Source organism: Variovorax monticola (genome assembly GCF_051216855.1).
Classification (GTDB): domain Bacteria; phylum Pseudomonadota; class Gammaproteobacteria; order Burkholderiales; family Burkholderiaceae_C; genus Variovorax.
Map to the genome: position 1 here is coordinate 331,804 of NZ_JBPJZP010000003.1, position 55,514 is coordinate 387,317.

At 68.1% G+C, this 55,514-nt stretch carries 55 protein-coding genes (2 of these 55 only partly in view); 38 read left to right on the forward strand and 17 right to left on the reverse strand.

The window, feature by feature from the left end; genetic code table 11:
- Positions 1–749, forward strand: the 3' portion of a protein-coding gene (locus tag ACSFA5_RS12785) for a hypothetical protein (RefSeq protein WP_435444409.1). The gene continues 178 nt to the left of window position 1, outside the view; the window shows 749 of its 927 coding nt (coding positions 179–927); its start codon lies off the left edge, out of view; the stop codon is at positions 747–749.
- Between the two features lie 101 nt (positions 750–850).
- Here ACSFA5_RS12785 and ACSFA5_RS12790 read toward each other — a convergent pair whose 3' ends face one another.
- A complete protein-coding gene (locus ACSFA5_RS12790; protein ID WP_435444410.1) occupies positions 851–1,114 on the reverse strand; it encodes a hypothetical protein in 264 nt (87 codons plus the stop codon).
- A gap of 177 nt (positions 1,115–1,291) precedes the next feature.
- Between ACSFA5_RS12790 and ACSFA5_RS12795 the strand changes: the two genes are divergently transcribed.
- The 25 genes from ACSFA5_RS12795 (at position 1,292) to gloA (ending at position 26,126) form a co-directional block, all read left to right on the forward strand.
- Entirely contained in the window at positions 1,292–1,543 is a 252-nt protein-coding gene (locus ACSFA5_RS12795) for a hypothetical protein (protein WP_435444411.1), read from the forward strand.
- Positions 1,544–1,550: 7 nt separating this feature from the next.
- Positions 1,551–3,920 carry a phage major capsid protein gene (locus tag ACSFA5_RS12800; RefSeq protein ID WP_435444412.1) on the forward strand — a complete coding sequence of 790 codons (2,370 nt, stop codon included), beginning with the start codon at positions 1,551–1,553 and terminating at the stop codon, positions 3,918–3,920.
- A gap of 136 nt (positions 3,921–4,056) precedes the next feature.
- Positions 4,057–4,743 (forward strand): hypothetical protein, encoded by a 687-nt coding sequence (locus ACSFA5_RS12805; RefSeq protein WP_435444413.1) that lies wholly within the window; start codon positions 4,057–4,059, stop codon positions 4,741–4,743.
- Positions 4,740–5,243 (forward strand): hypothetical protein, encoded by a 504-nt coding sequence (locus ACSFA5_RS12810; RefSeq protein ID WP_435444415.1) that lies wholly within the window; start codon positions 4,740–4,742, stop codon positions 5,241–5,243. The genes ACSFA5_RS12805 and ACSFA5_RS12810 overlap by 4 nt, the downstream gene beginning before the upstream one ends.
- Positions 5,240–5,719 carry a hypothetical protein gene (locus tag ACSFA5_RS12815; RefSeq protein ID WP_435444416.1) on the forward strand — a complete coding sequence of 160 codons (480 nt, stop codon included), beginning with the start codon at positions 5,240–5,242 and terminating at the stop codon, positions 5,717–5,719. Before ACSFA5_RS12810 ends, ACSFA5_RS12815 begins: the two co-directional genes overlap by 4 nt.
- Entirely contained in the window at positions 5,716–5,919 is a 204-nt protein-coding gene (locus ACSFA5_RS12820; RefSeq protein WP_435444417.1) for a hypothetical protein, read from the forward strand. The genes ACSFA5_RS12815 and ACSFA5_RS12820 overlap by 4 nt, the downstream gene beginning before the upstream one ends.
- A 25-nt stretch (positions 5,920–5,944) precedes the next feature.
- Positions 5,945–6,874, forward strand: a complete 930-nt coding sequence (locus ACSFA5_RS12825) for a hypothetical protein (protein ID WP_435444418.1) — start codon at positions 5,945–5,947, stop codon at positions 6,872–6,874.
- Between the two features lie 34 nt (positions 6,875–6,908).
- Entirely contained in the window at positions 6,909–7,259 is a 351-nt protein-coding gene (locus tag ACSFA5_RS12830; RefSeq protein ID WP_435444419.1) for a phage tail assembly chaperone, read from the forward strand.
- A 17-nt stretch (positions 7,260–7,276) separates the two neighbouring features.
- Complete coding sequence (locus ACSFA5_RS12835) at positions 7,277–7,639, forward strand: DUF1799 domain-containing protein (protein WP_435444420.1); 363 nt, start codon at positions 7,277–7,279, stop codon at positions 7,637–7,639.
- Between the two features lie 113 nt (positions 7,640–7,752).
- On the forward strand, positions 7,753–11,388 hold the full coding sequence (locus tag ACSFA5_RS12840) for a phage tail tape measure protein (protein WP_435444421.1): 3,636 nt from the start codon (positions 7,753–7,755) through the stop codon (positions 11,386–11,388).
- Entirely contained in the window at positions 11,385–12,011 is a 627-nt protein-coding gene (locus ACSFA5_RS12845; RefSeq protein ID WP_435444422.1) for a hypothetical protein, read from the forward strand. Before ACSFA5_RS12840 ends, ACSFA5_RS12845 begins: the two co-directional genes overlap by 4 nt.
- Positions 12,008–12,631, forward strand: coding sequence for a hypothetical protein (locus ACSFA5_RS12850; RefSeq protein ID WP_435444423.1), 624 nt, complete (start codon positions 12,008–12,010; stop codon positions 12,629–12,631). The genes ACSFA5_RS12845 and ACSFA5_RS12850 overlap by 4 nt, the downstream gene beginning before the upstream one ends.
- The gene (locus ACSFA5_RS12855) at positions 12,628–13,050 is read left to right on the forward strand and encodes a DUF6950 family protein (protein WP_435444424.1); all 423 of its coding nucleotides are present in this window, start codon (positions 12,628–12,630) and stop codon (positions 13,048–13,050) included. Before ACSFA5_RS12850 ends, ACSFA5_RS12855 begins: the two co-directional genes overlap by 4 nt.
- Positions 13,038–17,204 (forward strand): phage tail tip fiber protein, encoded by a 4,167-nt coding sequence (locus tag ACSFA5_RS12860; protein ID WP_435444425.1) that lies wholly within the window; start codon positions 13,038–13,040, stop codon positions 17,202–17,204. The genes ACSFA5_RS12855 and ACSFA5_RS12860 overlap by 13 nt, the downstream gene beginning before the upstream one ends.
- A 3-nt stretch (positions 17,205–17,207) precedes the next feature.
- Positions 17,208–17,831: a DUF4376 domain-containing protein gene (locus ACSFA5_RS12865; RefSeq protein ID WP_435444426.1), complete on the forward strand. Its 624-nt coding sequence runs from the start codon at positions 17,208–17,210 to the stop codon at positions 17,829–17,831.
- 24 nt (positions 17,832–17,855) lie between these two features.
- Positions 17,856–18,290, forward strand: coding sequence for a phage tail fiber protein (locus ACSFA5_RS12870; protein WP_435444427.1), 435 nt, complete (start codon positions 17,856–17,858; stop codon positions 18,288–18,290).
- A 2-nt stretch (positions 18,291–18,292) separates the two neighbouring features.
- Positions 18,293–19,126, forward strand: a complete 834-nt coding sequence (locus ACSFA5_RS12875; protein WP_435444428.1) for a tail fiber protein — start codon at positions 18,293–18,295, stop codon at positions 19,124–19,126.
- 7 nt (positions 19,127–19,133) lie between these two features.
- Positions 19,134–19,727, forward strand: coding sequence for a DUF4376 domain-containing protein (locus ACSFA5_RS12880; RefSeq protein WP_435444429.1), 594 nt, complete (start codon positions 19,134–19,136; stop codon positions 19,725–19,727).
- Positions 19,728–19,782: 55 nt separating this feature from the next.
- Positions 19,783–20,265, forward strand: coding sequence for a hypothetical protein (locus tag ACSFA5_RS12885; RefSeq protein ID WP_435444430.1), 483 nt, complete (start codon positions 19,783–19,785; stop codon positions 20,263–20,265).
- Positions 20,266–20,397: 132 nt separating this feature from the next.
- Positions 20,398–20,706, forward strand: coding sequence for a Com family DNA-binding transcriptional regulator (locus ACSFA5_RS12890; RefSeq protein ID WP_435444431.1), 309 nt, complete (start codon positions 20,398–20,400; stop codon positions 20,704–20,706).
- Complete coding sequence (locus ACSFA5_RS12895; protein WP_435444756.1) at positions 20,597–21,361, forward strand: DNA adenine methylase; 765 nt, start codon at positions 20,597–20,599, stop codon at positions 21,359–21,361. The genes ACSFA5_RS12890 and ACSFA5_RS12895 overlap by 110 nt, the downstream gene beginning before the upstream one ends.
- 750 nt (positions 21,362–22,111) lie before the next feature.
- Positions 22,112–23,191 (forward strand): Fe(3+) ABC transporter substrate-binding protein, encoded by a 1,080-nt coding sequence (locus ACSFA5_RS12900; RefSeq protein ID WP_435444432.1) that lies wholly within the window; start codon positions 22,112–22,114, stop codon positions 23,189–23,191.
- A gap of 34 nt (positions 23,192–23,225) precedes the next feature.
- Positions 23,226–24,908, forward strand: coding sequence for an ABC transporter permease (locus tag ACSFA5_RS12905; RefSeq protein ID WP_435444433.1), 1,683 nt, complete (start codon positions 23,226–23,228; stop codon positions 24,906–24,908).
- On the forward strand, positions 24,905–25,588 hold the full coding sequence (locus ACSFA5_RS12910) for an ABC transporter ATP-binding protein (RefSeq protein ID WP_435444434.1): 684 nt from the start codon (positions 24,905–24,907) through the stop codon (positions 25,586–25,588). Before ACSFA5_RS12905 ends, ACSFA5_RS12910 begins: the two co-directional genes overlap by 4 nt.
- A gap of 124 nt (positions 25,589–25,712) precedes the next feature.
- Entirely contained in the window at positions 25,713–26,126 is a 414-nt protein-coding gene (gloA, locus tag ACSFA5_RS12915) for a lactoylglutathione lyase (protein WP_435444435.1), read from the forward strand.
- A gap of 16 nt (positions 26,127–26,142) precedes the next feature.
- On the opposite strand, the gene ACSFA5_RS12920 is transcribed toward gloA, so the two are convergent.
- The 4 genes from ACSFA5_RS12920 to ACSFA5_RS12935 all read right to left on the reverse strand — a co-directional run bounded on the left by ACSFA5_RS12920 (position 26,143) and on the right by ACSFA5_RS12935 (position 30,156).
- Entirely contained in the window at positions 26,143–26,871 is a 729-nt protein-coding gene (locus ACSFA5_RS12920) for a haloacid dehalogenase type II (RefSeq protein WP_435444436.1), read from the reverse strand.
- Between the two features lie 2 nt (positions 26,872–26,873).
- Positions 26,874–27,509, reverse strand: coding sequence for a bifunctional 4-hydroxy-2-oxoglutarate aldolase/2-dehydro-3-deoxy-phosphogluconate aldolase (locus ACSFA5_RS12925; RefSeq protein WP_435444437.1), 636 nt, complete (start codon positions 27,507–27,509; stop codon positions 26,874–26,876).
- A gap of 47 nt (positions 27,510–27,556) precedes the next feature.
- Complete coding sequence (edd, locus tag ACSFA5_RS12930; RefSeq protein ID WP_435444438.1) at positions 27,557–29,398, reverse strand: phosphogluconate dehydratase; 1,842 nt, start codon at positions 29,396–29,398, stop codon at positions 27,557–27,559.
- A gap of 194 nt (positions 29,399–29,592) precedes the next feature.
- The gene (locus ACSFA5_RS12935; protein ID WP_435444439.1) at positions 29,593–30,156 is read right to left on the reverse strand and encodes an OmpA family protein; all 564 of its coding nucleotides are present in this window, start codon (positions 30,154–30,156) and stop codon (positions 29,593–29,595) included.
- A gap of 135 nt (positions 30,157–30,291) precedes the next feature.
- Here ACSFA5_RS12935 and ACSFA5_RS12940 point away from each other — a divergent pair, with 135 nt between their 5' ends.
- A complete protein-coding gene (locus ACSFA5_RS12940) occupies positions 30,292–31,014 on the forward strand; it encodes a gamma-glutamylcyclotransferase (RefSeq protein WP_435444440.1) in 723 nt (240 codons plus the stop codon).
- The gene (locus ACSFA5_RS12945) at positions 31,011–31,550 is read left to right on the forward strand and encodes a superoxide dismutase family protein (protein WP_435444441.1); all 540 of its coding nucleotides are present in this window, start codon (positions 31,011–31,013) and stop codon (positions 31,548–31,550) included. The genes ACSFA5_RS12940 and ACSFA5_RS12945 overlap by 4 nt, the downstream gene beginning before the upstream one ends.
- A gap of 12 nt (positions 31,551–31,562) precedes the next feature.
- On the opposite strand, the gene ACSFA5_RS12950 is transcribed toward ACSFA5_RS12945, so the two are convergent.
- Positions 31,563–32,129, reverse strand: coding sequence for a nucleotidyltransferase family protein (locus ACSFA5_RS12950; protein WP_435444442.1), 567 nt, complete (start codon positions 32,127–32,129; stop codon positions 31,563–31,565).
- Positions 32,130–32,159: 30 nt separating this feature from the next.
- Here ACSFA5_RS12950 and pdxH point away from each other — a divergent pair, with 30 nt between their 5' ends.
- Positions 32,160–32,813, forward strand: coding sequence for a pyridoxamine 5'-phosphate oxidase (gene pdxH, locus ACSFA5_RS12955; RefSeq protein WP_435444443.1), 654 nt, complete (start codon positions 32,160–32,162; stop codon positions 32,811–32,813).
- A 127-nt stretch (positions 32,814–32,940) separates the two neighbouring features.
- Here the strand turns inward: pdxH and ACSFA5_RS12960 are convergent, their stop codons facing one another.
- The 5 genes from ACSFA5_RS12960 to ACSFA5_RS12980 all read right to left on the reverse strand — a co-directional run bounded on the left by ACSFA5_RS12960 (position 32,941) and on the right by ACSFA5_RS12980 (position 39,260).
- The gene (locus ACSFA5_RS12960; protein WP_435444444.1) at positions 32,941–33,891 is read right to left on the reverse strand and encodes an AEC family transporter; all 951 of its coding nucleotides are present in this window, start codon (positions 33,889–33,891) and stop codon (positions 32,941–32,943) included.
- Between the two features lie 159 nt (positions 33,892–34,050).
- Positions 34,051–36,144 (reverse strand): TonB-dependent receptor, encoded by a 2,094-nt coding sequence (locus tag ACSFA5_RS12965; RefSeq protein ID WP_435444445.1) that lies wholly within the window; start codon positions 36,142–36,144, stop codon positions 34,051–34,053.
- Between the two features lie 78 nt (positions 36,145–36,222).
- Complete coding sequence (locus tag ACSFA5_RS12970; protein WP_435444446.1) at positions 36,223–36,630, reverse strand: hypothetical protein; 408 nt, start codon at positions 36,628–36,630, stop codon at positions 36,223–36,225.
- Between the two features lie 29 nt (positions 36,631–36,659).
- Entirely contained in the window at positions 36,660–38,831 is a 2,172-nt protein-coding gene (locus tag ACSFA5_RS12975) for a TonB-dependent receptor (protein WP_435444447.1), read from the reverse strand.
- Positions 38,832–38,909: 78 nt separating this feature from the next.
- Positions 38,910–39,260: a hypothetical protein gene (locus tag ACSFA5_RS12980; RefSeq protein WP_435444448.1), complete on the reverse strand. Its 351-nt coding sequence runs from the start codon at positions 39,258–39,260 to the stop codon at positions 38,910–38,912.
- A 155-nt stretch (positions 39,261–39,415) separates the two neighbouring features.
- On the opposite strand from ACSFA5_RS12980, the gene ACSFA5_RS12985 reads away from it, so the two are divergent.
- The 4 genes from ACSFA5_RS12985 to ACSFA5_RS13000 all read left to right on the forward strand — a co-directional run bounded on the left by ACSFA5_RS12985 (position 39,416) and on the right by ACSFA5_RS13000 (position 42,927).
- Positions 39,416–40,138 carry a TetR/AcrR family transcriptional regulator gene (locus ACSFA5_RS12985; protein WP_435444449.1) on the forward strand — a complete coding sequence of 241 codons (723 nt, stop codon included), beginning with the start codon at positions 39,416–39,418 and terminating at the stop codon, positions 40,136–40,138.
- Between the two features lie 21 nt (positions 40,139–40,159).
- Positions 40,160–40,837, forward strand: a complete 678-nt coding sequence (locus tag ACSFA5_RS12990; RefSeq protein ID WP_435444450.1) for a protein-L-isoaspartate O-methyltransferase family protein — start codon at positions 40,160–40,162, stop codon at positions 40,835–40,837.
- Positions 40,838–40,853: 16 nt separating this feature from the next.
- Complete coding sequence (locus ACSFA5_RS12995; protein ID WP_435444451.1) at positions 40,854–41,189, forward strand: rhodanese-like domain-containing protein; 336 nt, start codon at positions 40,854–40,856, stop codon at positions 41,187–41,189.
- Between the two features lie 187 nt (positions 41,190–41,376).
- Entirely contained in the window at positions 41,377–42,927 is a 1,551-nt protein-coding gene (locus ACSFA5_RS13000; protein WP_435444452.1) for a TolC family outer membrane protein, read from the forward strand.
- A gap of 135 nt (positions 42,928–43,062) precedes the next feature.
- On the opposite strand, the gene ACSFA5_RS13005 is transcribed toward ACSFA5_RS13000, so the two are convergent.
- Entirely contained in the window at positions 43,063–44,448 is a 1,386-nt protein-coding gene (locus tag ACSFA5_RS13005; RefSeq protein ID WP_435444453.1) for a 3-deoxy-D-manno-octulosonic acid transferase, read from the reverse strand.
- 9 nt (positions 44,449–44,457) lie between these two features.
- Positions 44,458–45,840 (reverse strand): phosphomannomutase/phosphoglucomutase, encoded by a 1,383-nt coding sequence (locus tag ACSFA5_RS13010; protein WP_435444454.1) that lies wholly within the window; start codon positions 45,838–45,840, stop codon positions 44,458–44,460.
- A gap of 111 nt (positions 45,841–45,951) precedes the next feature.
- On the opposite strand from ACSFA5_RS13010, the gene ACSFA5_RS13015 reads away from it, so the two are divergent.
- From ACSFA5_RS13015 to ACSFA5_RS13025, 3 genes are read left to right on the forward strand one after another with little or no spacing between them, the layout of a single operon-like run.
- Entirely contained in the window at positions 45,952–47,553 is a 1,602-nt protein-coding gene (locus tag ACSFA5_RS13015; RefSeq protein WP_435444455.1) for a DNA-3-methyladenine glycosylase 2 family protein, read from the forward strand.
- Between the two features lie 6 nt (positions 47,554–47,559).
- Positions 47,560–48,057, forward strand: a complete 498-nt coding sequence (locus ACSFA5_RS13020) for a methylated-DNA--[protein]-cysteine S-methyltransferase (RefSeq protein WP_435444456.1) — start codon at positions 47,560–47,562, stop codon at positions 48,055–48,057.
- 31 nt (positions 48,058–48,088) lie between these two features.
- Positions 48,089–49,030, forward strand: coding sequence for a DMT family transporter (locus ACSFA5_RS13025; RefSeq protein WP_435444457.1), 942 nt, complete (start codon positions 48,089–48,091; stop codon positions 49,028–49,030).
- 4 nt (positions 49,031–49,034) lie between these two features.
- On the opposite strand, the gene ACSFA5_RS13030 is transcribed toward ACSFA5_RS13025, so the two are convergent.
- Positions 49,035–49,697, reverse strand: a complete 663-nt coding sequence (locus ACSFA5_RS13030) for a DUF1345 domain-containing protein (RefSeq protein ID WP_435444458.1) — start codon at positions 49,695–49,697, stop codon at positions 49,035–49,037.
- Between the two features lie 133 nt (positions 49,698–49,830).
- On the opposite strand from ACSFA5_RS13030, the gene ACSFA5_RS13035 reads away from it, so the two are divergent.
- Complete coding sequence (locus tag ACSFA5_RS13035) at positions 49,831–51,441, forward strand: class I adenylate-forming enzyme family protein (RefSeq protein ID WP_435444459.1); 1,611 nt, start codon at positions 49,831–49,833, stop codon at positions 51,439–51,441.
- Positions 51,442–51,474: 33 nt separating this feature from the next.
- Here ACSFA5_RS13035 and ACSFA5_RS13040 read toward each other — a convergent pair whose 3' ends face one another.
- From ACSFA5_RS13040 to ACSFA5_RS13050, 3 genes are read right to left on the reverse strand one after another with little or no spacing between them, the layout of a single operon-like run.
- On the reverse strand, positions 51,475–53,016 hold the full coding sequence (locus tag ACSFA5_RS13040; RefSeq protein ID WP_435444460.1) for an acyl-CoA synthetase: 1,542 nt from the start codon (positions 53,014–53,016) through the stop codon (positions 51,475–51,477).
- Between the two features lie 5 nt (positions 53,017–53,021).
- Positions 53,022–54,161 (reverse strand): DUF5938 domain-containing protein, encoded by a 1,140-nt coding sequence (locus ACSFA5_RS13045; RefSeq protein ID WP_435444461.1) that lies wholly within the window; start codon positions 54,159–54,161, stop codon positions 53,022–53,024.
- A 23-nt stretch (positions 54,162–54,184) separates the two neighbouring features.
- Positions 54,185–54,988, reverse strand: a complete 804-nt coding sequence (locus ACSFA5_RS13050) for an SDR family NAD(P)-dependent oxidoreductase (protein WP_435444462.1) — start codon at positions 54,986–54,988, stop codon at positions 54,185–54,187.
- 242 nt (positions 54,989–55,230) lie between these two features.
- Between ACSFA5_RS13050 and ACSFA5_RS13055 the strand changes: the two genes are divergently transcribed.
- On the forward strand, positions 55,231–55,514 hold the 5' end (the start) of the coding sequence (locus tag ACSFA5_RS13055) for a TetR/AcrR family transcriptional regulator (protein ID WP_435444463.1). The gene runs 352 nt beyond the window's last position; the window shows 284 of its 636 coding nt (coding positions 1–284); the start codon lies at positions 55,231–55,233; the stop codon falls past the right edge of the window.

The following is a 55,514-nucleotide window of genomic DNA, read 5'->3' on the forward strand; positions in this document are numbered from 1 at the left end:
TCCAGCGCCAGCTCGAAACGATCCTGACGGCTGCAGGTGCCTCTGCAGGCGCTGCCGCTGACGGGGCCATGCGGCAGATCTGGCAGCAGGGCGAGGACGTCGTGGACAAGCCGCTGGGCGCCGCAGGCATGAACGTTGAGATGCGTCTTCCGCTGCTCGACGCCGGTGTGCTGCAGGCCATGCGGACATTCACGGTCGACCGCATGAACAACGTGGCGACTGAGGCGATGGGGAAGATCCGCCAGCAGCTCGGCCTGGTCACCATCGGCGGCATCACGCCCTTCGAGGCCATCCGGGTGATTCAGCAGCAGTTGGGGAACGACACGCCACAGCGTGCGACCACCATCGTGCGCACCGAGGTCAGTCGGGCTTTTGCGGTGGCCGCAGACCAGCGCCTGGTGCAGGCCTCTGGCCTGGTGCCCGGGCTGCAGAAGCAATGGCGTCGCAGCGGCAAGATCCACAGCCGGTGGACCCACGACCTGATGGACGGCCAGGTCGTCGACGCGGACAAGAGCTTCAAGGTGCCGAGCGCGGGGGGCGGCTTCGACATGATGAAGTGCCCGCACGACCCGAAGGCGCCGGTCGACCAGGTCATCAACTGCGCCTGCGTGGCGCTGCCGTTCATGAAGGGCTGGCAAGTGATGACGCCAGGCGCGAAGCCATTTACGGAACGCGAGCTCAAGCAAGACGGCCGCAAAGCCAAGCTGGACCAGGACGCGAAGCGGGCGGGTCGCCGGCTGGAAAGTTAAAGGGCAAGAGGCTTGGCGCGTAGGACGCTTTAACCGAGTGCGCAGCGGCAACCCCCTCAGAAATTCCGCCGACCGGCCCCGCTCGCCCGGTTAAAGGCGCGTTAAAGGGTCTTGTCGGGCCCCGCGTCGTTGGCGGACTCGGATCCTGCCGGTCGGGCCGGCTTTTCATGGTCGGTGCCCAGCGTTCGGAGCTTGCTGCGAACCTCGTCTAAGCAGGCCTGGTAGCCGCCATCGAACGCGGCGCGCAGACAGGCGTCGATCATCCGCTGTGGGGCGCCCAGCTCGTTGCCATAGTTCTCGTTGGCGATCTTGCTGATGGCGGGGCTGTTGGACCATTTCTCGAATTGTTCGTCGCGTGTAGGCATGTTCGTTTCCTTGGGGTTAAACAGCGTACCCGTGGCGCTTGACGCCCGCAAGTTGCGGCGCACGCGATGCCCGTGCTAGGCTCAAAACACCCAGACACCACCCGAGGCCGACGCATGTCGGTCTTTTTTATTGGGGCCTCCAACGCGACAGTTCTTCCTCCAACTACGGAGTGATGAATGTCCGACCCCAACGCGAATGATCAGGCCAGCGCGGCCAAGGCAATGACCGCTGCTGAAGCGGCCAGCAAGGTGCGACGCACCGTCGTCGAAGTCGTCGACGGCAAGGACCGCAGCGGCAACCCGACGCGGGCCGAGCGCAAGAGCAAAGTGCGCGTCGAAGCCAGCGAAGTGCTCGCCCACGCCGACCACGGCACCCATGTCGTCGTCGTGACCAAGGACGGCCAGAAGCTCTCCAGCGCGGAAGACTGATCGACCAATGACGATCAAAGTCATCCCGGCTGGCACCGGCTTCGAGCGGCTGACCGAGGCGGTCACCTCGGAGTACAGCCAGCTCATCGATCTGGTGCGCCAGGCACTGCGCGCGAAGATTTCAAGCGCGCCTGGCAACTCCGACTACTACGTCGACATCCGGGGCATCTGGCCCGACCGGGTCGTGGCGAGCATGCGTGGCCGCCTCTTTGCCTACGCATACGCCATCGCCGCCGACAACACGGTGACGGTCGGCGAAGGCCAGGAGGTCGTGGCCTCATACCAACCCGTGAGCGAGCCGGTACGCGAGGCGGTCCAGCACCAGGCCAGCGCCGACACCTCGGTGTTCCGTGAAGCTGCCGATGGCTCCATCGGCGTCACCATCATCCGTGCCGGCCGCAGCATCAACGGCGCTTACTACCCCGACGCGACCCTGCGCGAAGCGGTGGCCAGGTTCGAAGGCGTGCGCGTCTTCGTCAAGAGCGACGAAGAGCACGAGAAGGGGCGCGGCAAGGCCGTCGAGAAGCTCATCGGCGGCGACTACAACGTGCGCTTCACCGAGGGCAAGGGCGCGGACAACGGCGCGCTCACGGGCACGTTCAAGCCACTGGACCTCAAAGACCCCGCCGTCGTGAAGATGACCGAGGCCGTCAAGCGCGGCATGCAGAACCTGCTGGGCCTGTCCATCGACGCCGTGGCTCGCACGAAGAAGCGCCGGCAAGGTCGCGAGACGCTGCGCGAGGCCGTGCAGTTCGTCAAGGTTCACTCCGTCGACCTGATCGTCGAACCGGGCGCTGGCGGCGGCCTGGATCGTCTCACCGAAGCCGCCGCCACCGACCCATCCGAAACCAACGAAGGAAACGCAATGCCGCTCTGGAAGCAACGCATGCTGGAGGCCATCAAGGCCAAAGACCCGAAGAAGCACGCCACCATCGATGCCGAGAAGATCGGCGACGACGAGCTGGTCAACCTGCACGAGGCCGTCTGCGGCTCGCTCGTGCTCGCCGCCGGTACGGAACGCGTGACCGAGGCCGCACGATCCGGCCAGGCCGACGACGCCCCGGTGACCCGCGCCGAACTGCAGATGCTCACCGTCCGCCAGCAGGCTGGCAGCAAGATCCTGGGCAGCAAGCTGCCCCAGATCGCCAAGGACAAGCTGGTCAACCATTTCGGCGGCCTGGAGCGCTTCACTGAAGCCCAGGTCGACAAGGCCATCAAGGACGAAGGTGACTACCTGGCGCGCTTCACCGAGTCGGGCGCTGTGCGCGTTCCGCTCTTTGGCGCGGGCAGCATCGAGGTCGGCGACCGCAGCGTCCAGGTGAAGGACATGCTCGACGCCTTCTTCGACAAGGCACACAAGGACCACCGTCAGGTGCAGTCCTTCCGCGAGTGCTACATCGAGATCACCGGCGACCGTCGCGTGACCGGCCAAGTGGCCGACTGCGACATGAGCCGTCTGTCCGAGAGCCTGGGCCTCATGCGCGAGTCGGTTTCCAGCACCACCTTCGCTGCGGCACTGGGCGACAGCATCACGCGGCGCATGCAGGCCATCTACACGGGCCTGACCAACCTGGACGCCTGGAGGAAGGTCGCAGTGACCGGCTCGGTCAGTGACTTCCGCACGCAGGAGCGCATCCGCATCGGCGGGTATGGCAACTTGCCTGGCGTGGCACAGGGTGCTGCCTACACCGCGCTGTCGACGCCTGGTGACGAAAAGGCGACCTACGCCGTCACCAAGCGCGGCGGCACCGAAGACGTGACGCTGGAAGCCATCAAGAACGATGACGTCCAGGCGCTGCGCCGCATTCCGATGGAACTGGCGCTCGCGGCCAAGAACACGCTTTATGAATTCGTGTTCGACTTCTATCGCGGCAACCCCGTGATCTACGACACCAAGGCGCTGTACCACGTCGACCACGGCAATCTGTTCACGGCCGCGCTGTCGGCAACCGAGTTCGCCGCTCACCGCCTGGCCATGCAGAAGCAAACGCGAGCAGGCAGCGGCAAACGCCTGGTCACGGCCCCCGTGGCTGTCCTGGTGCCGTTCGAGCTTCAGGAGACGGCCTACAACCTGTTCGTGCGCGGCCAGAACCTCGACAAGACCTTCGTCCAGTCGATCAACCCGGAAGTCATTCCGGTGAGCTACTGGACCGACAGCAACGACTGGGTGACGGTGGGCGACCAGAACATCCTGCCGGCGCTGCAGGTCGACTTCCTGGACGGCCGCGAAGAGCCCGAGCTGTTCGTCCAGGACATGCCGAACGTCGGCTCGATGTTCTCCAACGACAAGACGACCTACAAGATCCGCCACATCTACGGCGGCGGCATCCTGGTCGACGGCTTCAAGGCCACGACGAAGGCCGTCGTGCCGGCCTAACGAGAGCGGGGCGAGGGGTGGCTCCCCTTCAACAAAGCCCGGCCCGCCTCGCAAGAGGCGGGTTTGTAGAGCCTCTGCGCAGGAGGCTGCACAAACCCGACCGTTCAACCCTCTCCACCTCCCGACCCACCTCATCATGGCCCTGGCCGACTTTCAGCAGCTCTTGAAGCGCATGGTGCCCGAAGACGACGCCGTGCTGAGTGAGTCCGACCGCGACAACGCCATCGGCCTGGCCATCCTGCGTTACGGCGCGGATGCCCCTCGCCCGATGGTGCGCGACGTCGGCTGGCTGGTGACCGGCTTCCTCGCCCCGCTGCCGACCGACTGGGTCGACGGCAGCGTGCTGCGCGCGGCCGAGTACCCCATCGGCAGGAACCCCATCGCCGAAGTGAACCTGGCGCTTTACGCCGACGAGGGTGGAACGCTGCTGATGGCGGACGTCGAGGTGCCGGCCGGCGCGGATGTGCGGGTCACCTTCGCCGCGCCGCACCGCGTCGACGAGACCACCGACACCGTGCCGATGAAGCACCGCGAGGCGGTGGCCAGCTACGCGGCGTTCTCCCTGTGCCGACAGCTGTCGGTGCGGTACAGCGGCGAGCGAGAGGCCTCCATCGGGGCAGACGGCAGCAACACCGAGAGCCGTGCACGCAACTACGCCTCACGTGCCAAGGAATACCGGGCCGCCTACTACGCGGGCATCGGCCAGGTCGACCCGTACGCGCCAGGCGCAGCGGGCGGCGGCGGCGCGGTGGCAGCCGCTGCGAGCGTCGGTTCCTGGCCAGGTCGTTCGCGCTACAGCCTTACGCGCTGGAACGGCCAATGACCACGCTCTCGATCAGCGCATCCGGCCTGGCCGCTCTGCAGCGCGGATGGGAAGAAGCGCCCAGCGTGACCAGGCGCGAGCTGCTCTCCGCCATGACGCAAAGCACGATGCTGGTGGAGCGCGAAGTTAAAGAGGGCATCCCTCGCGGCGCTACCGGCCTGACGGCCGCGAGCGTGACCAGCGATGCCTTCAGTACGTCAGCCGGCGTCCTGGGCGTCGTGGCCAGCTCGATGGCCACGGCCGCGTTCGTCGAGCTGGGCACCAAGCCGCACATGCCGCCCGTGGCCGCGCTCGTGCCGTGGGTGCGGGCGGTCCTGGGCGTGGATGCCAAGCGCGCGCCCAGCGTGGCCTTCCTGATCGCCCGAAAGATCGCCCGCAAGGGCACCCCCGCACAGCAGCCTTTCGCGCTCGCCCTGGCGCGCACGCAGGGCCAGGTGCTTCGCATGTTCGAAGACGCGGCCGGCCGGATCGCCGCGCACCTGGCGGGAGGCAGCGCATGAGCCGCCTGGGCACCGTTCGCTCCGCCATCGCGCTGGCGCTGAAGGCCGTACCTCTCATCGGGCACGTCCATGAATACGAGCGCTACCTGCGCGATGAGACCAAGTTCCGCGCCCTGTACCTCTACGACCTCCCGGACGGCAAGCAGCAGCTGCGCGGCTGGTGGCTGCGCCGCTCGGCCACCGAAGAGCGCAGCGTCAACATCGCCCGCACCGTGAACGTCGACACCTGGACGGTGCGCGGCTACATGGCGCTGAACGATGACAGCGGCTCCGAGCTGGTGTTCCAGGACCTGGTCGAGTCTTTCCGCGACGCCGTGCGCCAGGACCCATCCTTCGGCGGCGTGTGCCTCCAAGGCCCTCTGTCCGATGGCGACGGCCAGGACGGGGTCCAGGTCATGGACATCGGCCCCGTGACCTTCTGCGGCGTCCTATGCCACAGCGCCCTCTTGCAACTTCGAACCTGGAGCTACCAGTGAACAAAGCCTCCGCGCCCGTGCGCACCAACGACTCACCCTCCACGAATCCGGGTGTGAGCCTCGCCCCCACCGACGCCAACCCCGCTGCGCCCTCGGCCGACGAACACGCCGGCAAGGGCGGCATGTACCAGCTCGTCGACGGCCGGCGCGAGCTGGTCGAGCGCACGGCACAGGTTCCCGCGCCCGCCAAGGCCGACTGATCTTTAACAAACGGAGAACGCCCACATGGCAAAACTCATGCGCAAGATGGCCATCCTGGCCAAGGCAGAAGCGGTGCGCGGCACCGACGCCGTGCCCAGCGGCGCGGCCAACGCCATCCTGGTCAGCGATGTGACCTTGACGCCCATCGATGGCGACGTCATCCAGCGCGACAACATCCGGCCTTACTTCGGCTCGGGCGGCTCGACGATGGTCACCCAGTTCAGCAAGGTCGCGTTTGCGGTCGAGCTGGCTGGTGTGGCCGCTGCCGGCGACGTGCCGGGCTATGCACCGCTGTTCCGCGGTTGCGCGGTCGGCGTGACCGTAGCGGCTGGGGTGAGCGTGACGTTCGCGCCGATCACCGACAACATCGAGTCGCTCACGATCTACGGCAACATCGACGGCACGCTCTACAAGATGGTCGACGCGCACGGCACCGTGAAGGCGACCGTCGACGCCAAGGGCATCCCCAAGTGGCAGTTCGAGTTCACCGGGCTGTTCCAGCCTGCAGCCGATACCCCGCTGCCGGTCCCGGACTACTCCAAGTTCATGGACCCGCTCGGCGTCAACAAGATCAACACGACGCTGGTCATCGATGGCCACAACGCAGCGGCCAGCGCCTTTGCCTTCGACATCGGCAACACGGTCGTCAAGCGCGACCTGATGACGGTCGACTCGGTGGAGATCACCGGTCGCGTCTCCACCGGCTCGGTCACCTTCGAAAACACCTCGGTGGCCGTGAAGGATTGGGTGGGCCTGGCGCGCGGCAGCACCAAGGTGGCGCTGGCGCTCAAGCACGGCCAGGGCGCGACCAACGTGGTCGAGTTCAACTCGGCGCGCGCGCAGATCGGCAAGCCCACCTACAACGACAGCGACGGCGTCCAGATGGTCACCGTGCCCCTGGAGTTCGTCCCCAGCTCGGCCGGCAACGACGAGTGGTCCATCGTGGTCCGCTGAAGCCCGTTTCCTCTCACACACTCCGAGAAAGCCCATGCCCCAAAAACTAAAGCTCGCCGTCAAGCCCACGTTCTCCGCACCCGTGCTCATGCGTGTACCTGGCGATGGCCAGGTCGAAGAGGTGCGCTTCAACGCGGTCTTCAAGCGAATGACCAAGGTCGAGAACGAGGACGTGCAAGCCCGCCTCAATGCCAAGACGCTCACTGACAAGGAACTGCTCGACCAAGTGCTGGCCGACTGGAGCGGTCTGGACAGCGACGAAGGCGTGCCCTTCATCTGCACGCCCGAGAACCGGGCGGCGGCGGTCGAGGACTGGCCGACCTTCGAGGCTGCCATCGTCTATGCCTACTTCGAACACGCATTCCCGGCCGCTGTAAAAAACTGAGGGGCGCCGCGCGCTTTGTGCTCGGCGCCGAGACCCGCGTCTATGACGAGATCGACGACGATCTCCGTCGCCAGTGCGCCACCTTGGGCATCGACCCGGCAAAGCTGGTCTCCGAAGTGGCCACCGCAGGCGGCCCGGCAGACTTCGAGCTGTGGCCAGAACACCAGGACGCGGTCGAGGTCTTCTTCGCCTGCAGGCGCCAGTGGCGGGTGTCGGTGGGCTTCGGCGGTGCATGGTTTCAAGGCATGGACTTCAGCGCGGTCGACGTCGCGCTGCGGCGCCTGGGCATCTCCGAGGAGCGACACCGGGAGGTGTTCCAGCACCTGCAGGTGATGGAGGACGAAGGCGTCAAGGTGTTGAATGCCCAGGCCGGCGATTGACTGCCGCCGCCACAGCGTGCTAGCGTAGCGGCGCTCACCTCACCCATCGCAGCACCCCACGGCCGACACATGTCGGTCTTTTTTTTGAGCGTCCCGCCGCCGACCATGCAGAGATGGCGGCAGAACGGCAAATCGGTATTCGGATGACGGTGGACTCTGCGTCGGTGACGACGCAGGTGCCTCAAGCCACGCGCGAGTTCGAACGATTCGGGACCGCGACAGAGGACGCCGCGCGGCGCGGCACGCGTTCCGTCACCCAGGTCAGCATGTCGCTGCGTGACCTCGTGACCAACGCGGCGGGCCTGACTCTTGTGGCCAGCGCGGTTCGCTCGGTCGTCGACGCCATCACTGCGCTGCCGAAGCAAGGCTTCAATTTCTCCAAAGAGATTGAGGTCGCAGAAATGGGCATGGCCGGCATTCTGGGATCGATGACTGCCATCAACGGGCAGCAGACGACATTCCAGCAAGGTTTGGCCATCGGATCGGACATGATCCGGAAGCTCAATGACGACGCGCTGCGCACGGCCGCTACCAGCCAAGAGCTGGTGGGCGTGTTCCAGGCGCTACTCGCCCCCGGATTGGCGGCACGAATGACGCTCGACCAGGTTCGCGAACTGACGGTTGTCGGCACGAATGCAGTCAAGTCGATGGGTCTTGCCGGAAACCAAGTCGTTCAAGAACTGCGCGACCTGGTCGCCGGCGGCATTACGGCGTCTGGCTCCCAACTCGCGACGTCTTTGGGACTGAAGGACGAAGACATCGCCAAGGCCAAGGCGTCGAGCGAAGGATTGTTCGCCTTCCTCATGAGTCGCTTGCAAGGCTTCAAGGCCTCGTCAGATGCGTTCAGCGGCACGTTCAAGGGCGCTTTCGATCAGCTCACCGAAGGTGCGACGCGCGCCTCGGCTGAAGGCATGAAGCCGCTGATCGAGGAGATGAAGGCTGCGGTCGTAGAAGGCGGAAAGCTGTTTCTGTCCATTGACCAAGCGGGCAATGCGCAGCTCAACCCCCAACTCGTCGACAGCATCCGAGGGTATGCCGAAGGCGCCGCCTCCGCGATGCGCGTGGGGCGCGATGTGGTCGCTGGACTCTGGGAACACCGCGAGGCCATCACGGGCCTGGCTGCCGCCTATGCGGCATTCCGCATCGGGCAATGGGGATCGGATGCGGTGAGCACCGTGCGTGCGCAGCTCGACCTGGCGCAGGCATCGCGCCTGGCTCGCGTCGAAGCGGCAGCGCAGGCCGTGAGCAACACCGAGGTGACGTTGACCTCGCGCCAGAAGGTTGTTGCGATGATGGCCGAGCTGCAGGCGCGCCAGGCGAATGCGCAGGCAGACGCTGCCGCCGCCACCGCCCAGCTCGCCCAGCTGGCCAGCACGACCGAGGCTATCGCACTGTCTCGTGCGGAGACGCTCGCCAAGATGGAGGCAGCTCGGGCCACGATGACGCAGGCCGAGGCGCAAATCCAAGCGGCCCGCGCTGCTGGCGCGCAGAGCTTCGCGCTGGCTGCCGTCCGCGACGGCACAGTGGCTCTGACTGCAGCCCAAGCCCGGCATGCAGCCTTGATGACAGAGCTGGCGATGCTGGGACAGCAACAGGCCCGCGTGCAAGCGTCTGTCGCAGCAGCCACGGCCGCGCAGACGACGGCTACGGCAGCCTCGAGCGCCGCTACCGCAGGCCTCACGGCCGCAACAGGAGCCGCATCAATGGCCGCGCGTGGCTTCGGCGCAGTGGTCGGCGCCCTGGGCGGTCCCGTGGGTATCGCGATCATGGCTGTATCCGGTTTGGCCATGTGGCTCTACAAACTCAAGAGTGCGGCCGACGATGCGGCCAAGGCGGGAGTGCAGATCCAGCGTGCCGAGCAGGCTGCAGCAGCAGGCCAACGCCCCGAGGAACGCGACCTCGCAGCGCTGCGCGGGCAGATCGAATCCCTGAAGGACCAGCGTGATGATCTGCTCGCCAAGGGCACCAGGAAGCCGGGGTATCGGCCTTCTGGCGACACAGTCTCCGGCGACATCTTCGGACTGGCGCCAAAGCCGGTTACAGCCAACGACCTGGACGCCAAGATCGCCGAGAAGGAGAAGCAACTTGCGAAACTGACGAAGGCGAGTCAAGGCACTCAAGCTGCGACCACCGATGTGACGTTGACGCTGGCCGGCACCGAGCAGGCCTGGAGCAAAGCCAACGACCACGTCAAGACGGCTTCGTCTGTTCAGGAGGAGTACACCCAGAAGCTGCAGGCCTCCAAGTCGGCATTCGCCGACTACCAGGCCATGCTCGCGAAGACCAACGCAGGGCCTGGCGTGATCCAGAAGGCGCAGGCGCGCCAGACCGAAAACGAAGCCGCGCTGGCCAGAGAGCGCGACAAGCAACTCAAGACGCTCGCGGGAAACGGCGAAGCCAAGGCAACGCGCGCCGAGGGCCGCGACATCGACGCGCGCGTCGAAGGCGTCCGCCACGGCTACAAGCTCATGGCGCTTCAGACCGCGGATGGTATCGACGCCATCGACAGCTTGCGCAAGCAGGATCTGATCAGCGAGACGGGCGCCGTACAGAAAAAGCGCGACCTGCAGCTGGCCGACCTCAAGAACAAGGAAGACGCCATCACGCGTGAGCTGGCGTTGGTGCGCACGAAGAAAGACTCGGCCAAGGAACAGCAGACGCTGGAAGGCCAGCTGAGCGAAGCCAGGCAGCAGCGCGCCAACATCGAGAGCAAGGCCAACCGCGACCTCCAAGAGTTGGTCGTTGCGCCGCAGATCGCGCTGCTCAACAGCACCCGTCAGGCGACCCAGGGTGTCTACGAGCAGGCCGAGGCGCTGGAGGCGCAGAACGCCGTCCACGGCAAGGCGAAGAACGCGGTGATCGACCTGAGCATCGCCCAGCTCGAAAGCCAGCGCAACGACCTGGAGAACACCAACAGCGTCATCCCCGGGTACATCGAGGCCGTGAACCAGCGTATCGACGCGATGAAGCGCTTGAGCGCGGCCACCGGCAAGGCCGAAGGCCTGGAGAAAGCCGATGAGCTGAAGAAGAAGCGCGAGGAAGATGCGCGCAAGACCTCCGAGGACATTCGGGGCGTCTTTCGTGACGGCATCGTGAGCGCGCTCGAAGGCGGCGACAACGCCTTTGCCAGCATCGGCACCGCGCTGAAGAAGACCGTCATCACGGCCATCGCAGACGCGTTCTACGACGCGACGTTGAAGCAAGCCGTCGACGGCTTCGCGAAGTGGCTCGGCGACAGCCTCAAGGGCGGTGCTTCCTCTGCTGGCGGCATCTCTGGTGGAAGTTCTGGCGGCCTCGTTAAAAGCCTGCTCGGCGGCGTGGTGGGCCTGTTCGGCGGCGGCAGCTCGGGCATCAGTGCCGCCAACCAGGCTTCCTTCGAATCCGTGATTCAGGGCTTCGCCAAGAACGCCAAGGGCGGCGTGTACGCCTCGCCGAGTCTCAGTGCCTTCAGCAACGGCGTCTACGACACGCCTCGCACCTTTGCCTTCGCCAAGGGCGCGGGCATCTTCGCCGAGGCCGGGCCCGAAGCCATCATGCCGCTGCGCCGTGGTGCGGACGGCCGCCTGGGCGTGAGCGTCCAGGGCGGCGCTGGCGCGGCACCGAGCATGCAGTTCGCTCCGACCAACAATTTCTACGTCGACTCGCGCTCGGATCGCGGCGCCATCCTCGCCGACATGGGGCGCGTCACGGCCGAGAACAATCGCGCGCAGATGGACCAGCTCAAGCGCATGAAGGTGGTTCCCCAATGAGCATCGTGACACTTCCTCTCGACCTGCCGGTGAAGCGCCAGGACTTCGGGCTACAGACCTTCGACCTGACATTCAGCAACGCCGACTCGGGTGCGACTCAGACGTCCGTACTCGGCCCGGCCCGGCGCACCTGCTCGATGGTGAGCGAGGACCGCATTCCCGTGATGGCCCAGGCTGCGCAGTGGCGCGCGCTGATCCACTCCATGCGCGGGCAGGTCGGGCGCATTGCCATCCACGACCTTTTAAATCCCGTGCCGCGTGGCACTGCACGCGGCGCATGGACCGCCGTGGCAGCGTTGCCTGGTGCATCGACGATGAGCATGCGCCTGGGCACACCGCAAGCCGGCAAGACGGTTCTCATGGGCGACTGGATCGGTATCAATCAGGAATCGAACCAGCGCCAGCTGCTGCACGTCCAGGCCGACGCGGTGGCCGACGCTGCAGGTCTCATCACCTTGACCTTCGAGCCGGTCCTGCGCACTGCCGTGGTCACTGGCAGCGCCGTCGTCTGGGATCGTCCCACCTGCAGGATGCGAATGACGAAAAGTGACACGAACTGGTCTTCCGAGTCGCGCTCGCAAGGCGGCTTCAGCTTGGACCTTGTCGAGGCCTGGGAAGAATGACAGTCCTCACCAACAGCGGCTTCGAGGCCGCAGCCAGAGCATCGTCCTACGGGGAGATGGCGCTGGTCGAGATGCAGATGCGTTCTGGCACGGTGCGCTTCACCAACTGGCCGCTCGACGTCCAAGTGATGGGCTTCACCTGGCAAGGCCTCGGCCGCCTGGGGAGCATCGGCCCGCTGCACGAGAGCGAAGACGGCGCAGAGGAAAAGCTGACCCTCAAGCTGTCGCCCGTCGACGTGGGCACGCGAGCGCTGGCGCTGGGCGACCCTTCGGAGTACCAGGACCGCACCATGCGCATCTGGCTGGCGCTCCTGAACGCCGACACGCAGCAGATCAGCGGCACGCCGGTGCTGCGCCTGGTCGGCGTGATGGACCAGATGAAGATCGAGCGCGACGGCACGAACGCCAGCATCAGCATGGAATGCCGCTCTGCCTCCTACAACGTGCGCTCCAACCCGGCCGCGCTGCGGATGAACCACGCCCAGCACCAGGCGCGGTATGCCGGCGAGCGCGGCTTCGAATACCTCACAGGCCTGATCGGCACGCCGTCGCTGTGGATCTCCAAGTTCCTCCAGGCCTACCTCACCTACTGGGCCACGATCAAGGCGAAGAACCAATGACGACGAGAGTCGAGCTCGACCGCTTCATCGAAGTGCGCCGCAATGTGCCGTTCGAGTACTTCACGCACGACTGCGCCAACATCGCGGCCGACTGGGTGCTCGAAAGCACAGGCCGCGATCCGATGGCCGACCTGCGTGGCGATGCCGGCGTACTCTCCAAGCGGCGCCTGCTGCCCGCGCTGCGCCTGGTGCGCGCCGCTGGCGGCTTCGAGGCCGCAGCGACCGCGAGGCTCGGCACCGCCTTGCCCGGGCTCATGGCGCAGCGCGGCGACGTGGTGCTGGCCCAGACGGGCGGCAAGATCGGCCGCGTCTCCGGCTTCGGCTTTGGCATCTGCACCGGACCGCACATCGTGGTCCCGGGGGACAACGGGCTGGTGTTCCTGCCCCTGACCGTTGGAGTGGCCGCATGGCGCGTGTGATTCGCGGCCTGCTGATCCTCGCGGCGCTGGTGGGCTTCTGCCTGCCGGTGCACGCCGAGATCTTCACGGCCATCGGTGCCATCGTCGCCGGCACGGCGAGCGCCAGCGCGTACGTCACGGTAGCGGCGTATGCCATCGCTGCGGCCTCGGCCATCAACTCGGTGCACGCGTCCGTCCAGGCCCGCAAGAAGGCCCAGGCCACCGCCCAGCGCAAGGCCATGCAGGACCTGGCCAGCGTCAAGGAACGCACCATGACGTTGCTGACGTCCGATGCGCCCTGGGCCACGATCTACGGCTCGCCGGCCCCGGTGGGCGGCGCGGTCGTCGCAGCCCTGACCAGCGGCGCCGAACAGCAACTCAAGCACGTCGTGATCATCTTCGCGGCACACGAGTGCGACGCCATCGAGGCGTTCTACGTCAACGGCATTCCGGTCGGCGGGCTCGACTTGGACGGCTACTCGCACGCGCCGGAGTTCCAGACGGACTTCGGACAGTACTCATACCCGGCGCTCAACATCAGGGTGCATCTGTGGCCGAACGGCATCGACTCCGCCGATGAATACATGCGCTCGCAGTTGCCCGACAAGTGGACCATCGACCACAGGCTCTCCGGGTTCACCTATGCGGTGGTCACGCTCAACCTGTACCTGGAGATGTTCCAGAACGGCGTGCCCGAGATCACGGCCAAGATCCGGGGCAAAAAGGTCTTCGATCCGCGAACGGGCCAGACCACGTATTCGCGCAACCCCGCGCTTTGCCTAGCTGACTTCCTGCGCTCGGAAGTCGGCTACATGGCCAGCCACGACCAGATCGACCAGAACGCGCTGATCGCCGCAGCGAACGCCTGCGACCAGGTGGTGTACCGAGGCGAGGACGCCGCCGTCGACCCCGCCTCCTATGGTGGCACCGCCCTGTACACCTGCGACGGCATGTTCCGCAGCGACCGGGATCGGGATTCCGTGCGCCAGCAGCTCGAAGACGCGATGGCGGGTTACAGCCTTGAATCGGGCGGCGTGTGGCGCATCCTTGCCGGTGCCTGGTCGACCCCCGTCATGGCGCTCGGCGACGAGGACATGCTCGCGCCGGTCGTGGTGCTTCAGGCCTCCAACGCGGGCGCAGCGCGCTACAACGGCGCGCGCGGCAGCTACGTCAACGCCACGCGCAACGGCGTGGCCGAAGACTTCGTCCCGTACCAGAACCCGACCTTCCGTGCGCTGGACGTCACGGACAAGTTCCTCGACCTCACCCTGGAGTTCACCGGGGCGCACGTGCGCACGCACCAGATCGCCCGCACGCTGGTGGAACAGAGCCGGGGCGGCTTCGTGCTGCAGATCAGCCCGAAGATGTTCGCCTGGTCGCTGCAGCCCGGCGACCGCATCGTGCTGACCAGCGCGCTCTATGGCTTCGCGAACAAGACCTTCCGGGTCCAGGACTGGACGTACTCGCAGGCCTCGCCGGTCACGCTGCAGGTCGTCGAGGACGAACCGGCGTACTACGACCAGGCCGACGAGACGCGCGCTGACGCTGCGCCGAACACGAACCTGCCCAACCCGTTCCTGAAGCCCTCGCCGCCGCTGGACTTCCTGGTGGAGAGCGGGCCCGACCAGCTGGTGCTGCAGGCTGGCTCGATGGTCATCCGCGTGCGGGCCTCCTGGGCGCCGTCGACGGAGGCCGCTGTGCGCTTGAGCGGGGCGGCCGAGGTGCAGTGGCGCACGACCACGCCGGTCAGCGATTGGGCGTCGATCCGCCTGCCAGGCACCGCGACCGAGACCTTCATCCTCGGCCTGGCCGAACACGCTGAGTACCAGGTGCGCGCGCGCTTCTTCACCGCCTACGCGTCCAGCATTTGGGTCATGCAGACCCACAGCGTGATCGGCAAGGGCGGCATGCCCGGCGACGTCGAGGCCCTCTCGCTGGAGGTCACAGAAGGCGGCATCGTGGCGCGCTGGGCACCCCCGAGCGGCCTCGATCTGCTGGACTGGAGCACCACGCGGCTCACGTTGGGCGAGACCTTCGAGACGTCCATCGAGATCTTCTCGGGCAAGGCCACGTCGACGGGCCTGGGCTGGTTCCCGAGCGGCAGCAACCGGGTCTGGGCCTCGCACGGCAGCACGTCGAAGGAATGGTCGGTGCCGGTCTCGGCCACGCTGTTCATCACGCCGCCCGCTCAGCCCGTGGTGCATGGCGAGGTGTGGAGTCAGCAGATCGAGCTGGCCTGGCAGGACTGCCGCGCGACACAGCCCATCGCCGCCTATGGCATCCGTGTCGGCCCCACCTTCGCCACGGCCACGCTGATCGACCAGACCCCGCAGCGGCTGTACGTGCGCAGCGAAGCGCTCGCAGGCACGCGCCTGTACTGGGTCACGGCCTACGACGCCGGCGGCAACGCTGGCGACTCCGGGTATGTCGAGCTGTCGTCGATGCCGAGCATCGAAGACGCGCTGGAGGAGCTGCGCGACGGGCTCGACGACATCGTGGCCGACTTGCTCAACGTCAACTCCGGCATCGCCGAGCGGCTGCTCGACGAGACCATCGAGCGCGGGACGGCGATCACGCACGTCGAGAACCTGGTGGCCGAGGGCGACGAGCAGCTCGCGCAGCGCATCGATACCGTGGCGGCACGCGCGGTCGGCTACGTGCGGGCCAACCTGGTGCTCAACGGCGGCTTCGAGTTCGACCTGGAGGGTTGGACGGGCAGTCAGGGCAGCCTGGCCAGCTGGACGATGGCGCAGGACGACTGGGGCGCATCCGCCCGCCTGCTGACCAACGTTCCCGCCGATGGTTGGTTTGCGAGCCCTCGGTTCCCCGTCAGCCCGGGCAACTGGTATGCGGCTTCGGGAGACACGCGATTTAACTCCGACACTGGCATGTCCGGTCTCGCGCTGGAGTTCTTCGACGGCGCGGGCCTGACGCTCGGCGCGACCAGCAACCTGCGGCCCGCAGCGCACGACTTCCTGAGTTCCCAGGAGCGCCGCAACGAGCTGGCCGTCGAAGCCACCGCACCCAATGGCGCTGTCGTCGCCAGCGTGGCATTCATCTGGTCGGGCTACACGCCTGGCGGCATGCTGGGCCTGCGCTACACGAAGGCCGAACAGGGCCGCTTTCCGGTCACGCCGTACACCTCGGAGACCAGCGACCGGGGCGCGGTGGCAGCGGTGCGTCAGGAGGCCGCCGCGCGCGCCTCCGCCATCGAAGCCGAGGCAGTGGCCCGGACCACGCTTGCGGTCCGTATGAACGGCGTGCAGGCCTCCATCGAGCAGGAAGCGGCCGTGCGCGCCGATGAGACCGGGCGCCTGTCGGCCAAGTGGGGCCTGAAGGTGGTCGCGGGCAACAAGACGGCCGGCATCCTGCTGAACAACGATGGCCAGAGCAGCGACCTGGTCGTCCTGGTCGACCGCTTCGCCATCAGCACCATCGACGCGAAGGGCGCCATCAAGTACCCGTTCGTCGTTGGTGCAGTCGCCGGTGTCTCGACCGTGGGCATCGACGGCAACCTCGTCGTCGACGGGACGATCACGGCGCGCGCAATCAACGTCAACCAGCTCTCGGCCATCACCTCGCGGCTGGGCTACGTGACCGCTGGCCAGGTCGACATCGCAGGCGACGGCGTCGGCGGCTGGGGCTTCCTGCGAAGCAAGAACAAATGGATCTACGACCAGACCGCTGGCTGGATCCTCGCGCGCCACACCAACGGCCTGACCTTCGTCGAGTTCGCGGTCGGCGGCATGCTGCTGCAGATGAACACCGATGACGGCCGCTTCCGGCTGGCCGGCCCGGGCTTCAACCTGCAGAACGAAGGCCTGACCATCAACCAGATCGATGTGATCGACACATTGAATCTGCGTGGCCAAGCGGTCACCGTGCCGTCCTTCGGCGCGTCGGGCGGCAACTCCGTGACCGTCGTCCACTACGTGCCCGGCGCCTATCCGCTGCAGACGTTCATCTTCGGATCGACGTTCGTCATGCAGACCGCCTTTGCTTTCATCCAGGTCGACGGTGTGCAGGCGTGGACGGGCGCGGGCGTGGCATTCACCACCATTTCGGGCGGCGTTCAGGTCACCCTCAACCCCGGCTGGCACACGCTGACGATGTACTCGCTGGCCCAGGCCGGTGTCGCCGGCACCTCCCTCTACGCGCTCTCCACGCGCCGCTGAACCATGTTCCCTTACACCGTCTACAACCTGGCCACCGGCGAAGTACTTCGCTGGGGCACGATGGCTCGCAGCGAGTGGTGTGAAGCGCAGCTGCGCTCGCCCACCGAGGGCCTGCTGCTGCGCGAGTTGCCGCGCGACCACTACATCGCCGATGGCGAGCCGGTGGCCATGCCCGAGCGTCCGAGCGCCGACCACGTCTTCGACTGGGCAACGCACACCTGGCGTGATCCGCGTTCGCTTGCGGATCTGCGCGCAGGCCTCAAGGCCGAGATCGCGCGGCGTCGATGGGAACTCGAAACGGCCGGCATCTCGATGCCCGATGGCATGCGCGTCGGCACAAGCCGCGAAGAGCGCGCCGCGCTGGCCAGCGCGATCTCCGACCTCGCCGACATGGCAGAGAGCGGCCTGCAGGAGATCGACTTCAAGACGCCGAACGGCTTTCGTCGCATGACGCTCGGTGCCCTGCAGGCGGTCTCCACCGCCGTCTCCCTGCACGTGCAGCGCTGCTTTTCCGCAGAGGCGGCGCATCACGTGGCCATCGACGCCGTCGCCGAACGCAGCGCGCTGCTTCGCTATCCCGTGGCCGACTTCCCCGCTGTGCCGGGCCTGGTCGACCAGCCTGTTTAAACCCGTTCAACCTCGGAGCACCACATGCCTTACACCACCGCATCGGCCAACGCACTTCTCAAGCTGATCCTGCAGGGGATCGCCATTCCCGGCCTGGCCGACAACGCTGCGGCCGCACCGCTGGCGGCCGTCTACGTCAGCCTGCACACGGCAGTGCCTGGCGCGGGCGCGACCCAGACCACCAACGAGGTGGCCTACCCAGGCTATGCACGTGTCGCCGTCACGCGCAGCCCTGCAGGGTGGGCTGTCGCCGGCAACATCGCCAACCTGGTGGCCGCGATGGAATTCATCGAAGTCTCGGGCGCAGGCGTTGCGAGCGCGACGCACCTCGGCGTGGGGACGGCAGCGGCCGGCAACGGCATCCTCCTGACCTATGGCGCGCTCGACCCGGTCATCCCGATCCAGGCCGGCGTGGCTCCGCGGTTGAAGACCACCACCAAAGTGACGTTCGAGGTCTGAGCATGGCCCTCGTCTTCGAAAACCGTGTGGTCGAGGCATGCGCCACGCTCGGCACCGGCAACCTCGTCGTCTCTGGTGCTGACCTGGGCTTCTTCACGTTCGCCGAGAAAGTGCCTGTCGGCTCGACCATCCACTACCTGTGCGAGAGCATCAATGCGGTGGGGCGGCCGACCGGCGAGTTCGAGCTGGGGCGCGGCACCTACTTCGCCGCCAACACGGTATCGAGAGACACGGTGGTGGCGTCCAACAACGGCGGCGCGCTGGTGGACTTCGCCCAGGCGAGCAAGCGCCTGTCCTTGACCGTGCTGGCCCCGACCACGGCCCTCATCAGGGCCGATTGGCGCGAGGCGATGGGGTCGCAGCTGGAGGCGGGCATCGTCGGGTACTGCGCCGGCTCGACGCCACCGGCGGGCTGGCTGAAGCGCAATGGCGCGGCCGTGGCGGTCGCGGCCTATCCCGCGCTGGCGGCTTACCTCTACTGCGGCGACGCCAACAACGCGACGGCCCTGTTCGGCTACCGGACGACCAGCACATCGGCGCCCTCGACCAACCGCAGCATCACGGGCCTTTACATCGTGCTGCCCGATGGCCGAGGCGAGTTTGATCGCGGCTGGGATGACGCGCGCGGCGTGGATGCCGGCCGGGTAAACGGCTCTGCACAGGGGCACCTCTTCGCAGCCCACAACCACGGCACCGGAGGTCGCGAAGTTTTTGGCACGGCGGGCACGTTCTCGTACTACCAAGGACAAAACCGCGATACGAACCTCTCGGAGACCGTGGGCGGCGCCGAAACGCGCCCGCGCAACGTCGCCCATCTCGCCATCATCAAGTACTGATCCAGCCATGACCAAGACCGTCTATTCGTACGATCCGCACACAGGCGAATTCATTTGCGCGGTCGAGCTGAACGCCAGCGACCTGTCGCCGCGTGAAAAGGGCGTCTACCTCATCCCCGGCGACTGCCTTGAAACCCCGCCGCCCGCGCATGGCGCCGGAAACCGTCCGTTCGTGGTCGACGGCCACTGGGTGCTGCAGGACCTGCCGCCCGAGCCGGAACCCGAGCCCGAGCCGACCCTTGAAGAGCGTCGGGTGCAACTGAAGGCAGCGGTCACGGCCGAGCGCTGGCGCAGGGAGACCGGTGGCATCACGCTCGCCGGTGGCGTCAGGGTGAGCACCGGGATCGCCGACCAATCGCGTATTGCCCAGGTCATCCAGGGCATGGAGGCGAACGGGTATGAGGACGTGCCGTTCAAGGCCGAGTCCGGGTGGCTCACTCTCACGCTCGTGCAGATGACAGCGATGCTCAAGGCCATCGCCGCGCACGTGCGTGCCTGCTTCGAGGCCGAGCGTGCGCACCACGAGGCCATCGACGTCCTGGATGAAGCCGGCATCGAGACCTACGACGTCTCGGCGGGCTGGCCAGGCGAGCAAGCATGACCGTCTCGCCCTCGACGCGCGCCATCGGTGCCTCGGGCCATAGCAGGAGCTGACCATGTTCGGCTCTGTTGCGTTTGGTACGAGACCCTTCGGCGCGCGCCCCTCGGTGTGGCGGCTGATCTCGGAGTCTTCCGGGAATCTGGCCGGTGCCGTCCGGTTCGACGGGTACGGCGCGGGTGTGGCTGCAGCGCGCGGCCTGCTGTCCCAGTCGGCCGCGATAGAGGGCGGGCTGCTCGCCGCGTTCCTGGCGGCCGGGACGGTTTCCACGGCTATCTCGCTGGCGCCCAAGGCGTCGACGGTGTGGAGCGCTGCAGGGGCTTTGCTCCAGGCGGCGCAGCTGGCCGGCGCCTGCAGCGCAGTGGCCTCGTCGGGCGGCACCTTGACCGGTGCGGCGCGGTTCTCGGGCTACCGGATGTGGGCCTACGACCAGGGCTTTCCGGCCAACCCTACCTCGGGCTACATCGTGCAGATCGGAAGCCGGTTGTTCGAATGGAAGGTGTCGTCGGCTCGCTGGCATCCAGCTGGCCCCGCACCGTAGAGGGGAAAAAAAGACAGGGCGAGTGATTTGGGTGCGCTAACACCCGCTTCACCCGTCTCCGCCGTGAGTTAGCACGGCATCGACCGAAGACCCTGCCACCTAGCTAGGCGGGGCGAATCATAGGCGGTGCCAATGCACGAAGTCAGATGCGGCCAATGCGGGCGAAAGCTCGCGATGGCTGATGCAGGAAGAATTGAGATCAAGTGCCCGCGCTGCGGGACCATGAATCACTGGAGGGCCAGTGCCGCTGATCGCAGCGACCCGAGCCCCACACCAGCACGCCATCGAGCGTCACCACTGAAAGAAAGTAATGACGCAACAGAAAAGCCCACTGGCGTGGCTCGGGGGCAAGAGTCGCCTGGCGGACCAGATCATCGGGCGGATGCCCGATCACCAGACGTACTGCGAGGTGTTCGCAGGCGCGGCGTGGGTGCTCTTTAAAAAGCCCGAAAGCAAGGTCGAGATCATCAACGACATCAACAGAGAGCTGACGAACCTGTACCGCTGCGTGAAGCACCACCTCGGCGAGCTGGTGGCGCAGTTCCGCTGGATGCTGGTGGCGCGCGATGACTTCGACAACTTCCTGGTGCTGCCGCCCGATGCCCTCACGGACATCCAGCGCGCGGCCAGGTTCTTCTATCTGGCCAAGACCTGCTTCGGGGCCAAGATCCACAAGCCCACCTTCGGGATCGCGGCCACGGCACCGCCCAGGCTCAACCTGCTGCGCATCGAGGAGGAGTTGAGCGACGCCCATGTGCGGCTCTCGCGGGTTTTCATCGAAAACAAGCCGTACGACCAGGTCATCCAGCGCTTCGACAAGCCTGGCACGCTGTTCTACGTCGACCCGCCGTACTGGGGCAACGAAAAGGACTATGGCGAGGGCGTGTTCAGCCGGGAGGACTTCGCGCGATTGGCGGGCCTCCTGGCCAGCCTGAAGGGCAAGTTCATCCTGAGTTTGAATGACACTCCAGGTGTGCGGGAGACCTTCTCGGACTTCCGGATCGAGGCGGTCAAGACGAGGTACAGCATTGCGGCCAAGGCCAAGCAGGAGGTGGGCGAGGTGCTGATCTCGAATTACAAAATGGGAAGCCGGTAGTACGCCGACGCTTGGGCACAGGAAATGTTCGGTGGCACAGCTATCATCAATAGATGGAGTCATCGAACACTGCTGTCAAAGAACGCGCCACGGCTTTACTGGCATGGGAGGCAGCATGCGAGCGCCTGAGGGTGGCACTAAACCCGCTTCCCGGGTATCCGATAGCTGATGAGATCGAGCTCAATGCGGCGTTCACCAACGCAGCCCAACGACTTCACGTTCTCCGAGGGGCGTTCACCTTGGGCGGCTTAATCGATCTGCCTACGCCGCGCCACTGACTAGCTTCCATCGTGCGGGCAGCCGGCTCCGGCTCGCTCCTCGGCGCTCAATGCACGTGACTCCGGCTCCACAGCGAGACAGCCTAGATTTAAGCGTCTCACAACAATCTGGTGGCGCCTGATGATCCCGTGCCTCGCGACAAGTCCCTTCCCGCGACCTGCCTACCTCATTTGAAGGCGTCTGGCAGCGTAGGGCGTTTTGATGCTTTAACTGCACTGCCAAAGTCCGCGACACCTGCCAAAGGCGGCGGCGATTTACGTGTTGAGATCACTGCCAATGGCACCGGCATTTGTTGCCAATGCCGATGGAAATTGCTGCCAAAGCGCGCGGCGCGCTTCAGTAGGCCTTTGACCCGTAAGTGCAAATGCCTCCGCGCGCAATCCTCCCAGTGATAATTATTCGCATCTCGGCCGCTGCGACAACGACAGGCGCCGGCGTTTCCAGAATATTCACTGCTCCCGGAGGATCTCCATGACCGAACGCTCAAGCGTCCAAGGCCGCGCCGCGCGCGCATTGTTCGGCGCCAGCGCCGCCTCGCTGGCCATCACCGCGCTGACCGCACTCGTGGCCCTGCCCGCGCAGGCCGCCGCCGACGAACTCACGCTCTACACCACACGCGAGCCCGCGCTGATCCAGCCGCTGATCTCCGCGTTCAGCGCGCAGAGCAACATCAAGGTCAACACCGTGTTCGTGAAAGACGGCCTGCTGGAGCGCGTCAAGGCCGAAGGCACGCGTTCTCCCGCCGACGTGCTGATGACGGTGGACATCGGCAACCTCATGGACCTGGTCGAGGGCGGCGTGACGCAGCCGGTGACATCGGCCGCGCTCGAATCGGCCATTCCGGCCAACCTGCGCGGCGCCGACGGCCAGTGGTTCTCGCTGTCGATGCGCGCGCGCGTGCTGTATGCCGACAAGAGCCTGCCGCTCACCACCTTCCGCTACGAAGACCTGGCCAACCCCAAGTACAAGGGCAAGGTCTGCATCCGCGCCGGCCAGCACCCCTACAACACCGCGCTGGTCGCGTCCATGATCGCGCACGACGGCGAGGCCAAGGCCGAGCAATGGCTGCGCGGCGTGAAGGCCAACCTGGCGCGCAAGGCCACGGGCGGCGACCGCGACGTGGCGCGCGACATCCTCGGCGGCATCTGCGACGTTGGCCTGGCCAACTCGTACTACGTCGGCCAGATGAAGAGCGCGAAGGAAGGCACCGACGCGCGCAAGTGGGGCGACGCCATCAAGGTGATTCGCCCGACCTTCGCCAACGCGAAGAGCGGCGGCACGCACGTGAACATCAGCGGCGCATCGGTGGCGAAGAATGCGCCGCAGCGCGCCAACGCGGTCAAGCTGCTCGAGTTCCTGGTGTCTGAGCCGGCGCAGTCGCTCTACGCGCAGGCCAACTACGAATACCCGGTGCGCAAGGGCGTCGCGCTGGACCCGATCATCGGCCAGACCATCGGCGAGCTGAAGGTCGATCCGCTGCCGCTGACCGAGATTGCCAAATACCGCAAGCAGGCCAGCGCGCTGGTGGACAAGGTCGGCTTCGACCAGTGATGTCGATGGCCGGGCACACCTTGCCGGCAACTGAATGAGCACAACGCGGCGCCAGCCGCAGGGCCTGCGCGCTGCAGGCCCCGCATGGCGCTGCGCGTCGTTGCTGATCGCGCTCGGCGTGCTCGCGCCGGTGCTCACGCTCGCATGGCTCGCGCTCGGCTCGGGCGTCGGGCATTGGGGGCCGCTGCTTGCGCACGTGCTGCCGCAGGCGGCGCTCAACACCGCCCTGCTGCTCGCGGGCGTGGGCGCGCTGGTGCTGGCGATCGGCACCGGCTGCGCTTGGCTGGTCACGGCGCACGACTTTCCGGGGCGCGGCGTGCTGCACTGGGCGCTGCTGCTGCCGCTGGCCATGCCGACCTACATCGTCGCCTTCGCCTACCTCGACCTGCTGCACCCCATCGGCCCGGTGCAGGGCGCGATCCGCTGGGTGCTGGGCTTCGACAGCCCGCGCCAGTTCCGCCTGCCAGACCTGCGCTCGCTGCCCGGCGCGATCTTCGTGCTGGGCTTCGTGCTGTATCCCTACGTCTACCTGACGGCCCGCGCCATGTTCATGACGCAGCCCGCGCACCTGATGGAAGCGGCGCGCATGCTCGGCGAGCGCCGTCGCGGCGCGTTTTTCCGCGTGGCCTTGCCGCTCGCACGGCCCGCGCTGGCCGTGGGGCTGAGCCTGGCGCTGCTCGAAACGCTCAACGACATCGGCGCCTCGGAGTTCCTGGGCGTGAACACACTGACAGTGGCGGTCTACACGACGTGGATCACGCGCTCCGACCTGGCCGGCGCGGCGCAGATCGCGTGCGCGATGCTGTTCATGGTGGTGGCGCTGGTGTGGCTGGAGCGCCATGGCCGCCAGCAGCAGCGCTTCGGTTCGGCGCAACGCATGCGGGCCGTGCAGCCGCAACGGCTGAGCGGCGTGGTGGGCTGGGCAGCCACCGCGGCGGCCGCGCTGCCGGTGCTGATCGGTTTCGTGGCGCCCGCCCTCTACCTGGTCTGGGAAAGCGCCAAGCGGTTGCACCAAGGCGGCGGCATTTCGCGCGGGCTGGTCGCGAGCCTCGGCAACACGCTGGCGCTGGCTGCGGGCGTGACGGTGGTTGCGGTGGCGGCCGGGCTGGTCGTCGCGTGGGCCGCGCGCAGCCAGGGCTCACGCCCCAACCGCGCGCGCTGGCAGGCGCGCGCGGCGACGCTGGGCTATGCGGTGCCGGGCACGGTGCTGGCCATCGGGCTGCTCACGCCCGCGCTCGCGTTCGATGCGGCGCTGGCCACGGCGATGGGATGGCAGGGCCTGCCGCTGATGGGCGCGGGCGTCGTGCTGGTCGTGGCCTGCGTCATCCGTTTTCTTGCGATGCCGGTCGGCGGCATCGAGGCGGGCCTGGCGCGCATTCCGCCGGCCATCGAGCAGGCCTCCCGGCTGCTCGGTGAAACCACGGCCGGCACCTTGCGCCGCGTGCACCTTCCGCTGCTGCGCCCCGCCATGGCCGCGGGCGCGCTGCTGGTGTTCGTCGATGCCATGAAGGAACTGCCGGCCACGCTGCTGCTGCGCCCCGCCAATTTCGACACCCTGGCCACCTGGCTCTACGCCGAGGCCGCGCGCGGCACCTACGAGGAAGGCGCCATCGCCGCGCTCGCCATCGTGGGGGCCGGCCTGCTGCCCGTGGTGCTGCTCGCGCGCCAGCAGCTGGGCACGCCTTCGACCCTCCTCAACGCCGACAAGACGCCATGAGTTCCCCCCTGCACATCGACGCGATCCAGCTCGCCTACGACACCCCGCGCGGCCTGCACACGGTCGTCGACGGCTTCTCGCTCGCGTTGAAGGCGGGCGACATCGCCTGCCTGTTCGGCCCCTCGGGCTGCGGCAAGACCACGGTGCTGCGCGCCATTGCGGGCTTCGAGCCCCTGCGCGCGGGCACTGTTCGGCTCGGCAACGTGCTGCTGTCGTCCACGCAGGCGCACCTGCCGCCCGAGCAGCGGCGCGTGGGCATGATGTTCCAGGAGTACGCGCTGTTCCCGCACCTGTCGGCCGCGAAGAACGTGGCGTTCGGGTTGCGCCGCCTCGACCGTGCGGCGCAGCAGTCGCGCGTGGCCGAGATGCTCGCGCTGGTGGGCCTTGCGGAGGCCGGCGAGCGCTATCCGCACGAGCTTTCCGGCGGCCAGCAGCAACGTATTGCACTGGCGCGCGCGCTCGCGCCCTCGCCCGCGCTGCTGCTTCTCGACGAGCCTTTTTCCAACCTCGACGGCGGCACGCGCGAGCGGCTGACCAGCGAGGTGCGCGGCATCCTGAAGCAGGCCGGCCAGACGGCCGTGCTCGTCACCCACAACGAGGCCGAGGCGCATGCGATGGCCGACCGCATCGGCGTGATGCACGGCGGGCGCATCACGCACTGGCTGGACACGGCGGCATAGCGTCGCCTCGGCGCAGGCCGCTTCGAGCGCCAGCAGGCCCGCCTGCGCCGACCCCGCAGCCGGATGGGCGTGCCGGGAGGCCGACAATGGTGGCCCCTTCCCGATAACTACACGGCACCACGAGATGCGACTTCTTCACACCATGCTGCGCGTTGGCAACCTCCAGCGCTCCATCGACTTCTACACCCAGGTGCTCGGCATGAACCTGCTGCGCACGTCGGAAAACACCGAATACAAGTACAGCCTGGCCTTCATCGGCTACGGCAAGGGCAACCCCGAGCAGGCCGAGATCGAGCTCACCTACAACTGGGGCACCGAGAGCTACGAGCTCGGCACCGCCTACGGCCACATCGCCCTGGGCGTGCCCGATGCGTATGCGGCCTGCGACAAGATCAAGGCCGCAGGCGGCAACGTGACGCGCGAGGCCGGTCCGGTCAAGGGCGGCACCACGGTGATCGCGTTCGTGACGGACCCCGACGGCTACAAGATCGAACTCATCCAGCGTGACGAAGGCGCCGCCGGCGGCGGCCTGCGCTGACCCGCTGCCGGGCCGATCAGCAACCCAGCAGGTCGGCCAGCGCGTCGATGTCGCGCGCGTGCAGGTGGTTGTCCGGCTGCGGCGACACGTCCTTCGGCAGGGCACGGCCGAATTCGTGGGGCCGCTCGATGTAGGCGGTCTTCAGGCCGCACGCGCGCGCGGCGGCCAGGTCGTCGTGGTGCGCCGCTGCAAGCATCACCTGCCCCGGCGTCGCATCGAACACGCCCGCCACGCCCAGGTAGGTGCGCGGATCGGGCTTGTAGGCCTTGAACACTTCGGCCGACAGCACGCAGTCCCAGGGCAGCCCGGCGCGCTTGGCCATTTCGGTGAGCAGGCCGATGTTGCCGTTGGACAGCGTGCAGAGGGTGAACTTCTTCTTCAGCCGCGTGAGCCCGGCCACCGCATCGGGCCAGGCCGGCAGGCGGTGCCAGGCGCGGCTCAGGTCGCGCCTGGCGGCGGTGTCGAGCCGGTCGCTCAGGCCGAAATCGCGCAGCACCTGCTCCAGCATGCTCAGGTGCAGCTCGTCGAGCAGCGTGAAGCCGCCCTCGCCCGCGGCAATGCGCTCCATCACGGCCTTCATGGCGGGCTGGTAGCCCGCGCGCCAGGCCAGCGCGAAGGCCGCGCCGTCCACGCCGGGCAAGGCGCTCTCGGACTCGGCGGCGATGCCGCTGTGCCAGTCGACCACCGTGCCGAAGACGTCGAAGGCGATGACCTTCAGGTCGCTCGCGTCGAAATCCGCGCGCATGGTCAGCGCGACAGCTGGCTCGCGGCGCGTGCCAGCTGCTCGATGCGGGCCCAGTCGCCGTCGCGGATGGCGTCGGCCGGCACGATCCACGAACCGCCCACGCAGGCCACGTTCGACAGCGCCAAGAACTCGGCCGCGTTGCCCGCATGGATGCCGCCCGTCGGGCAGAAGGTGACGTCGCCGAACGGGCCCTGCCAGGCCTTCAGCATGGGCAGGCCGCCGGCCTGCAGCGCGGGGAAGAACTTCAGCTGGGTGTAGCCGTCTTCCTGCGCCGTCATGATTTCGCTGCCGGTGGCCACGCCGGGCAGCAGCGGCAGGCCGAGGTCGTGGCAGGCCTTGCCGACCGAACGCGTGTAGCCCGGGCTCACGCCAAACCTGGCGCCGGCCATGACGGAGGCCTGCGCATCGGCCGCGCTGCGGATGGTGCCGGCGCCGGCCACGGCTTCGGGCACTTCCTTGGCGATGGCCTCGATGCACTGCAGCGCCTGCGGCGTGCGCAGCGTGACTTCGAGCATGCGGATGCCGCCGGCGACCAGCGCGCGCGCCAGGGGCACCGCGTCTTTCACGTCGTTCAGCACGATGACCGGAATGACCGGCGCGTCGCGCATCACGTCGAGGGGGGTGAGTCTGTCTGTCATTTCATAGCTCCATTACGTTGCGCATCGCCCCCTGGGGCGCTGCTTGTTCACAGCCAAGAGCAGGCGCCCTGTTCGGCAGTCAGTGCATTGCGGCGCATGCCGGCGAACAGCTCGCGGCCAAGGCCGTGTCCGTCGGCGATGCGTTGGGCTTCGGACAGCGTCGCGGTTTCACGCGCGGCCCATTCGTCTTCGGGAAGCAGCACGGCGAGCGTACCCGCCAGCGCGTCGAGGCGGATCAGGTCGCCGTCGCGCACCTTGGCGAGCGGGCCGCCCGCGGCCGCTTCGGGCGACACATGGATGGCGGCGGGGATCTTGCCCGACGCGCCGCTCATGCGGCCGTCGGTGACCAGCGCCACGCGAAAGCCCTTGCCCTGCAGCACCGACAGCGGCGGCGTGAGCTTGTGCAACTCGGGCATGCCGTTGGCCTGCGGGCCCTGCCAGCGCACCACGCACACCACGTCGCGCTCCAGCTCGCCGGCGGTAAAGGCTTTCAGCAGCGCGGCCTGCGAATCGAACACGCGCGCCGGTGCCTCGATGACATGCCGGTCGTCGGGCACCGACGACACCTTGATGACGCTGCGGCCCAGGTTGCCGCTCAGCAGCTTCAGTCCGCCGGTAGCGCTGAACGGGCTGGCGACGGTGCGCGTGATGGCCTCGTTCTTCAACAGCGCGCCCGGGCTCCATTGCAGGCGCTGCTCGCCCGGCTCGCCGGCCAGCGCCGGGACGTTGGCGAATTCGCGGATGCCGCCGGCGCGCACCGTCAGCACGTCTGCGTGCATCAGGCCTGCGTCGACCAGCTCGCCGATCACGAGGCCGGGGCCGCCCGCCGCCTGGAACTCGTTCACGTCGGCGCTGCCGTTGGGGTACACGCGGCTCAGCAGAGGAACGATGTCGGAAAGCTTGGAGAAGTCGTCCCAATCGATCACGATGCCCGCGGCGCGCGCCACCGCGACCCAGTGGATCAGGTGGTTGGTGGAGCCGCCCGTGGCCAGCAGCGCGACCATGGCGTTGACGATGCAGCGCTCGTCGACCATCTCCCCGATGGGCGGACAGCTGAATGCGGTGTCTCCGGCCTTGCCCAGCACCGTGCGCACGGCTTCGCGCGTGAGCGTTTCGCGCATCGCATCGCCTGGCTGGATGAAGGCCGTGCCGGGCACGTGCAGGCCCATGGCCTCGAGCAGCATCTGGTTGCTGTTGGCGGTGCCGTAGAAGGTGCAGGTGCCCACCGAGTGGTAGGCCGCCATTTCGGCGTCGAGCAGGCCCTGGCGGCCCACCAGGCCCTGCGCGGCCTGTTCGCGCACCTTCGACTTGGCGTTGTTGGAAAGGCCCGAGGGCATGGGGCCGGCCGGCACGAACACGGTCGGCAGGTGGCCGAAGTGCAGCGCGCCGATCAGCAGGCCCGGCACGATCTTGTCGCACACGCCCAGCAGCAAGGCGCTGTCGAACATGTCGTGGGTGAGTGCGATGGCGGTGCTCATGGCGATGACGTCGCGGCTGAACAGGCTCAGTTCCATGCCGGGCGTGCCCTGCGTGACGCCGTCGCACATGGCGGGCACGCCGCCGGCCACCTGCGCCGTGGCGCCGAGGCGGCGGGCCTCTTGCTTGATGATGTCCGGGTAGCCCTGGTACGGCGCGTGCGCCGAGAGCATGTCGTTGTAGGCCGTGACGATGCCGATGTTGGGTGCGCGCTCGGTCACCACGCGGAACTTGTCGTTGGCCGGAATGCCGGCCACGGCATGCGCCACGTTGGCGCAGCCCATGCGGTCGGAGCCGCGGTCGCGGTTGCGGATGTCGGTGAGGCGGGCGAGGTAGGCGCTGCGCAGCCCCAGGCTGCGCTCGCGGATGCGATCGGTGACGTCGCGTACGGTGGGGTGTGTGCTGCTGCTCATGGGGTCGTGGGCTCTTGCTGCGTGTCGCCAGGGCGACTGTGGGCCTGGAGGCCCATGGTACCAAGCCGGGCGCGAAAGCCCGATGAAATCCGGGCGCCGGGCGATACCAATCCGCCCGTTCGCGCCGGTCGAAGCAGCGCACACAAAAAAGCCCGGCATCGCCGGGCTGTTCTTGCGCAGGCCGCGGGCTGCGGTCAGTCGATCAGCTTCACTTCGACCCGGCGCGCCTCGGTGTCGTTGCCCGAGCCTGCGGTGACCGCGGGCTTCTGCAGGTCGACCTTCGCGGCCGGCACGCCCAGGCCCACGAGCACGTCGCGGATCATCTCGGCGCGCTTCTTGGCGAGCTGGTCGTTGATGGCCGGGTCGCCCGTGGTGTCGTGGTAGCCGGAAACCACCGCCTTGCGGCCGCTCTCCACACCCTTGATGACCGCGGCCAGTGCCTCGGCGGCACCCGGCGCCAGATCGGCGCTGCCGGTCGCGAAGTAGAAGTTCACCACGCCGTCGATCACCCGGATGCTCGCGCCGTCGGGGATGGTGACCGTCACCGTCTCGGTCACTTCGGCCAGCTTGGGCTCCGCACCGGGGGCCGGGGCCGAGACCACCACGGCGGGCCTGGCTTGCGCCGCCTGCGCGGCGGCGGCGGCCGGGTTGTGGCCCTTGTGCCAGAGCACGATGCCGACCACGAAGAAGATCACCAGGGCGATGAGCGCCATGAGAAATCCGAGGATGAAATTCTGCTGGCTGTCGTCGTCGCTCATCGCGGGTCTTGCTCCGTAGGAAAGGGGTCGGTAAATAATGGTGCGGTGAACCATGATGGCGAAATTGTAGGCGTCGGCCCTTTCACCCCCGTGTCGGACCCGACGCCGGATCCCGGCCCGCCGGGACTCGACCCGATGCCAAGGCCCCTGCGCGACCCGCAGCCGATGCTCGAACGCGCCATCGCCGACTGGGGCGGGCACGACGACCTCTGGCTCTTCGGCTACGGCTCGCTCATCTGGCGGCCCGAGTTCGACTTTGTCGAGCGGCGCCAGGCCTGGGTGCGCGGCTGGCACCGCGCGCTGAAGATGTGGAGCCGCGTGAACCGCGGCAGCGTGCAGGTGCCCGGCCTCGTGTTCGGCCTGCTCTCGGGCGGCAGTTGCCGGGGCATGGTTTTCCGCGTGCCTAAGGCCGACGGGCTGGCCACGCTGCGCCGCCTCTGGCTGCGCGAGATGCCGACCGGCGTGTACGACCCCAAATGGCTGACCTGCGGCACGGCCGAAGGCCCGGTGCGCGCACTGGCCTTCACGCTCTCGCGGCGCAGCCCCAACTTCACGGGCGAGCTCAGCGACGAGCGCTACCGCCACATCTTCGCCCATGCGGTAGGACGCTACGGCACCTCGCTCGACTACGCGCGCCAGACCCTGCTGGAACTGCAGCGCCACGCGATCCACGACGTCGCGCTGGCCCGGCTGGTGGCACTGGCCGCCGTGCAGGAACAGCAGCGCCAGCAGCAGTCCGGCGCCGTCGCCGATTGCGATGCGCCGCCGGCTCCGGTATACGTTCCCGGGTCTGCGGATACTTCTTCCCAGCTTTCACCACCTGCCGAGCCTTTCGGTCCGTCCAAGGAAAACACATGAACCAACGTCGTCTCGCCGCCACCGGCACCGCCCTTTTCGCCGCCGTACTTCTGGCTGGCTGCGGCAGCATGGGCGGCAAGCCCAGCACGGCCGTCGAGCTGGTGCCGACCGGCGCCATCACGCCCAACCCGACCCGCGGCACGGTGACCTTCACCGCGCTCGAGCACGGCCTGCGCGTGGCGGGCGAAGTGCGCGGCCTGGTTCCGGGCAGCGAGCACGGCTTCCACATCCACGAAAAGGGCGACTGCGGCAACAACGGCGACGCCTCGGGCGGCCACTTCAACCCGACCGGCGGCACGCACGGCAAGTTCGCCGCGGCGGGCAGCCATGCCGGCGAACTGCCGAGCCTGGTGGCCGACGCCGGCGGCGTGGCGCGCTTCAGCGTGGAAGACCACTCGATCTCGCTGACCGACGGCGCGGTCAACAACGTGGCGGGCCGCGCACTGGTGGTGCACCGCGACCGCGACGACTTCACGACGCAGCCTTCGGGCAATTCGGGCCCGCGCATCGCCTGCGCGGTGATTCCAAAGCCCTGATCTCGAAAAAAGCTAGCCGCCCAGGCGCGCCAGCCAGAGCGCCTCGGCCTGCGCCAGGGCCGCGGGTGTGTCGACATCCGTCACCACGCCGGCATCGTCCACCGCCAGGTCCGCTACCGAATCGATAGCGCGCATCGAACGCAGGATGGACGATGCGCCCACGTTTCCTTCCAAAGTCGCGAGCTGGGGACCGCAACCGGCCGCAAAGCCGACCGGGTGCCCCCGCTCCCCTTTGTAGTTCGGCTGCACGGCATTCACCCGGCCGTCGAGCGCGGCGGCCACGGCCCGCAGCGTCGCCGCCCGGACCAGCGGCAGGTCGCCGGGCAGGATCAGCCAGCCCGGCGCATCGCGCGTGGCGCGCACCGAGGCGGCAATCGAGTCGCCCATGCCCGGATGTCCCGCGTCTTCCACGTGCCAGCGCAGGCCGCTGGCGCGCACCGCGTCCAGCGTGCGCTCCAGCACCGGCTTGCCCGCGAGCAGCGCCTTCAGCTTGGAGCCCGTGCCGCCCGCCGCGACAAAACGCTCGCCCCGGCCGGAGGCCAGCACGATCACCACGGGGGAATTTGCCTTCGTCGTCATCGCCCCAGTATGTGCGCAACAATCTCCGGCATGACTTCTCCTCTCTCCAATGACGCGCTGGCCGCGCTGCGCAAGAGCTACGAGCGCGCGGAACTCGGCGAGGCGCACAGCGCGGGCGATCCGCTGAAGCAGTTCGAGCGCTGGCTCACCGAAGCCGTCGACGCGAAGGTGCCCGAACCCAACGCCATGACGCTGTGCACCGTGGGCAGCGACCTGCGCCCGTCGAGCCGCATCGTGCTCGTCAAGGGCTTCGACGCGCGGGGCGTCGTCTGGTACACCAACTACGAGAGCCGCAAGGGCCGGGAGCTGTCGGGCAACCCGTATGCGTCGCTGCAGTTCCACTGGGTCGAGCTGGAACGCGTGGTGCGCATCGAGGGCCGCGTCGAGAAGGTGGAGCCCGAGGAGAGCGACGCCTACTTCAAGAGCCGCCCGCTCGACTCGCGCATCGGCGCCTGGGCCAGCCCGCAGAGCGAGGTGATCAGCGGGCGCGACGTGCTGGTGAAGAACGCGGCCGTGTTCGCGGCGAAGCACCTGCTCTCGCCGCCGCGCCCGCCGCACTGGGGCGGCTACCGGCTGGTGCCCGACCGCTGGGAGTTCTGGCAGGGCCGCAAGAGCCGGCTGCACGACCGGCTGCGTTACCGGCTCGAAGAAGCGGCTTGGGTGCGCGAACGCCTCGCGCCCTGACGGCTCACAAGGTGTGAAGAAACCGTAGCGAGCGCCCCGAGCTTGCGCCGAGGACCGGAGCCGTACTCCGTACGGTGAGGACCGCAGGTGCGAGATCGGGGCGCGCAGCAGGTGTATTCACACCTTGTCAGGGCAGCCACCGCACGCACACCATCACCAGCGTGAGCGTGCCGAGCGCCAGCACCGTCGACACCGCGACGCTGGCCGTCACCATGTCTTCGGCGGTGCGGTAGCGCTGCGAGAAGAGAAACACGTTGGCGCCGATCGGCAGCGCCGCGGCCACCACCATCACCGTGAGCGGAATGCCGCGCACGCCCAGCAGCCAGCCGATGCCGGCCACCAGCAATGGATGCAGCAGGTTCTTGACCAGCGCCTGCACCAGCGCGCCGCGCCAGTGCCGCCCGATGGGCGTGAGCGCCAGGGTGATGCCCACCATCACCAGCGCCACCGGGCCGAAGGCCTGGCCGAGCAGCTGGATCGGCTTGTCGATGACCTCCGGCATGGTCCAGCCGGTCTGCGCGAACAGCAGGCCCGCGATGATCGGCAACGGCACGGGGTGGATGATCGCGTTGCGCAGCGCACGCAGCACGGTGCGCGCCATCGAATGCGTCTCGGCGCCGCCGACCTTGGCATGCTCGCGCGCCACCGCCAGTTCCAGCACCACCGTGGCGCTGGTGAGCAGCACCAGCGAGTGCAGCGAGATGAGCGTGAGCAACACCACCATGCCCGACTCGCCGTAGGCCAGGTCGATGAGCACGATGCCGATCATCACCGTGTTGCTGTAGGTATTGGCCAGCGCAATGACGGCCGCCGTGCGGTTGAAGCCGCGCAGGGCCATGGTGCCCGCGAACAGCAGGCCCGACGCAATGAAGTACGCCGCCACCGGCTTGAGGCTGAGTTGCTCGACGTGCACCGTGCTCATGGCGCGAAACAGCAGCGCGGGCGCGAGCAGCAGGAAGATGAGGTTCGACAGGTCCTTCACCGCATTGCCGCCGATCCAGCGGCGGCGCCCGGCGAGGTAGCCGGCGGCGATGAGAAGAACGACGGGCAGGAGCGAGGAGATGACGAATGAATTCACGCGGCGAGGATAGCCGAGCGGTGCCTGCGGTCTTGCTCCTTCCCCCTCTGGCGGAAGGCCGGGATGGGGGCAAGCGGCGCTCGCAAAAGCCGCTGCCTCATCACGGGCCGCGAGCCCCCACCCCTGCCCTCCCCCAGCGGGGGAGGGAGAAGACCACGCTCAGAACGTCACGCGCAACCCGACCTTCAGCGTACGCCCCGGCAGCGGCGCGTTCGGATAGACCGTCGTCGTCAGGATCGACGTCGGGCTGTAGGCCAGCTTGTTGCCGATGTTGTCCATGCGCGCATACCAGGTCAGGTTGGTGCGCTGCACCTTCATGCGGTACGTGATTGCCGCGTTCCACAGCGTGTACGCATCGGTCTCGCGCGCGCCCACCGTCGGAATGCGGCGCTGCGCCGCGTTGTAGTCGAAGCCCAGGCGCGCGCCCCACGGGCCGTTGGCGTAGGCCAGCGTCGCGCCCAGGCGCAGCGGCGCGATGCGCGGCAGCGGCTCGCCGGTGTCGAGGTTCTTCGCGCGCACGATGTCGCCGCGCCATTCGAGGTCGAGCGTGCCCGCGTCGCTCATGCGTGCAAAGCCCTCGGTGCCCAGCAGGCGCAGGTTGCCGTTGGCCTCGATGCCGGTGAAGCGCGCGCGCACGCCGCCGTACACGTACTCGGCCAGCGTGTCGGTGGCGCCCGGCTCCGCCACGTTGCCCTCTCCATCGAGGTTGCGCCCCGAAGCCGTCAGGCCGATGTAGTTCTGGAAGCGCGTGACATACGCGTTGACGCGCGCCGTGTTCGGCCCCGACTTCCACTGCGCACCCAGGTCGAAGCCGGTCGACTTTTCCTTCTTCAGCTTCGGGTCGCCAACTTCCCAGGCGGCCGTGGCCACGTGCGGGCCGTTGGCCAGCAGCTCGTAGTCTTTAGGAGCGCGCTCGGTGTACGCCAGGTTCGACGTCAGCTGCCACTGCGGCGCCAGGTTGACCAGCGCACCGAAGGCCGCGCTGTGCGGGTTGAAAGTGCGCTCGCCGACGGCGAAGCGCGTCACCGCCGGATCGTCCGGGTAGCCCAGCGAACGCACGCGAACCTGCTCGGTGCGCGCGCCGAAACTCAGCCGGCCCCACGAGGTGCCCAGCTCTTCATGCAGGAACAGCGCGTTGGAGCGCGTGCGGCTGTGCGGCGCAAAGGCCTCTTCGCCGTCGGCGGCGAAGCGGTTGGTCTCGCTGCTGAAACCCACCAGGCCCTCGAAGTTGCCGATCTTCCGGTGGCGCGCCTCGATGCGCAGGTCGTTGCTCATGTTCGAGAACGTGGTGCCCGGCCGGCCGCCCTCGAACTCGGTGTGGCGGTAGTCGGTGTGGCTCAGCTTGGCGTGGATGCTGCTGATGAAGCCGCCCGGGCGCCACTCGCCTTCGACGGCATAGCGGTCGGACTTCATGCCGATGGTCACGTCGTCTTCCGCCACGGTGCCGTAGTTGCTGCGGTAGGTGCTGACCGAAGCGCCGATGTAGCCCTGGTCGAAGAACATCGTGCCGCCGAGCGCCCCGCCGTGCGCCTCGTTGGCCGAGTTGCAGATCTTGCGCGCCGACCACGGCGAGCCGGGCTTGCTGCATTCGAGGGTGATGGGCACCGCCACGTCCTTCGAGTCGCGGTTGAAGGCGTCGACGTGCAGCGCGAAGCGGTCGTTGCCGCCTTCGAGCACCACGCCGCCGTTCTTCTCCTTGTTGCCGGTGGCGTAGCCCAGGTCGGCGCGGCCGCCGAAGCCGTTGACCGGCTCGGTGGGAATGCGGTTGTCGATCACGTTGACCACGCCGCCCACGGCGCTGCCGCCGTACTGCAGCGCCGACGGGCCGCGCAGTACTTCGATGCGCTCGGTGACCAGCGCGTCGACCGGCACCGCGTGGTCATAGCTCAGCGCGGACGCATCGGGCGCGCCGCCGCCGTTCTGCAGGATGCGGATGCGGTCGCCGTCCTGTCCGCGAATGATCGGGCGGCTCGCGTTGGGGCCGAAGTAGCTGCTGCTCACGCCGGGCACGTTGTTGAGCGTTTCGCCCAGGGTGGATTCGGCGCGCAGCAGGAGCCTGTCGCCCGACAGCGTGGTGGTGGGCGCGATCAGGTCGGAGGCGCCGAGCGGGTTGCCGGTGACGGTGACCTCGCGCAGGCTGGCGGGGTCGGCAGCCTGGGCCTGGGTTTGTTCCTGTGCCTGGGCCAGGGCCGCGACAGCGGCGAGCGAAAGAATGGCAGCGCCCACGGCGTTGCGACGGAAATTGGGGGTCATGAAAGAGCATTCGTTGAATCGAGGGACGACCGGCCGCGCCCCGCGCCAAGCGGGTGCAGCAACCGGCACACAGGGAATTCAGCGAATGGCGGGCGGGCCCCGTGCCTCGAACAGCACGACCCAGCGGGCGACGGCCTCGCCCTCCAGAAAAGCGAAGGTGGCCGCCGGCAGCAGCATCGGCAGCACCACCAGCGGCACGCCCGGTGCGCTGGCGCCGTGCGCCAACTGGTCGTACAGGCGGCACTCGGCATCGGTCTTGTCGCTGAACAGCGCGTTGAGCCAGCCGTGCCGCAGCGCCGGGTCGCGAGCCTGGACGCGTGCCTGGACGCGTGCCTGGACGCCATCATCGCCCGCCATGGCCACCTTTGCGCGCGCGGTTGTCAGCGCCAGGGCCAGGTCGCCCGGCACATGCAGCGTGGCATGCACGAGGCCGAGCGTCGACGCCAGCCACACCGCGACAAGCAGCGTGACAGCGACGGAGCGCAACAGCCTTGTGTGCATCCTCGAGCGTCCGCTCAGAAGTGCGTCGTCATGCCGACGTACAGGCTGCGTCGGGTGCCGTACTGCGGCGCGCCCACGCCCACGCCCGTGCCGTCGCGCAGCAGGTAGCTCTTGTCGAACAGGTTGAGGATGGCCACACGGGCGACGATGTCGCCGCCCGAGGCTTCCTTCCACGTGTGCGAGTAGGCGGCGTTGACCACCGCGTAGTGCGGCAACGCGGCGCCGTTGGGCGCCCCGCCGTCGGCCGTGCGGCGCAGGCCGCTGCCGAAGATCAGGTCGCCGCTGACCTGGTTGTCGCCGAAGCGGTAGCTCGCGCCGCCCGACAGCGTGTAGGTCTGGTCGTGGTCCAGGTACACGTCGTGGCTGGCGATGTAGTTCAGCTCATCCGCGCCGAACAGCGACTGGCTCGACACGATGTTCTTGCCCATCGCCTTCTGGTAGGCGAAGTTCGCGTACGCCGACCAGTGGTCGTCGTTGTAGCGCGCCGACAGCTCCAGCCCGCGCGCGAAGCCCTTGGCGTAGTTGAACGGCGACAGGATCAGCGCCTGGCCGAACTGGCCCTCGTCGAGCAGGTTGGTGATGTTCTTGTAGTACACGTCGGCCGACAGCGACAGGTTGGCGTTCACCTTGTGGTCCACGCCCAGGTCGAAGTAGTGGGTGCGCTCCGCCTTCACCGGGTCGGAGTTGGCGATCTCGGGCTGGTTGGTGGTACCCGTGTACAGGTTGATGCTCTGCTGCGACGCCAGCTCCTGCGGCGGTGGCGTGAAGTAGCGCGCATAGCCCGCGTGCAGCGCGGTGTCGCCGGTCAGCTTGTATGCCAGGTTCAGGCGCGGGCTCCACTGGTGTTCCTTGGTGAACGCGTCGACGCTGTCGTAGCGCAGGCCGTAGTTGAAGGTCAGCTTCGGGTCGATGCGCCATTCGTCCTGCAGGTAGAGGCTGGCCAGCTGGCCGACCTTGCCCGAGTTGTCGTTGATCAGCACCGGCGTGTTGCCGACCTGCGCGCCGCTGTCGTCGACCGGGAACACGTTCACCGCATTGATGCTGCGCGTGGTCTGCCGCGTGTAGGCGCCGCCGAAGCGCAACGTGTGGGCATCGCTCAGCTTGTACGAAGCGTCGGCCTGCAGCCCGTTCGACGCGTTGGAACGCAGGGTGTCGGAGGCCACGCCGTTGTAGACCAGGTCGCCCGCCGGGTCCGGCAGGTAGTGCAGGTTCGAGTACTGGTGGAAGGCCGAGACCTGGAAGTCGAGCGCGCCGAGCGTCTTCTGGAACGACAGCGCGACGAAGCGCGTGGCTTCGGTCTGGCGCTCGCGCACATCCGACGACGGCAGCCCGTTGAAGCCCGTGCCCAGGTCGCTGTAGCCGGCCAGCGAGAAAGCCGGCGCCTGGTTCGGGTTGGTCGGAATCTGGAACTTGCCGTTGTAGGTGCCGAACATCAGGCCTACGCGCGTGTCCGCGTCCAGGTAGTACGACAGGTTGCCGAAAGTCTTGCCCTGCCGCGTGCGGTCGTTCTGCGCGTTCAGCGTCGGCTGCGGGTTCTCGATGCCGTTGGTGTTGGAGACCAGGCTGCCCGACAGGTAGTAGCTGAGGTTGCCGGTGGCGCCGTAGACCGACGCGTTTTCTTCCAGCGTGTTGTGGCTGCCGAAGGTGAAGCCGAGCGAACCGCCGGGCTTGCCCAGGCCCTGCTTGGTCTGGATGTCGACCACGCCCGCGGTGCGCAGGCCGTACTGCGCGGGCAAGGCGCCGGTGAGGAAATCGACCGAGTCGATGTAGCGCGTGTCCAGCGACTGGCCGAAGCCCGAGATGCCCTCGGGCAACTGCACGCCGTTGACGCGGTACTGCACGTTGCCGTGGTCGTCGCGCACATGCAGCGAGCCGGAAGCCTTGGAGTCCTTGGCGACGCCCGGCAAGGTCAGCAGCACGTCGTCCAGCGGCGTGGCATCGCCCTTGCCGAGCGCGTCGATGGCTGCGCGGTCGATGCGGTAGACGGTGGCGCCGACCTCGGGCGACAGCTCCATGCGCGCCTTCTTGAGGCGCTCGGACTGGATCTCCACGGTGGACAGCGTGCCGGGCGGCGAGGTGGCCGCGCCGGACTCCAAGGTGGCTGTGGCGTCCTGCGCCAAGGCAGGCCAGGACAGCAGGGAAAGAACGGCAACGCCGATGGCATTGCGACGGAAATTGGGAATCATGATGGGCACTCGTTGAATCAATGAACGTCCGCCGCCGCCCGCGCAAGGCGGGAGGCGGCAGCCGGAACACGAAGGGATTCAGCGAGAGAAAGGCGGACCGCGCGCGTCGAACAGCGCGACCCATCGGGCGATAGCCTCGCCCTGCAACCAGGCGAAGGTGGCCGACGGCAGCAGCACCGGCAGCACCACCAGCGGCACGCCCGGCGTGGCGCTGCCGTCGCCGAGCTGGTCGTACAGGCGGCATTCGGCGTCGGTGTGTTCGCCGAACAGGCTGCCCAGGCCGTGGGAGTGCTGGTGCACATCGCCCTGGGCCTGCGCCGGAAACCCGGTGGCTGCGGCGGCTTCGGTCAGCCCCGGCACATGCAGCGAACGGTGCATGACGCCCAGCGTGCCCGCGATCCACAACACGAACGCCAGCGCGAAAAGCATCGCGCGGGCGGAACGGGAGGATGAACGGCGGGCTGTCGGCATGGAGCGCGGGGCGGCGGGATCAGCAGGTTGGAAAAAGGCGAACCCAATATTGTCGCGGCTTGACGCGGCGATTGCCGGTCAACTACATTACTAACCCGCGAGTCATTAACCTCATGCCCACGCCCCGTTCCTTCGTCGACAAGCTCTGCCCGGTGCGCTCCAAGCGCGAACGCCGGAAAGAGGCACGTCCCGGCGAACTGCTGGCCGCCGCGCTCGACCTGTTCGTGGAAAAAGGCTTTGCCGCCACCCGCTCCGAAGAGGTGGCGGCGCGTGCCGGCGTGTCCAAGGGCACCCTTTTTCTGTACTTTCCGAGCAAGGACGAGCTCTTCAAGGCCGTGGTCATGGAGAACCTCGGCAGCCGCTTCACCGAGTGGAACGCCGAGTTCGCGGCCTTCGAAGGAACCACGGCCGACATGCTGCGCTACTGCATGAACGTTTGGTGGGAGCGCGTGGGCAAGACCCAGGCTTCGGGCCTGACCAAGCTCATGATGAGCGAGGGCGCCAACTTTCCCGAGCTGGCGGAGTTCTACCGCCGCGAGGTGGTGCGCCCCGGTCACGACCTGATGCGCCGCATTTTCCAGCGCGGCATCGACAGCGGCGAGTTCGCGCCGATGGACGTCGACCACGCCATCTACGCGGTGGTGGCGCCCATGGTCTTCCTCATGCTCTGGAAGCACTCGGCCATGGTCTGCGTCGACGGCCTCTCCCCGCTGGACCCCGAAAAATACGTCGCCACGCAGGCCGACGTGATCATCAACGGGCTCAGCGCGCGCCCCGGAATGCCGAGCGCGCCGCCGGCGTCGGCGGCGACACCTAAAATTGAAGGTTTGTCCTGAGCCCACTAGGAAAACCACGCCATGAACCCCACCCCCACCCTCGAGCGCTTGCGCTTCAACATGATCGAACAGCAGATCCGCCCCTGGGATGTGCTTGAAACCGACATCCTCGAACTGCTGGCCCAGATCCACCGCGAGGACTACGTGCCCGAAGCGCACCGCACCCTGTCGTTCTTCGACATGGAGCTGCCCCTGCTGGACGGCTCGGTGCCCGGCGAGTTCATGCTGTCGCCCAAGGTCGAGGCCCGCACGCTGCAGGACCTGCACATCCAGAAGCACGAATCGGTGCTCGAGATCGGCACCGGCTCCGGCTTCATGGCCGCCCTGCTCGGCGCCCGCGCCGCCCGGGTGCTGTCGCTCGAAATCAACCCCGTGCTGGCCGCCCGTGCCGCCGAGACGCTGCGCCGCAACGGTGTGGCCAACGTCGAAGTGCGCCACGCCGACGGCGCCGTGCCCCTGGCCAGCGGTCCGAGCTTCGACGTGATCGTGCTGAGCGGCTCGGTCGCGCGCATTCCGCAGAACCTGCTGGGTTCGCTGAAGGTCGGCGGCCGCCTCGCCGCCATCGTGGGCGAAGAGCCGATGATGCGCGCCCACTTCGTCACCCGCACCAGCGAAAGCAAGTGGGACACGCTCCAGCCCTGGGACATCGTGGCCCCGCGCCTGCTGAACTTTCCTGAGCCTTCGCGCTTCTCGTTCTGAGCCGGCGGTTGACCGAATGATCGACCAAGTACGCCCCGCCGACCTCGCCGCCTGGTTCGCCCAGGACGCAGACGCCACCCCCGTGCTGCTCGACGTGCGCGAGCCCTGGGAGCTGCAGACGGCAAGCGTCGTGCCGCAGGGCTTCACCCTGGTGGCGATTCCGATGAACGAGATTCCCGCCCGGCTGGCCGAGCTCGGCCCGGGTCATCGAATCGCCTGCCTTTGCCATCACGGCGCGCGCAGCCAGCGCGTGGCCGCCTTCCTGAACCAGAACGGCTTTGCCGAGCTCGCCAACGTGGCTGGCGGCATCGACGCCTGGTCTCAGCACGACCCGTCGGTCCCGCGGTATTGAATGACACCCCCAGGCTTCGCGCACTTCGTGTCGCTGCTCCACCCCCCTTGCAGGGGGCAACACCGACGGCCCGGCAAAGCCGGTTCCGTGGTGTTCCTGGAAAGTGCCGCGCACCGCTCGCCGCCAAGCCGCGACGTGGTCGATGCGTAGCAAGCCCAAAAAGATTTCTCTTTCTCAAGGACGTTCAATGCCTTCCAGGCCCCGGCTTTCGCCTCTTACCGCAGCGCTCGCAAGCACCTTCGCAGCACTGCTCGCATTGCCGGCCCAGAGCCAGACACTGAACGAACTGTATGACGCCGCCCGCGGCTACGACGCCACATACCAGGGCGCGCGGGCCCAGTACGACGCCAACGTGGCGCGCGCCGCGCAGGCCAAGGCCGGCATCCTGCCGGCGGTCGGCCTCACGGCCGGCGTGTCGCGCAGCGACATCGAGATCGACACCCTCACGGGCAGCGGCCGCGGCACCACCACGCCGCGCGACTTCAACACGCAGAACGTCGGCATCAACGCCACGCAGCCGCTGTACCGGCCCGCCAACTGGGCGACCTACGAGCAGGGCAAGCGCCAGGCCGACATCGCGCAGGCGGTGTTCACCATCGCCGAGCAGGACCTGATCGTGCGCGTGAGCCAGGCTTACTTCGACGTGCTCGCGAGCCAGGACAGCCTGGCCCTGGTGCGGGCGCAGAAGGTGGCCGTGGCCGAGCAACTGGCGTCGGCCAAGCGCAACTTCGAGGTCGGCACCTCGACCATCACCGACTCGCGCGAGGCCCAGGCCCGCTACGACCTGGTCATTGCGCAGGAAATCGCCGCCGAGAACGACCTGCAGGTGAAGAAGGTGGTGCTCGACCAGCTGGTCGGGCGCCCCGGCAGCGTGCCCGTGCCGCTCGCGGTGCCGGTGGTGCTGCCCACGGCCCTGCCTGCGGACATCAATGCCTGGGTCGCGCAGGCCGACAGCGTGCATCCGGCGATCCAGCAGGCGCGCCTGGGCGTCGACGTGGCAGGGCTCGAAGTGGAAAAGGCCAAGGCCGGCCACAAGCCCACGCTGGACGCCAACCTGGGCTACAACGTCACGCGCAACCCGACCGGCACCACCACCAGCACGGTGGGCACGCGCGCCAATGCCGCCACGGTGGGCGTGGTCTTCAACCTGCCGCTGTTCGCCGGCTTCGCCACCGAGAACCGCATCAAGGAAACGCTGGCGCTCGAAGACCAGTCGCGCAGCGTGTTCGAAGGCACCCGCCGCAACGTGGCGCAGGCCACGCGCGCGGCGTACCTCGGGCTGGTGTCGGGCGCGGGCCAGGTGAAGGCGCTGGAGGCGGCCGAATCGTCGAGCCAGAGCGCGCTGGAGGCCAACCGGCTGGGCTACCAGGTGGGTGTGCGCATCAACATCGACGTGTTGAACTCGCAGAGCCAGCTGTTCCAGACCAAGCGCGACCTGGCGCAGGCGCGCTACAACGTGCTGCTGGGCAACCTCAAGCTGCGCCAGGCCAACGGCACGCTGACGACAAACGACATGAACGCGATCAACGCGACGCTGGCGAGCAACGGCAGCGTGCCCGCGGTGCCTGCGGCCACGGCGCCCGATCGCACGGACACAGGCACGTCGCCCGCAGTGCCGGTCGCGCCGCGGAGCATTCCGGTGATTCCGCCCGTACCGGTGCAGCCGTTCAACCCGCCGGCGCCGGTGATGCCGACGGCACCCGTGCCGCCGGTGATCCTGAATCCGCCGGTGCGCTGAGGCATTGGTCTTTCTCCCTCCCCCTCTGGGGAGGGTCGGGGTGGGGGCACGACGGCCCTGACCCTCTCACAGCGCTCGTTGGGCGCTTGCCCCCATCCCAGCCTTCCCCCGGAAGGGGAAGGAGCAAATACAAACTCAGTCCAGCGTGGGTTCCGCGCGCTGCGGTTCGCCGCCGTCAAGCGGCGCTGCGGCGGTCGCGACCGGCTCCGCCGCCTGCGCAATCGCCAGCACCGCGGTCGCCGTGCGCTCGGCAGCCCCGCGGTTCGACGAAGCAAAACCCATCGCGGCCTGCGCCATCACGGCGCGGCGCTCCGGGTTCTCGACCAGCTTCAGCGCCGCCGTCACCGCCTGCTCCATGCCCTCGACACGCAGCGACGCACCAGCCGCCAGCGACAGTTGCGATGCTTCCGCGAAGTTGAACGTCGACGGCCCCATCACCACCGGGCAGCCGCAGGCCGCCGGCTCGATCAGGTTCTGCCCACCCAACGGCTCGAAGCTGCCGCCAAGCAGCGCCACGTCGGCCAAACCGTAGTACAGCGCCATCTCCCCGAGCGAATCGCCCAGCCAAATTTCTGCCTCGGCCGGCTGCCCCGCCGCGCTGCGGCGCGCCACGGCAAAGCCTTCGGCCTCGATCAGCGCGGCCACTTCGTCGAAGCGCTGCGGATGGCGCGGCACGATCATCCATTGCACGTCGTGCACCCGCTTGGCAATCGACCGTACGGCGCCCTGCTCCGGCGGCACCGGTTGCGTGGCGCCGAAGCGCTTGAGCACCTCCAGCAGCATGCGCTCTTCGCCGTCGCGCGAGCTTGCGAGCACCACCATCGGCTTGGGCAGCCGCTCGCGCAGCGACACGGCCGCGGTGAGCTGGCGCTCGTCGGGCGTGGCGTCGAACTTCAGGTTGCCGTACACGCCGGCGACCTTGGCGCCCAGCGACACCAGGCGGTGCGAATCGGCCTCCGTCTGCGCCCACACGGCGGTGAGCGCCGAATAGGCGGGCCGCGACAGCCAGGCCAGGCGCTCGGCGGCGGCCAGCGACTTTTCGCTGAGCCGTGCATTGGCCAGCACCAGCGGGATGCGGCGCGCGGCGCAGGCCGCAGCCATCACGGGCCAGACCTCGGTTTCCATCAGCACGCCGATGCGGGGCTGGAACTTGTCCAGGAAACGCCTCACGGCGCCCGGCGTGTCCCAGGGCTGCCACACCTGCGTGTCGCCGGGTTCGAGCAGCTTAGCACCCTCTTCGCGGCCGGTGGCGGTGCCGTGCGTCAGCAGGATGGGAATGCCGGGGTACTGGCGGCGCAGTTCGGCGATCAGGATGGCGGCGGCGCGCGTTTCGCCGAGCGACACGGCATGCACCCAGCACTGGGCCTGCCCGGTGGTGGACTCGTCGTAGTGCCCGAAGCGCTCCTCCACGGCCACGCCGTAGCCAGGCTCCGCCTGCGCGCGGCGCCGCAGCTTGCGGCGAACCAGCGGTTGCACAACGGTGGTGAAGACGCCGTAGAGGCGAAGCAACAAGGAACGCACAGGCTCAGTTCAGTGGGAGGCTTCGGCCAGCCTGGCGTCGGGCTTTGCGGTTCTCAACAGCGCCAGCATCTCGGCCTCGATGCGCTTCAACGCCGCATCGGTCTGGCCTTCGAAGCGCAGCACCAGCACGGGGGTGGTGTTGGACGCGCGAATCAAGCCGAAGCCGTCGGGCCAGTCCACGCGCAGGCCGTCGATGGTCGACACCTGGGCGGGCGGCGCAAAGCTCGCGCCCTTCACGAGCTGCTCGACCACGGTGTGCGGCTCGCCTTCGGCGCAGGCCACGTTCAGCTCGGGCGTGGAGAAGCTGGTGGGCAGCGCGTTGAGCACGGCGTTCGCGTCCGGGCTCTTGCTCAATATTTCCAGCAGGCGGCAACCCGCATAGGTGCCGTCGTCGAAGCCGAACCAGCGCTCCTTGAAGAAGATGTGGCCGCTCATTTCGCCGCCCAGCGGCGAATCGATTTCCTTCATCTTCGCCTTGATCAGCGAATGACCGGTCTTGTAGATCATGGGCTTGCCGCCCGCGGCCTCGATGGCCGGCGCCAGGCGCTGCGAGCACTTCACGTCGTAGACGATGGTGCCGCCCGGCACACGCGACAGAACGTCCTGCGCGAAGAGCTGCATCTGGCGGTCGGGAAAGATGTTCTGGCCGTCCTTGGTGACGATGCCCAGCCGGTCGCCGTCGCCGTCGAAGGCCAGGCCCAGTTCGGCGTCGCCCCTGGCCAGCGCAGCCATCAGGTCCTTGAGGTTCTCGGGCTTGCTCGGGTCGGGGTGGTGGTTGGGGAAGTTGCCGTCCACCTCGCTGAACAGCTCGGTCACTTCGCAGCCGATGGCGCGGAAGATGGCCGGGGCCGACGCACCGGCGATGCCGTTGCCCGAATCGACCACGATCTTCATGGGCCGGGCCAGCTTGATGTCGCCGGCGATGCGCTTCACGTACGCCTCGGTCACGTCGACCTTGCGCACGCTGCCGCCGGGGGCGAGTTGCGCGGTGCCGGCTTCGATGGTCTTGCGCAGGCCCTGGATCTCGTCGCCGTAGATCGCGCGGCCGGCCAGCACCATCTTGAAGCCGTTGTAGTCCTTGGGGTTGTGGCTGCCCGTCACCTGGATGCCGCTGGTGCACAGCGTGTGGGCCGCGAAATACAGCATGGGGGTGGTGACCGCGCCCACGTCGATCACTTCGACGCCGGTGGCCACCAGGCCCCTGATCAGCGCTTCGGCCAGCGCGGGCCCCGACAGGCGGCCGTCACGACCCACCGCCACCGACTTTTCACCGGCTGCGCGCGCGGCGCTGCCGAAGGCCCGGCCGAGCGCTTCTGCCACGTCGGCATCGAGAGTGACGGGCACGACGCCGCGAATGTCATAGGCCTTGAAGATCGACGCGCTGAGCTGCATGAAAGGCGTTTCCCGGTTGGTTTTGCGAACGGGGCATTGTAGGCAACGCCCCGGAGGGGCACATGTCCGAAAACGGCCAGTTGAAACGAGTCGAAACCGTATCATTTCCCCATGCCTGCCGCACACACACCCCACGAAGCGCTCGAGAGCGACGCCTGCTACCTGGCGATGAAGACGCACGACGCGCGCTTCGACGGGTCGTTCTTCACCGCGGTGACTTCCACCGGCATCTATTGCCGCCCGGTCTGCCGCGTGAAGCTGCCGCGGCGCGAGAACTGCCGCTTCTTCCGCCACGCGGCACAAGCCGAGGCGGCGGGGTTCCGCCCCTGCCTGCGCTGCCGGCCCGAGCTGGCACCGCGTGCGGCCAGCTGGTCGACCGAGGACGCCTCGCGCATCCTCGCGCTGCAGGCGGCACGGCTCATCGACGAGCCCGACGCGTGGTCGCAAGACGGCCCCGGCGCCGCGCAGATCGCCGCGCGGCTCGGCGTGAGCGACCGCCACCTGCGCCGCATCTTCGAGGTGCAGTTCGGCGTGTCGCCCCTGCAGTACCTGCAAACGCGCCGCCTGCTGGCCGCCAAGCAGTTGATCGCCGACACCCGCCTGCCGATGACGCAGGTGGCGCTGGCCAGCGGCTTTGCGAGCGTGCGCCGCTTCAACGCGGCGTTCGTCGAACACTACGGCCTGAACCCGAGCGCGCTGCGCAGGGCCGGCGGCGTGGCGGCCGAAGGCGACAAGGCCAGGGCCATCGAGGTGCGGCTGGGGTTCAGGCCGCCGTACGACGCCAACGCCATGCTCGCGTTCTTCGCGCGCCGCGCGCTGCGCGGCGTGGAGGTCGTGACCACCGCCGACGGCAAGGCGCCCGTCAAGGGCAGCACGCCCACCTACGTGAAGCTGACCCGCACCCTGCGCGTCCAGCAGGGCACGCAGGCGCATGCCGGCTGGATGCAGTTGCGCTTCGACCTGGCGCGCGAACTGGTGCTGCTGTCGGTCAGCGACTCGCTCGCCGCGGTGCTGCCCATCGTCATCAGCCGGGCGCGCGCCCTGTTCGACCTCGATGCCGAGCCGATGGCCATCAACGCGGCGCTGCATGCGGCCTTTCCGCACGGCGACGGGCTGCGCGTGCCCGGCGCTGTCGACGGCTTCGAGCTGGCGGTGCGCGCGGTGCTGGGCCAGCAGGTCACGGTGGCCGCGGCGCGCACGCTGGGCTCGCGGCTGGTCGAGGCCTTCGGCGAGCCGATGGCCACGCCGGTCGATGGGCTGAACCGGCTGTTCCCCACGCCCGCCGCCATTGCCGCGGCCAGCGGCGATGCCCTGGGCCAGCTCGGCATCGTGCGCCAGCGGCAGGCCGCGCTGCACGCCATTGCCCAGCACGTGGTGGCCGGCAAGCTGGCGCTGCATGCGGGCGCCGACGTGCCCTCGACCATCGCCGCGCTGCAGGAACTGCCGGGCATCGGCGCCTGGACCGCGCAGTACATCGCCATGCGTGCGCTGCGCTGGCCCGACGCCTTTCCGGCCGGCGACGTCGCGCTGCAGAAGGCGCTGGGCGTGACCACGGCGCGCGCCGCCAGCGAGGCCTCCCAGGCCTGGCGGCCATGGCGCAGCTACGCGGTGCTGCGCGCCTGGCATGGGCCCTCTCCTTCTTCCGCATTGCCAGCCGCCGAGGCGGCGGCCGCGGCATCTCCCCTCGTCACCACGGCAGGCCTCACCGCCTGAACTGCCATGAAGTTCAAGAGCAAAGTCATCTACACCTCGCACCTCGACACGCCGCTGGGCGGCATGACGATGGCGGCCACCGACCAGGGCCTGGCCGGCGTCTGGTTCGACCAGCAGCGCCACTGGCCCGACACCGCGGGCTGGATCACCCAGGACGACCACCCGGCGCTGGTCGAGGCGGCCGCGCAACTGCACGACTACTTCGCTGGCAAGCGCGACAGCTTCGACATGACGCTCGACCTGTCGCACGGCACCGCCTTCCAGCAGAGCGTGTGGCAGCAACTGCTGGCCATTCCGGCCGGGGCCACCACCAGCTACGGCGCGCTGAGCGTGAACGTGGGCAACCCGGCGGCGGTGCGCGCGGTGGGCGCAGCCGTGGGACGCAACCCGATCAGCGTGATCGTGCCCTGCCACCGCGTGCTGGGCGCCGACGGTTCGCTGACCGGTTACGCTGGCGGGCTCGAGCGCAAGACCGCCCTGCTCACGCTAGAGAAGGCGCTCTGAGCGCCGGGCACCGAAGAAGAACCGACGACGCATGACCACCACAACCAACAACAACATCGCCGCCAAACCCCTCGCACCCACGGCCTGGCTCATCGACCTGGTGCTGCTGGGCGCGCTGTGGGGCGCGTCCTTTCTCTTCATGCGCATCGGCGCGGCCGAGTTCGGTGCGCTGCCGGCGGCCGCGGTGCGCGTGGCCATCGCCGCGCTGTTCCTGTTGCCCATCGCGCTGCTGCGAGGCCAGGGGGCCAGCCTCGCCAAGCATTGGAAAGCCAGCTTCGCTGTCGGCGTCTTCAACTCGGGCATGCCCTTCGCGCTGTTCTGCTTCGCGCTGCTGACCATCAACACCGGCTTGGCCGCCGTGCTCAACGCGACCACGCCGATGTTCGGTGCGCTGGTGGCGTGGGCATGGTTTCGCGAACGCCCCGCGGGCTCGCGCATCGTCGGCCTGGCGATAGGCTTTGCCGGCGTCGCCATGCTGGCCAGCCGCAGCGCCGGCCTGCATGCGGGCGCCAGCGGCCATGCGGCGTTGTGGGCGGTGCTGGCCTGCCTGGGCGCATGCCTGTGCTACGGCATCTCGGCCAGCGCCGCGCGCGCCCACCTGGGCGGTGTGCCAGCGCTGACCACGGCCACCGGCAGCCAATTGGGTGCCACGCTGTTCCTGGCCCTGCCGGCGATCTGGCTGTGGCCCGCGCAGATGCCCAGCCTGCGCGCCTGGCTCGCGCTGCTGGCCCTGGGCATCGCCTGCACAGGCGTGGCCTACATCCTGTTCTTTCGCCTGATCGAGCGCGCCGGCCCGGCCCGCGCGCTGACCGTGACCTTCCTGGTACCGGTGTTCGCGCTGTTCTACGGCGCGGTGTTCCTCGACGAGCGCATCACGCAGTGGATGCTGATCTGCGCGGCGGTGATCGTGTGCGGCGTGGCGCTGTCGACGGGCATCGTCAAGCTGGGCATGCCGCGCAAGCGCGCTGCCTGAGCGGCTACATCGCGCCGGCCACCACGTTGACCGACAGCGCCAGCACCAGCATGTTGAACGCGAACGCCAGCACGCTGTGGAACAGCGTGAGGCGCCGCATCTCCCTGGAGGTGGCCTGCACGTCGGACACCTGCGAGGTCATGCCGATCACGAACGAGTAATACAGAAAGTCGAAGTAGTCGGGCGCGTCGTCCTTGCCCGGAAAGTCGAGCCCGCCGTCGGGCCTGCCGCCCTTCTGGTCGATGTAGTAGCGGTGCGCGTAGTGAAAGGCGTAGATGGTGTGAATCATCAGCCACGAGCCCGCCAGCGACACCAGCCCCAGCGCGACGTGCACCGCGCGCTCCCAGCCGTTCAACTGCTTGACCTGCTGCAGCAGCATGGCGATGGCCACCACGCTCACCGCCACCACCACCAGCATCGACACCAGGATCACGAAGTTGGGCTGGTCCAGTTGCTGCGCCCGCTCGCGGGTCTTCGCCGCGTCGAAGGTGTCGGCCAGCCACCAGGTCAGCACCTGGTACACCAGCACCCCCGCGCACCACCCGGCCAGCCCGCGCGCCATGCCGCTCATGGGCACCGGCGCCAGTGCGGCGGCCACTGCCGCAGCGGCGATTCCGCCATAGAGAAAGCGCTGGCGGCCGGTGGTGGCGGAGAGGTGTTTGAGCATGCGGGCCACTGTAGCCGTTGGGGCCCGACGGCATGGCCGCCGAAGCCGCCCCCTCGTGTAGCCAGTCTTCGCAAGACGCGGTGGGAGGCCGGCCTTAGCCTGCGCACACCACAGAAGACCGGAGACACAGAGCATGACTGCAGCCGACACGGGCCCCGCGCCCTCGCAGTTCCACCCCCGCATCTCGCGCGTTGCGCTGGGTGACGTGGTGCACCGCAGCGCGCGGCGCTTCGGCACGCGCACCGCGCTGATCGAGGGCGAGCACCGCATGACGTACGGCGAGCTCGACGCCGCGTCGAACCGCTTCGCGTACCACCTGCTCGGCCTGGGCCTGCAGGGCGGCGACCGCGTGGGCATGCTGTGCAACAACTCCATCGAGATGGTGGTCGCCTTGCTGGGCATCCAGAAGGCGGGGCTGGTGTGGGTGCCCATCAACACCGCGCTGGCGGTGGACGCGGTCGGCTACATCCTCGCGCACGCCGAGGTGCGCCATTTGGTGATCGACACCGCGCTGCATGCCAGGCCCGAGCTGCGCGCACTGCTCGACGGCGCAGGCATCGCGCCGCTGCTGTGCGTGCTCGACGGCGACACGCCGCCGCCCGGTGTCGCCACCGTGGCGCAGGCCATCGCGCAGGGCCCTCGGACGCTGCCCGACGTGCCCATCGACAGCACGCAACTCGCGCTCATCATGTACACCAGCGGCACCACCGGCCGCCAGAAGGGCGTGATGCATTCGCATGCGTCGGTGCATTCGGTGCTGCTGAGCAACATGGTCGAATGGGGCAGCAGCCCGGAGCGCGCCGACGTATGGAGCAGCGTGCTGCCGCTGTTCCATTGCGGCCAGCACACCGTGCTGATGTCCGCGCTCGCGGTGGGCGGCACGCTGGTCGTGCTGCGCGGCTTCGACCCCGGCGCGGTGCTCGGCGCCATCGAACGTCACCGCATCACCGTGATGGTCGGCCTGCCGATGATGTACGGCGCGCTGCTGGCCCACCCGCAGCGCGTGTCGCGCGACCTCTCGAGCCTGCGGCTGTGCGTGTACGCGATGGCCCCCATGTCGCGCACGCTGCTGCTGCGCCTGCTCGAAGAGTTCTGCCCCAACTTCGCGCTGGTGTCCGGGCAGACCGAGATGTACCCGGGCGCGACCCTCTTCGAAGTGCACGAACAGCGCAAGCGCTTCGGCTCCTACTGGGGCGTAGGCACGCTGGTGAACGAGGTCTCGGTGATGGGCGACGACGGCGAGTTGCTCGCGGCGAACCAGGTCGGCGAAATCGTCTTTCGCGGGCCCAACGTGATGCTCGGCTACTACAAAGACCCCGAAGCCACCGCCAGCGCCCAGCGCTTCGGCTGGCACCACTCGGGCGACCTGGGCAAGATGGACGAGGACGGACAGCTCATCTTCCTCGACCGCTTGAAAGACATGGTGAAGTCGGGCGGCGAGAACGTGCCGTCGATCAAGGTCGAGGAGGTGCTGCTGCGCCACCCCGCCGTGATGAACGCGGCCGTTGTGGGCCTGCCCCATGCGCATTGGGGCGAAGCCATCACGGCCTTCGTCACGCGGCACCCCGATGCGCCCGCGGACTTCGACGAGGCCGCGCTCACGGCGCATTGCAAGGCACACCTCGGCGGCTTCGAGGTGCCGAAGGAAATCGTCTTCCTGCCGGCGCTGCCGATGACCTCCACGGGCAAGATCCAGAAGTTCGAGCTGCGCAAGGCGCACCAGGAGCTGTACCAACGCGCCTGAGCCTGCGCAGCTTGCACAGCTTGCGCAGCCCGCTCAGCGCGGCGCCGCCGCCAGCAGCGCCGAGCGCACGTCCTTCTTCAGCACCTTGCCCACCTTGGAGCGCGGCAGGTCGAGCCACACCTCGATCTGCTTGGGCGCTTTCACGCTGCCGATGCGCGCCTTGACGAAGGCCTTGATGTCGTCCACGTCCACCTGCCGGCCGGCGTGGAGCTGCAGCACGGCGACGACGCGCTCGCCCCACTTCTCGTCGGGCAGGCCCACCACCGCGCTGTCCTGCACGTCGGGATGCTGCATCAGCACCTGCTCCACCTCGGCGGAATACACGTTGAAGCCGCCCGAGATGATCATGTCCTTGGCGCGGTCCACGATGTAGAGAAAACCGTCGGTGTCGAGATGGCCGATGTCGCCCGTGTGGTGCCAGCCGAAACGCGAGGCTTCCTCGGTGGCGCGCGGGTCCTTGTAGTAGCCCCGCATCACGAGCGAGCCGCGCACCACGATCTCGCCGCTCTCGCCGGTGGGCAGCAGCGCGCCGTCGCCGTTCATCACGCCCACCTGCACCAGCGGGCCCGGGCGCCCCGCCGACGCCAGGCGCTGCACGGCGACCGAGCCGTCGGCGTTGAAATGGTCGCGCGGCGACATCATCGAGATCATCATCGGCGCCTCGGTCTGGCCGAAGAGCTGCGCCATGACCGGGCCGATTTTTTGCAGCGCCTCTTCGAGCCGCGCGGTGGACATCGGCGCCGCGCCGTACCAGAAGCACTGCAGTGACTCGAGCGCCGTGGCGGCCAGCTGCGGGTGCTGCAGCAGCATGTAGATCAGCGTGGGCGGCAGGAAGGTGTGGGTGATGCGGTGTTCCTCGATGAGCCCGAGGAACTCGCCCAGGTCGGGCCTGGGCATGATCACCACCCGGCCGCCCAGCGCCATCACCGGCAGGCACAGCACGCCGGCGGCATGCGTGAGCGGCGCGAGCGCCAGGTAGGCGGGCCGGCCCTCGAACGGGTAGCCCATCAGCGTGAGCGCGGACATGGCTTCCAGGTTGCGGCCCGACAGCATCACGCCCTTGGGCTGTCCGGTGGTGCCGCCGGTGCCGGCGATCATGGCCACGTCGTCGGTCGGCGCAATGTCGAGCGGTGAATCGTCCAGCCCTTGCAGCCACTCGTCCAGCGTGGGTGCGAAGGCCTGCGGCGTGTCCAGGCAGACCAGCGCGCGCAGCTGGGGCAGCTGCGGGCGCATCTGCTCGACCATGGCCGCGTAGTTGCCGTGAAAGACCAGGCATGCGCAGTCGAAGGCGTCGAGCACGAAGGCGTTCTCGCTCGCCTCGTTGCGCGGGTTGATCGGGCACCACACGCAGCCCGCGCGCGAGATGCCGAACACCGTGGCGAATGCCATCGCATCGTTGCTCGAAAGCACGGCCACCTTGTCCCCTGGCCGGATGCCGGCGCGCTGCAGGCCGCGCGCCACGCGCCAGCTGATGCGCTGCACCTGGGCATAGCTCAGGTCGGTGCCGCCCAGGGTCAGGCACGGCGCATGGGCGCCCAGCTGGGCGCCCTTGTCGAGGTAGTCGACGAGGCGCATGGCGGTCAGCCCAGCCGCGTGAGCACGGGCTCCTGCACCAGCCCGAAGCTGCGCAGCGCGCCCAGCAGCTCGCGATGCCCGAAAGCCTGGCAACCCGAGGCGAAGCCCGCGCGCCGCGGTGCCTGCTGCAGCAAGGAGGCCGCCGCATAGGCCTGCAGCAGCCCGGTCTGCTTGTAGTTGCAGTTCCCGAAGATCACGCAGTGCATGCGGCCCAGCGGGCCGGAGGCATGCACCGAATCGACGGACTTGTTGATGCGCGGGTTCTCGCGCGGGGGCATGGTGTTCATCACGCCCGCGGCCGTCTTGGCCAGGGCGGCATAGCGGTCGTCGTCGTTCATGCCCTCGGTGGCCTTGAGCGCGGCGGCCACGATCAGCGGCACGCCCTGCATCAGCGCCTTGTTGAAGACCCCGCCGAGCACCTTCACGTTGGCCACGCGCGGATCGCGCTTGAACCACACCGGGTGCGAGGTGCCGCCCCACGGCAGCGCCAGCGCCGCCTCATGCTGGCCGGGAATCGAGAGGTGGTACAGGCCCGCGTCGGGCTGCCACTCGACGTACTCGTTCTGCTCCAGGTAGTAGGCCTTCGACGTGGCCGCGTTGACCAGGATGGTCTGGGTGGACGCGATGGTCGGGCTGCCGCCCCAGAACACGGCGATGTCCAGCGTGTCGAGGCCGGGTGTCTCCAGGCACAGTTGCGCGGCGATCTCGCCGGTGGTGTACATCTGCGCCAGGCCGGGCGAGAGCAGCAGGCCCGCCTTGGCGAACTTGTCGCCCCATTCCCGCTCGAGGGTGATGAGCCAGTCCTGCTCGCCCGTGGTGTCGGTGTAGTGGCCCCCGGCAGCCAGGCAGGCTTGCACCACCTCGGGGCCGAACCTGGCGAACGGCCCCACGGTGTTGAGCACCACCGAGGCACCGGTGAACAGATCGGTGAGTGCTCCCACCGAATGCGCAACCTCCACCACCTCGTAGTTCGCCGTCTCGATGCCGGGCACGTTCGACTTCATCGCCGCGTGCACGTTCTGCGCGCTGCGGCCCGCGGCGATGAAGGGGATGTTGTACTCGCGCAGGTACTCGCAGATCAGGCGGCCGGTGTAGCCGGAGGCGCCGTAGACGACGACGGGTTTCTTCTTGCTGTTGCTGCTCATGCTGTGTCTCCTTCGTTGTGTTCTCACATGCCCATGCCGCCGTCCACCGACAGGCCCGCGCCGGTGATGAACCGGGCCGCGTCGCTGCAGAGGAAGACCACCACGTCGGCCATGTCGCCGACCTCGCCCAGGCGCCCGAGCGGCGTCTGGCCGATCACGTCGCCCACCGCCGCCTCGACGCTGGGCGCGAGCCCTGCGGCCACGATGTCGCTGGCGAGCTTCATGCCCATGTCGGTGGGCACCAGCCCCGGGTAGATGCAGTTCACGCGCACGCCGTAGCCCAGCTTGCCGGACTCCATGGCCGCCACGCGCGTGGCGCGGTCGACGGCCGACTTGGTGGCCGAGTAACCGGCGATGGCCGGGAACGCGATGGTGGCCGCGACCGATGCGATGTTGACCACCGCCCCGCCGCCGCCCGCGCTGCCGCCGGGGCGCATCGCGCGGAACGCGTGCTTCATGCCGAGCAGCGTGCCGGCCACGTTCACGTCGAGCATGCGGCGCAGGTCGTCGCCGTCGACGTCGATCACCAGCGAGGTGATCTCGATGCCGGCGTTGTTCACGAGGATGTCGAAGCCCCCGAGCGCCTCGACGGTGGCCGCGGTGGCCGAGGCCCAGTCGGCGTCCTTCGTGACGTCGAGCGGCACGAAGCCCACCTTCGCCCCCGACGTCGACAACCTGGCAGCGGTTTCGCGCCCCAGGTCGGCGAGCACGTCGCCGATCATCACGGACGCGCCCGCCGCCGCCAGCGCCTCGGCAATGCCCGCGCCAATGCCGCGCGCACCGCCCGTCACGAGCGCCTTGCGCCCTTTCAAGTCGAACTTGGCCATCACTTGTCTCCTGTCTATATGTTGTGAGATGGAGCGGCCATGCTAGAAATCGACTTGACGAGTGTCAAGATTTTTTCTTTGACACATGTCCAGTTTCAAAAAAAGCCATGCGTGCTACGCCGGATGCGGGTTCTCCCGCTTGCGTGCTATGGTTTGGCATCAAGAGGAACACGGTGGCCGGCACCCATGCGGCCCGGCTTTCAATGACGACACATCAACGGGTTCAGAAACACGCGGAACGGGTGCCCAAGACACGGGTCGACAAGTTCTCGGAGCGGCGCGCCGAACTCGGCGCGGCCGCGCTCACCACCCTGGCGGCACTCGGTTATGCGCGCACCAGCCTGCGCGAGATCGCGCAGAACTCCGAGTTCTCGCACGGCGTGCTGCATTACTACTTCAGCGACAAGGTCGACCTGATCATCTGCAGCGTGAAGCAGTACAAGGCGCGCTGCGTCACGCGCTACGACCATGCGGTGGAAAGCGCCACCACGTACGACGAGCTGATGGAAGGCTTCCTGCAGAGCCT

What these genes read in the sequence shown, in the direction of transcription:
- ACSFA5_RS12790 (WP_435444410.1), bottom strand. Translation starts at nt 1,114, where the DNA reads ATGCCTACACGCGACGAACAATTCGAGAAATGGTCCAACAGCCCCGCC.
- ACSFA5_RS12795 (WP_435444411.1), top strand. Translation starts at nt 1,292, where the DNA reads ATGTCCGACCCCAACGCGAATGATCAGGCCAGCGCGGCCAAGGCAATG.
- ACSFA5_RS12800 (WP_435444412.1), top strand. Translation starts at nt 1,551, where the DNA reads ATGACGATCAAAGTCATCCCGGCTGGCACCGGCTTCGAGCGGCTGACC.
- ACSFA5_RS12805 (WP_435444413.1), top strand. Translation starts at nt 4,057, where the DNA reads ATGGCCCTGGCCGACTTTCAGCAGCTCTTGAAGCGCATGGTGCCCGAA.
- ACSFA5_RS12810 (WP_435444415.1), top strand. Translation starts at nt 4,740, where the DNA reads ATGACCACGCTCTCGATCAGCGCATCCGGCCTGGCCGCTCTGCAGCGC.
- ACSFA5_RS12815 (WP_435444416.1), top strand. Translation starts at nt 5,240, where the DNA reads ATGAGCCGCCTGGGCACCGTTCGCTCCGCCATCGCGCTGGCGCTGAAG.
- ACSFA5_RS12825 (WP_435444418.1), top strand. Translation starts at nt 5,945, where the DNA reads ATGGCAAAACTCATGCGCAAGATGGCCATCCTGGCCAAGGCAGAAGCG.
- ACSFA5_RS12830 (WP_435444419.1), top strand. Translation starts at nt 6,909, where the DNA reads ATGCCCCAAAAACTAAAGCTCGCCGTCAAGCCCACGTTCTCCGCACCC.
- ACSFA5_RS12840 (WP_435444421.1), top strand. Translation starts at nt 7,753, where the DNA reads ATGGCGGCAGAACGGCAAATCGGTATTCGGATGACGGTGGACTCTGCG.
- ACSFA5_RS12845 (WP_435444422.1), top strand. Translation starts at nt 11,385, where the DNA reads ATGAGCATCGTGACACTTCCTCTCGACCTGCCGGTGAAGCGCCAGGAC.
- ACSFA5_RS12850 (WP_435444423.1), top strand. Translation starts at nt 12,008, where the DNA reads ATGACAGTCCTCACCAACAGCGGCTTCGAGGCCGCAGCCAGAGCATCG.
- ACSFA5_RS12855 (WP_435444424.1), top strand. Translation starts at nt 12,628, where the DNA reads ATGACGACGAGAGTCGAGCTCGACCGCTTCATCGAAGTGCGCCGCAAT.
- ACSFA5_RS12860 (WP_435444425.1), top strand. Translation starts at nt 13,038, where the DNA reads ATGGCGCGTGTGATTCGCGGCCTGCTGATCCTCGCGGCGCTGGTGGGC.
- ACSFA5_RS12865 (WP_435444426.1), top strand. Translation starts at nt 17,208, where the DNA reads ATGTTCCCTTACACCGTCTACAACCTGGCCACCGGCGAAGTACTTCGC.
- ACSFA5_RS12870 (WP_435444427.1), top strand. Translation starts at nt 17,856, where the DNA reads ATGCCTTACACCACCGCATCGGCCAACGCACTTCTCAAGCTGATCCTG.
- ACSFA5_RS12875 (WP_435444428.1), top strand. Translation starts at nt 18,293, where the DNA reads ATGGCCCTCGTCTTCGAAAACCGTGTGGTCGAGGCATGCGCCACGCTC.
- ACSFA5_RS12880 (WP_435444429.1), top strand. Translation starts at nt 19,134, where the DNA reads ATGACCAAGACCGTCTATTCGTACGATCCGCACACAGGCGAATTCATT.
- ACSFA5_RS12885 (WP_435444430.1), top strand. Translation starts at nt 19,783, where the DNA reads ATGTTCGGCTCTGTTGCGTTTGGTACGAGACCCTTCGGCGCGCGCCCC.
- ACSFA5_RS12890 (WP_435444431.1), top strand. Translation starts at nt 20,398, where the DNA reads ATGCACGAAGTCAGATGCGGCCAATGCGGGCGAAAGCTCGCGATGGCT.
- ACSFA5_RS12900 (WP_435444432.1), top strand. Translation starts at nt 22,112, where the DNA reads ATGACCGAACGCTCAAGCGTCCAAGGCCGCGCCGCGCGCGCATTGTTC.
- ACSFA5_RS12905 (WP_435444433.1), top strand. Translation starts at nt 23,226, where the DNA reads ATGAGCACAACGCGGCGCCAGCCGCAGGGCCTGCGCGCTGCAGGCCCC.
- ACSFA5_RS12910 (WP_435444434.1), top strand. Translation starts at nt 24,905, where the DNA reads ATGAGTTCCCCCCTGCACATCGACGCGATCCAGCTCGCCTACGACACC.
- gloA (WP_435444435.1), top strand. Translation starts at nt 25,713, where the DNA reads ATGCGACTTCTTCACACCATGCTGCGCGTTGGCAACCTCCAGCGCTCC.
- ACSFA5_RS12920 (WP_435444436.1), bottom strand. Translation starts at nt 26,871, where the DNA reads ATGCGCGCGGATTTCGACGCGAGCGACCTGAAGGTCATCGCCTTCGAC.
- ACSFA5_RS12925 (WP_435444437.1), bottom strand. Translation starts at nt 27,509, where the DNA reads ATGACAGACAGACTCACCCCCCTCGACGTGATGCGCGACGCGCCGGTC.
- edd (WP_435444438.1), bottom strand. Translation starts at nt 29,398, where the DNA reads ATGAGCAGCAGCACACACCCCACCGTACGCGACGTCACCGATCGCATC.
- ACSFA5_RS12935 (WP_435444439.1), bottom strand. Translation starts at nt 30,156, where the DNA reads ATGAGCGACGACGACAGCCAGCAGAATTTCATCCTCGGATTTCTCATG.
- ACSFA5_RS12940 (WP_435444440.1), top strand. Translation starts at nt 30,292, where the DNA reads ATGCCAAGGCCCCTGCGCGACCCGCAGCCGATGCTCGAACGCGCCATC.
- ACSFA5_RS12945 (WP_435444441.1), top strand. Translation starts at nt 31,011, where the DNA reads ATGAACCAACGTCGTCTCGCCGCCACCGGCACCGCCCTTTTCGCCGCC.
- ACSFA5_RS12950 (WP_435444442.1), bottom strand. Translation starts at nt 32,129, where the DNA reads ATGACGACGAAGGCAAATTCCCCCGTGGTGATCGTGCTGGCCTCCGGC.
- pdxH (WP_435444443.1), top strand. Translation starts at nt 32,160, where the DNA reads ATGACTTCTCCTCTCTCCAATGACGCGCTGGCCGCGCTGCGCAAGAGC.
- ACSFA5_RS12965 (WP_435444445.1), bottom strand. Translation starts at nt 36,144, where the DNA reads ATGACCCCCAATTTCCGTCGCAACGCCGTGGGCGCTGCCATTCTTTCG.
- ACSFA5_RS12975 (WP_435444447.1), bottom strand. Translation starts at nt 38,831, where the DNA reads ATGATTCCCAATTTCCGTCGCAATGCCATCGGCGTTGCCGTTCTTTCC.
- ACSFA5_RS12980 (WP_435444448.1), bottom strand. Translation starts at nt 39,260, where the DNA reads ATGCTTTTCGCGCTGGCGTTCGTGTTGTGGATCGCGGGCACGCTGGGC.
- ACSFA5_RS12985 (WP_435444449.1), top strand. Translation starts at nt 39,416, where the DNA reads ATGCCCACGCCCCGTTCCTTCGTCGACAAGCTCTGCCCGGTGCGCTCC.
- ACSFA5_RS12990 (WP_435444450.1), top strand. Translation starts at nt 40,160, where the DNA reads ATGAACCCCACCCCCACCCTCGAGCGCTTGCGCTTCAACATGATCGAA.
- ACSFA5_RS12995 (WP_435444451.1), top strand. Translation starts at nt 40,854, where the DNA reads ATGATCGACCAAGTACGCCCCGCCGACCTCGCCGCCTGGTTCGCCCAG.
- ACSFA5_RS13000 (WP_435444452.1), top strand. Translation starts at nt 41,377, where the DNA reads ATGCCTTCCAGGCCCCGGCTTTCGCCTCTTACCGCAGCGCTCGCAAGC.
- ACSFA5_RS13010 (WP_435444454.1), bottom strand. Translation starts at nt 45,840, where the DNA reads ATGCAGCTCAGCGCGTCGATCTTCAAGGCCTATGACATTCGCGGCGTC.
- ACSFA5_RS13015 (WP_435444455.1), top strand. Translation starts at nt 45,952, where the DNA reads ATGCCTGCCGCACACACACCCCACGAAGCGCTCGAGAGCGACGCCTGC.
- ACSFA5_RS13020 (WP_435444456.1), top strand. Translation starts at nt 47,560, where the DNA reads ATGAAGTTCAAGAGCAAAGTCATCTACACCTCGCACCTCGACACGCCG.
- ACSFA5_RS13025 (WP_435444457.1), top strand. Translation starts at nt 48,089, where the DNA reads ATGACCACCACAACCAACAACAACATCGCCGCCAAACCCCTCGCACCC.
- ACSFA5_RS13030 (WP_435444458.1), bottom strand. Translation starts at nt 49,697, where the DNA reads ATGCTCAAACACCTCTCCGCCACCACCGGCCGCCAGCGCTTTCTCTAT.
- ACSFA5_RS13035 (WP_435444459.1), top strand. Translation starts at nt 49,831, where the DNA reads ATGACTGCAGCCGACACGGGCCCCGCGCCCTCGCAGTTCCACCCCCGC.
- ACSFA5_RS13040 (WP_435444460.1), bottom strand. Translation starts at nt 53,016, where the DNA reads ATGCGCCTCGTCGACTACCTCGACAAGGGCGCCCAGCTGGGCGCCCAT.
- ACSFA5_RS13045 (WP_435444461.1), bottom strand. Translation starts at nt 54,161, where the DNA reads ATGAGCAGCAACAGCAAGAAGAAACCCGTCGTCGTCTACGGCGCCTCC.
- ACSFA5_RS13050 (WP_435444462.1), bottom strand. Translation starts at nt 54,988, where the DNA reads ATGGCCAAGTTCGACTTGAAAGGGCGCAAGGCGCTCGTGACGGGCGGT.